Origin of the sequence: Rhodococcus cercidiphylli, from assembly GCF_033042225.1 — a bacterium.
Taxonomy (GTDB): Bacteria; Actinomycetota; Actinomycetes; order Mycobacteriales; family Mycobacteriaceae; genus Rhodococcoides.
Genome location: NZ_JAWLKE010000003.1, coordinates 193,236 through 250,906 on the forward strand (window position 1 = coordinate 193,236; position 57,671 = coordinate 250,906).

Consider the following 57,671-nt stretch of genomic DNA (forward strand, 5'->3'; position numbering starts at 1 on the left):
TTCGTCAGGTGCGCGCGGATTCGCCGGCGATCGGTCGCTATTTCGCGCGCGTTCGGCAAACGCGCGCGCTTTTGCGGACTCGGCCGGGGGCGGCGGCGGTGGCGAACCGGGCGTCGACTGGGCATCTGAGGTCGGGTCGGTCCGCGGGTGTTGAGCCCGGGTCTCTGCTGCGCACGTCCTCGCAAACGCGTGCGCGTTCGTCAGGTGCGCGCGGATTCGCCGGCGATCGGTCGCTATTTCGCGCGCGTTCGGCAAACGCGCGCGCTTTTGCGGCGTCGACCGGGCGACATGCCTCGACCGGGGCGACGGCATCGAACCCCGCGCGCGTGTGCGAGGCATCCCGCGTCGGCCCCTATCCTGGTTCACATGCAGGCGTGGAGTTCGACGGTTGTTCAGTATCATCGCCTTCGGAACGATCTTGCGGTGATCAGACTCGAAGGCGATGCTGTGCCGTTTCAGGCAGGCCAGTCGGTGTCGGTCACGGTTCCCCAGAACGCTGCGCTGACGCGGCGATATTCACCCGCTCTGCCGCCTTCGCGAGACGGGAAGCTGGAATTCCATGTTCGAGCCGTTCCTGCCGGTTGGGTGAGCGGTTCGATCGTCAACGAGACGCGGCCGGGTCATGTGTGGCAGATCAGCGATCCGCAGGGCAGTCTGCATGTCGACGATTCGGGGCGCGACGTCGTGATGATCGCGGGCGGCACCGGCCTCGCTCCGTTGCGCGCGATCCTGCTCGACCTCACTCGCCGCCAACAGCCGCCGAACGTGACGCTGTTCGTCGGCGGCAAGTCGCCACGTGATCTGTATGCCGGCGACATGCTGTGGTTGATGGCGGCGGAGTTGCGGTGGTTGACGGTGGTACCCGTCGTCGACCAACTGCACGAGCCGTGGGCGTCGGATCGGTGGAACGACCGCATCCATGCCGAGATCGGTTCCAGCGCAAAGTTCTTCGAGCCCGAGCATTGCTGGGAGGGCAGTGTGGCCGACGTCGTCGCCACGCAGGGGCCGTTCCCGGATCGCCAGATCCTGGTCTGTGGCTCACCGGGAATGGAAGCGGCGACCGTGCGCGCGCTCGTCGAGATCGGCACACCACTCGACGCCATCCGCCGCTGAAGTGGGAAGTCCAGCAATCAGGGCAGCTGCAGAATCCGTCGCAGATGCGCCAGGTCCTCGGCGGATACCGTCGTGAATTCCGGCGGCGGGGCGTCGGCGATGGCTCGGGCCTTCTCGGCGAGCCGGCGTCCGGCATCGGTGAGTCCGATGATGCGGCGTCGGCGATCTTCGGGATCCTCGGTGCGCACCACCAATTCACGCTTCTCGAGCTCGCGAACGTTGAGCGAGACGTACGGCGCATCGGACGCAAGAATCTCGGCCAACTCGGTCACCGTCCGATCGCCCGTGAGCAACTTGGTGAGCAGCTTGGCTCGCAGGAAGCTCATCCCGGTGGCGTCGGCGACGGCTCGGCGGGTGTCGTGCTTCTCGAGCATCAGCGCGCGCATCTCGCGCCAGACGAGAGCTGCCTCCGAGTCGGTCATACGAGCACCGGTTGGTCGATTCGGTCGGCGGTCGAGCGGGCCCACCTGCCGGTGGTGACCACTGCGAGCACGGTGACGACCACGCCTGCGCCCGCGATGACGAACCATGCCGGAACTGCTGCGGCGGTGAAACCGTCGGAGATCTCGCCGACGATGCTCGCCGTGACGATGGATCCGACGACGGCCACGCCGAGCGATTGACCCACCTGCCTGCTCGTCGACGCGATGGCAGATGCCACTCCGGCCTGACTGCGCGGCATTCCTGACACCGCGGTGTTGGTGATCGGGGCGTTGACCATGCCGAAGGATATTCCGAAAATCACGTACGCCACCGCAAGCCACGCGAACGACGTCGTCGGAGTCAGGCGGGTGAGCATCAGCGCCGAGGTGACGAAGCCGATTCCCGCGACGAGCAGCGGAATGCGCGCGCCCAGGGTGCCGACGATGCGGCCGGAGATCGGCGCGAAGATCAGCGTCATCAACGCCATCGGCAGCGTGTACAGACCGGCGTGCAGTGGGGAGTATCCGCGTACGTCCTGCAGGTAGAGGGTGTTGAGGAACAGGAATCCGCCGAGGGACGCGAACGCGCACACCGCGATCACCGTCGCTCCGCTGAACGGCGCGCTCCGGAAGAACTTCAGTTGGATGAGCGGTTCCTCGATTCGCGACTCGACCACCAGCAGCCCGACGAGAGAGCCGACGGCGACAGCGCCGGTGAACACGATCAGCGGCGATCCCCACCCCTTCGCGGGACCTTCGATGATGGTGAACACCAGGGACACGAGGAACGCGAAGATGAGGAACTGGCCGGCCGGATCGAACTTGCGTGAGTGCTCGGCCTTCGATTCCGGGACGAATTTCAGTGTCATCGCCAAAGCGAAGATCCCGACGGGGACGTTGATCCAGAAGATGGACTGCCAGCCGGCACCGGTGACGAGGATGCCGCCCAGCGCCGGGCCCGCCGACATCGAGATTCCGACGACGGCACCCCACATTCCGATGGCCCCGGCACGTTCTTTCGGATCGGTGAAGGTGTTGGTGATGATCGACATCGCGACAGGATTCATCATCGAGCCGCCGACGGCCTGCAACATGCGGAAGGCGATGAGCCATCCCAGTGACGGTGCGATGCTGCACAGCAGGGAGCCGAGAACGAACGTTCCGGTGCCGATCAGGAAGAAGCGCTTGCGGCCGTACTTGTCGGCCATCGAGCCGCCGAGCATCAGCAGTGATGCCACGACCAGAGTGTATGCGTCGATGATCCACTGCAGACCCGATACCGACGCGTTCAGATCTGCGCGCATCGACGGCAGCGCGACGTTGACGATCGTGTTGTCGGTGCTGACGAGAAACAGACTCAGGCAGCAGATGCCGAGCACGAGATACCGGTGTCGTCGAGTCAACTCGGCCACGTTCACCTCCGCGATAATGCTTGTACTTATACAACTATTACATGAGTACTCCTAAATTGTTCGACGAGCAAGTGAGATGCGGGCGGGGCGCGCCCGATAGGGTGTGTGTCACAGACTTGCTCGGTGAATGGAGAACAACAGTGGCTTCCGAGATCGCACCAGGCGACCTGGTTCAGGCGTCCGGGCATGCAGGCCCGTGGAAGGTGCTCGAGATCCGTCAGGGTCTGGCGTTGCTCGAGCATCACGACGGTCATCGGTTGTCGGTACGTACCACCACGGTCGAGGTGGTGCGGAAGGCGTCGAACAGTGAGGGTTCGGCCCGGCAGGCCGAGGCAGAGGCCGACAGTCCCTCACTGTTCGACGAGAGCTGACCTACCGCTTTCTGCCGTCGACGGCGTACTTGATGCGCAGCGACTTCGAGATCTGCTTGTACTCTCGCAGCTTCTCGCTGCGTGCTCGGGCGTCCTGCCTCGACATGGACCAAGCATTCTCCCGCAACAGTTTTCGGTAGTTGCCCAACCTTCTGTCGGTGAGCTCGCCCGCGTCGACGGCGGCGAGCACCGCACAGCCGGGTTCGTGTTCGTGCGCGCAGTCACCGAATCGACACGACGCGGCCAGTTCTTCGATGTCGGAGAAGGCGCTCGCCACAGCGTCTTCCGACCCCTGCACGCCCACGGAACGCAAACCCGGGGTGTCCAGCAGCACCAGGGCAGAGGACGGGATCGGCACCAATTCCCGACGCACCGTCGTGTGCCTGCCTTTGCCGTCGGCCGCCCGGGTGGCACCGGTTTCCAAAACCGAACCACCCAACAGAGCGTTACCGAGCGTCGACTTTCCGGATCCCGACGGCCCGATCAAGGCGACCGTGCCGTGCAGATGTGCTGTCAGTGAGTCGATTCCGCTGCCGTCGACCGCGCTGGTGGTGCACACCTCCACACCCGGCGCGGCGGCCAGCACCAACTCCTCGGCGACGCTACCGCTGTCGGTCTTGGTGATCGCGACCACGGGCACAGCGCCACTGCCCCAGGCCAGGGTGATGTAGCGCTCGACGCGGCCGAGGTCCAGGGCCGTGTCCGACGCCACCGTGACAACGACGGTGTCGACGTTGGCTCCGAGAACCTGTGTGTCGGAGGTGGATCCGGCGGAGGCACGTTCGATGGCTGTGCGGCGAGGAAGGGTAGCGGCGAGCCTGAACGAGTCCAGTGTCACCCAATCCCCGGTGCAGATACCGGTACCGGTGCAGCGGACGATGCCGCTGTCGGTGACGGCGTCGAATTCACCTCGGTCGACGCGAACGACGCGGGCGAGAGTTGTTTTCTGGGAGAGCTTTTCGAATTCGGTCAGCCAGTGCTGATCGAGGCCGTAGTGGTCGAGTGGAGACATGCGAGGTCCTTGGGGGAGGAGGAACGGGGGTTCGGGTCCGTCGATGTCCGGGTGGCCACGATGCCACCTCCTCACTGTCTCGATGCACGAAAAAACCGTCGACGGCAAACTAGCAGCCGTCGACGGTGTCGGGAAAGCGATTTATCGACTGAGGTTGGTGCCCTCCGCCGGCGCTGCGAGTGCGGTCAGGAAGGAGCGGGCCCAGCGATCGACGTCGTGGGCGAGAACCTGCCTGCGCATGGCACGCATGTGGCGTTTGCCTGCCTCGGGTTCCTGCTCCAGTGCGCCGATGATCGCGTCCTTCACGCTGTCCAGGTCGTGTGGGTTGCACAGGTACGCCTGGCGTAGTTCTGCTGCGGCACCGGTGAATTCGCTGAGCACCAAAGCGCCACCGAGATCGCTGCGGCAGGCGACGTACTCCTTGGCGACGAGGTTCATGCCGTCACGCAGCGGAGTGACCAGCATGACGTCGGCGGCGACGAAATAGGCCAGCAGATCGTCGCGGGGGATCGGCCGGTGCAGGTAGTGCACCACGGGGTGGCCCACCTGGCCGTACTCGCCGTTGATTCGGCCCACTTGCTGCTCGATTTCGCCGCGCATGGCGACGTAGCTCTCGACGCGTTCACGGCTGGGCGTCGCCAACTGCACGATGACGTTCTCGGCGGGATCGACGCGGCCCTCTTCGAGCAGTTCGCGAAACGCGTTGAGCCGAACGTCGATTCCCTTGGTGTAATCGAGTCGATCGACGCCGAGCATGATGCGCTTCGGGTTGCCCAGATCCTTGCGCAGTTGCTTCGCGCGATCACGGACGGCCTTGGATCGAGATTTGGTGTCGAGATCACCGGAATCGATGGAGATCGGGAACGCGCCGACTCGCACGGTTCGGAAGCCGACCTGCACGACGCCCAACTTGGACCGCACTCCCACGGTTCCGCGGGACGTGGTTCCGCCGGCGAGGCGTCGGGCAAGGTAGAGGAAGTTCTGCGCACCGCCGGACAGATGGAAACCGATGAGGTCGGCACCGAGCAGTCCTTCGACGATCTCGGTGCGCCATGGCATCTGCATGAACAGCTCGATCGGCGGGAACGGGATGTGCAGGAAGAACCCGATGGTCAGGTCGGGGCGCAGCATCCGCAGCATCTTCGGGACGAGCTGGAGCTGGTAGTCCTGGATCCAGACCGTCGCGCCCTGTGCTGCGGCCTCGGAGGTCTTCTCGGCGAAGCGGCGGTTGACCTCGACGTAGGCGTTCCACCAGTCGCGGTCGTACTCCGGCTTGACGATCACGTCGTGATAGAGCGGCCACAGCGTCGCGTTGGAGAAGCCCTCGTAGTACTGGGTGTATTCCTTCTCGCTGATCGTGACCGGACGCAGTTGCAGGCCGTCCTCGACGAACGGCTCGACGTCGACGTCCGAGACCCCGACCCACCCCACCCACGCACCCTTGTTGGCGCGCAGGATCGGTTCGAGAGCGGTGACCAACCCGCCTGGGCTTCGCTTCCATCGTGTGCTTCCGTCCGGAAGCTTTTCCAGATCGACCGGCAACCGGTTGGCTACGACGACAAAATCCGAACCCTGCGAGGCGTCAGCCACAACTGTCCAATCCGCTTGTAGATCTCTGGGGGGAGCCAGTCCTGCGAAGGTGCTACTCGCTTTCGCCCTTCACAACAGGATCTATACCCAACATCGACAGCAACATGCGGCATTCGTCTGCATCGGTCGCGTAGGCCGCGACGACGCGCTGAGCCTGGCTGGCCGTCTCGTACTCGAGTGGGACGATGTCTTCGTCGGCGATGTCGTTGTCGGTCGAAGTCTTGGCAGGCATGGTGTTCTCCGTACTCTCTGCTGGGCTTACACGGTGTTCGTTGGTCCCGACTCTATGTAAATGTGGCGTCCCATCGCCACTTCCCGATGCCATAGGCTGCAGCAAATGACCGATTCTGTGCCGCTCCGCCATGCTCGGACAGTGGTGGAGGAGCCTTCTCCGGCCACCGGCTCCGCGATCCTGCGACGCACCGTCCAACGGCATCGCGCCCGCCTGATCGTCTCGTCGCTGCTGTTCGGAGTGCATCAACTGTGCGAAACGATGGTCCCGGTGGCGATCGGACTCATCGTCTCGCGGGCCATCGACACCGGTGATGTGACGGCGATGAGCGTCTCGCTGGTCGGTCTCGCGGCCTTATTCGTCACCCTGTCGTATGCGTGGCGGATCGGTGCCCGCATCATCGTCGTCGCCATCGAGCGGGAGGCGCATCTGGTGCGCGTGGAGGTCGCCGGTCGTGTCCTCGATCCGCGGGGTGTACGTACCGAGCTGTCGGCGGGGGAATTGTTGACGGTCTCGACGTCCGACGCCGAGAAGGAGTCCTGGATCCTCGATCTGATCGCCCGGGTCTTCGCGTCGGCCGTCGCGGTCGTCGCATCGGCTGTGGCGTTGTTGATCATCGACGTTCCCCTGGGCCTTGCCGTCGTCATCGGTACTCCGGTCATCCTCGTTGCGCTGCAGCGCCTCGCTCCACTGCTCACCCGCGCAGCAACCGCCCAGCAGGCCCAGATCGCCGGCGTATCGGGTATGGCCACCGATCTGGTCAGCGGTGTCCGGCCGCTGCGCGGAATCGGTGCCGAGAACGCCGCGACCGAGCGATTCGTGACGTCGAGCAGAACGGCCTTGGCGGCGACTCTGAAGCTGGCTCGCGCGAACAACGTCTATCAGGGCTTGTCGGCAACGGTCAACGCGTTGCTGGCCGTCGGGATCGCCGGTACCGCCGGCTGGTTCGCGCTGCAGGGCCGCATTTCGGTCGGTGAGTTGATCACGGTCATCGGCCTTGCCCAGTTCGTCATCGAACCCCTGACCGGATTGGCGAGGATCCCCGGCGTCGTGGCGATGGTGCGCGGATCGGCCGACCGGCTGGCCCTCGTACTCGGTGCGGAACACGTTCTGCCGCAGTCGGAATCCGCGGTGCCCGCGGGGACCGATCTCGGCATCGACGGCGTTCGGTTCCGATCGCTCGACGGCCTCACCTTCCGGGCAGAACCAGGCGAGATGCTCGGCGTGGTCGCCTACCGGCCGCAGGACGGGGAGGCGCTCGCCGCGCTGCTGTCCGGTCAGATTTCCGACGCCGACTACACCGGATCTGTTCGCGTCGGCGGCATTCCGGCGGGAGAGATCGATCTTCGACGCTCCCGCGAGACCGTTCTCGTCGAGCCGCACCTCACCGACCTGTTCGCCGGAACGGTCCGCAGCAACGTCACCGCCGGGCGGGAGCGGCCCGACGCCGAACTCGACCGAGTGCTCCAGGCATCCGCGGCCACCGACGTCGTCGAATTGCACGAGGCCGGTCTCGATCACGCCGTCACCGACCGCGGAGCCAGCCTGTCCGGCGGCCAACGCCAGCGAGTGGCGTTGGCGCGAGCGCTGTCGGTCGACGCCCCGGTCCTGGTACTGCACGACCCCACTACCGCCGTCGACGCCGTCACCGAGCACGCCATCGCCCGCGGCATCGCCGAGCTCCGGCACACCGAAAGAAGCTCGCAGACAACGATCCTCATCACCACCAGCCCTGCGCTGCTGTCGGTGACCCATCGCGTTCTCGTCGTCGACGACGGCCGCGTCGTCGCCGAGGGAACGCACCACGATCTCGCGTCCTCGGACGCGCAGTACAAGGACGCGGTGCTGCGATGACCACCCCCGAACTTCTTCCGATCGCCACCGGAGCCCGATCCGGTCGGTGGTTGCTGGAACAGCTGAAACTACGACGGGTGCGCACGGCGGTCACGCTGCTCCTCGGCGCCCTTGCGGCGGCGATGTCGCTGGTGCCGGTCTATGTCTTCGGGGTCTTGGTCGACCGCGTCCGCGACGGGGCCGACTCGTCGACGATCGTCGGGGTCGTCGTCGTCATCTCGGTGGCCGCGGTTGTCGGCGGCATCGTCACCGGTTTCAGCGGCTATCTCATCAGCACGTTGGGTGAGGGCATTCTGGCGTCGCTGCGCGAGGCCGTCGTGCGCCGCGCACTGCATCTGCCGGTGGCCACGCTCGAGCGAGTGGGCAAGGGCGACTTGCTCTCCCGGGTGGGCGACGACGTTGCGGTGATGGCGAAGTCGATCGGTGAGGTGATCCCGCAGCTCGTCGGTGCGTTCCTGCTCGTATGCCTGAGCATGATCACGATGCTCGGCATCGACTGGCGGCTGGGCCTGGCTGGGCTCGTCGCGCTGCCGATGTACGTCCTCGCGCTGCGCTGGTATCTGCCGCGCTCGGCACCGAAGTACGCGGCCGAACGCGTGGCGATGGGCGAGCGAGCGCAGTCGTTCGTCAGCAGCATGCAGGGCGCGAAAACCGTTCGTGCGTACGGACTCGAGTCGGCGCATCTGAAAGAGATCGATCGGGCGTCGGCGAAGGCCCGCGACATCGGTGTCGACGTGTTCCGCTTGTTCACCCGATTCGGATCGCGAAGCAATCGCGCCGAATGCGTCGGACTGTCGGTGATCCTGTTGGCCGGATTCCTGCTGGTGCGCGGCGATTACGTCACCGTCGGTGAGACGACCGCTGCGGCGCTGCTGTTCCACCGACTGTTCAATCCGATCGGCACCCTGCTGTTCACGTTCGACGACATCCAGTCCGCCGGAGCGTCTCTGGCCCGGCTGGTCGGTGTCATCGACATTCCCGACGAGCGACCCGTCGGCGACGGGTCCGTGCCGTCCGACGCCACCTTGGACGTCACCGATCTGCGGCACGAGTACGAGTCCGGCCACGAGGTTCTGCACGGAGTGAACCTGCGGGTCGGCGCAGGGGAGACCGTCGCGCTCGTCGGATCCACCGGCGCAGGCAAATCCACGATTGCAGCTATTGCGGCCGGCTCGATGGCGTCGACGTCGGGGACGGTTCGTGTCGGCGGCGCATCACTCGATGCGCTGGGCAGTGAGGGCCTGCGGCGACACGTCGCGATCGTCAGCCAGGAAGTACACGTGTTCGCCGGCCGATTGATCGACGACGTGTTGCTTGCCGCCCCGGATGCCGGTCGTGAAAACGTCGAAGCCGCACTGCGCACCGTCGGAGCGTGGGCGTGGGTCGAGGCGCTCGAGAACGGCCTCGACACCGCCGTCGGCGAGGGTGGGCATCAATTGACCGCGGCACAGTCGCAGCAATTGGCCTTGGCGCGTTTGGTTCTCGCCGACCCGGCCGTCGCCGTGCTGGACGAGGCCACCGCGGAGGCCGGCAGTTCCGGTGCGCGAGATCTCGAAGCTGCGGCCGAGGCAGCGACCAGGGGGCGCAGCACGTTGATCGTCGCGCATCGGCTGACGCAGGCCGCTGCCGCCGACCGCGTGGTGGTCCTCGAACACGGGAAGATTCTGGAACAGGGCCCGCACGAGGAGCTGGTCGCGGCCGGTGGACGATACGCACAGCTGTGGGAGGCGTGGCAGGGTCGCTGATTGCTTTAGCAATTTGCCTATAGCTATTAGGTTTGGATACGGTGTCCTCGAAAGAACGAGGAGGCCGGTATGGCACGCGCAGGATTGACCGCGCAGCGCATCGTGGCAGCAGGAGCGGATCTGGCCGATGAGGTCGGCTTCGACCGCGTTACCGCCAGTGAGCTGGCCAGACGCTTCGACGTCAAGGTGGCGAGCCTGTATTCGCACCTGAAGAACGCGCACGAGTTGAACGTCGGGATAGCGCTGCTGGCGTTGGAGGAACTGGCCGATCGGGTGTCCGAGGCGCTGGCAGGCCGAGCGGGCAAGGACGCGTTGGTCGCCGTCGCCAATGCGTATCTCGGTTATTCGCGGGAGCACCCCGGTCGCTATGCGGCGACGCAGTTTCCACTCGATCACGAGACTGCTCTTGCAAGTGCGGGAGTGCGTCACTCGGCAATGATGAAAGCAATCCTCCGGGGGTACGACCTCGGCGAAGATGATCAGGTACACGCAGTTCGATTGCTCGGCAGTGTGTTTCACGGCTATGCCAGCCTCGATGCGTCGGGCTCGTTCGGTCACAGTGCGCCCGACTCGCAGCAGTCCTGGGCTCGCATCCTCGACGGAATCGACACACTCTTACAGCACTGGAGGCAGTGACATGGAACCGATCTCCGAACGCGACATCAGGTCGTCGTTCGTCAACTCGTCCAAAGGCGACGCCGGAAGGCTCTCCCTTCCCGAGATGTTCGACGCTGTGCCGTGGAGCGATCTCGACTTCTTCGGTTGGGTCGATCCCAAGCTTGCCGGCAGGAGTTACATCGTCGTTCCCTCCGGGGATCGCTTGCGTGGAATCTCGTTGCGCTACAAAGTCGGTGGTCCACGCACAGCGCAGATGTGCAGCATCTGCCTCACCACACACGCGAACGGTGGCGTCTCGCTGATGGCTGCCGCGAAGGCAGGCGAATCCGGCAGGCGCGGCAACACGGTGGGAACCTACATCTGCTCGGACCTCGCGTGCTCGCTGTACGCGCGAAAGAAGAAGACCCCGGCATTGGGACGGCAGTTCAAGGAAGACTTCGATGTCGAGACCCGCACCGCAGCAGTCGAAGACAACATTGCTGCGTTCCTCGCTCGCGTTCTCGATTGATCAAGTGGTAGGCGGGGAGCGCGCGCCCCAATTGACGACTGCGCGCCCATGCTCTGATGCGAGTAGGGGCGCGCAGTCGGCAAAAAGGGTGTGAGGTCCTGCCGGAGATTGGTAATTCGCCGACAGTACCGAAGTCAGTCCTTGTTCTTCTCGGCGATGAACAGCTTCTCGATGCGCTCTGCCTCGTCCTTCTTGGCGGCGGCCTCGTCGGAACGCTCCGCGGCCTCGGCCAGTTCGGCCTCGGACGGCGCGGCGGCCAGCTTCTCCTGCTTGTCGACCTGAGCCTGCTGCGCCTTCTTGCGATCCTCGGCGGCTTTCGCGGTGGCAGCGGCCTGCTCGTCGGCCTTCTTCTTCTTGGCGGCGGCTTCACGCTCGGCATCCTGAGCGGCCTCGCGCTTGCGTTGCTCGGCCTCCTGGCGGGCGTCACGTGCGGCTTCCTGGGCGGCGGCGTCGGCTGCGCGGCGATCCTTTTCGGCGGTCTCGCGAGCCACCTTCAGTTCGTCGTTGGCTGCGGCCTTCTTGGCCCGAGCTTCGGCGTCGAGGCGCGCTGTTTCGGCACGGTTCTCGGTGCTGTCGACCAAGGTCTCGCCGCGATCGGCGAGTCCCTTGTCTCCCAACAGGTTTCCAACGGCACGGTCCAGTGAACCGAGCGTGTGCTCGTACACCAGGCGCGCAGGTGACTCCGCGTTCATCTTCTCGACCACGTTGGTCTCGATGAGCTGCAACGGAATTCGAGCGATCTTGTACTGAATGCGAAGAATGGTCATCGGTATGGCTAGGACACTCATGTAATGAAACTCCTGTTTTGCAGTAGTGGTTCAGGCCTGGTTGCGGAGCTCTTCGGCCTTCTTGCGATCGGCCTCGGCCTGACGAAGCGCCTCCTGGTGCTTCTGCGCGGCCACCATTTCGTCGGAGTCCGCGGCAGCCTGCTCGATGCGCCGGTCCTCTTCGGCCTCGATCTGCTCGGCGGTCGCGTCGACCTCAGCGGCAGCGCGCTCCTGCGCTATCGTTTCGCGCTTGTTCTGCTCGGCCGCGACCACCTGCGTCTCACGCACCCGATCTGCCTGCGCCTCGGTGACCGCGGCGTTCTCCTCTGCGGCCTCCCGACGGCTTTCGGCTGACGTGCGAACGTCGGCCAGTTCCTCGGCGGCTTCGGTGGCCTGCGCTTCGGCGACCCGCTCCGTGGCCTGGGCCTCCTTGTGTTCACGAGCCTGAGCAGCCTGTAATTGGCCCTCGGCCGTCAACGAGTCGTTGCCGGTCACCGCGCCCACGACCTCTTTGGCCTTGCCCTTGATTCCGTCGAGCAATCCCTTGCGTGCTTCGCCCGCTACGTTCTCGTCAGTCATGTAACACCAGGTACCCACTGGCTGTTCGAGTAACCCCGTGTCGGTGTCGGACGATACGATCCCCGACGGACGAATCAGCAGTAAGGAGACGTATGCCTATCGCCAAGATCAACGGTATCGACCTGAACTACCAGGTCAAGGGCAGTGGAGACCTGGTAGTTCTGATCATGGGCACCGGTAGCCCCGGCCGTGTGTGGGAGCTGCATCAGGTGCCGGCTCTCACAGCAGCGGGTTACCGGGTGTGCACTTTCGACAATCGCGGCATCGCTCCGTCGTCGGAGAGCACGCACGGCATCACCATGGAGGACATGGTCGCCGATACCGCCGGCCTGATCGAGCTCGTTCGCAACGGCGACGAGAAGGCCTACGTCGTCGGAACGTCGATGGGCTCACGCGTCGCGCAGGAGCTTGCTCTGAGTAGGCCCGACCTGGTTCGTAAAGCGGTCTTCCTCGCCGGCCACGCGCGGGTCGACGAATTTCAGAAGACTCTCGCCAACGGCGAACGAGCGCTCTACGACAAGCGCGTCGAGCTCCCGGGAACCTATTCGGCTGCGGTGACAGCGGTGATGAACCTGTCGCCTGCGACGTTGCGTGATTCTCGCGGGGCACGCGACTGGCTCGACCTGTTCGAGTTCTCGGCCTCCTCGCCGTCCGCGGGCGTGCGCGCCCAGCTGGGCATGGAGGACGATTTCGATCGAACTGCGGCCTACCGTGGCGTGTCGGTGCCGTGCCTGTCGGTCGGATTCGCCGACGATCGGATGATCCCGCCGTACTTGGGCAAGGAACTGGCCGACGCCATCCCCGGTGCTCGGTACGTCGAGATAGCGGACGCCGGGCACTACGGATATCTCGAGCGTCCCGAGGCCGTCAATGCGGAACTGCTCGGCTTCTTGAAGGCCTGACGGCACCACGGCCCGACCTGCGTTGCTAGGGTCGTGTGGCACCTCACGGTGCAGACTTACCAACCAAACGTTCGCGACGAGTGAGGCGAGATGAGTACCAACCCGTTCGATGACGAAGACGGACGCTTCTTCGTGCTGGTCAACGACGAAGACCAGCATTCGCTGTGGCCGACGTTCTCCGAGGTCCCTCAGGGATGGCGTGTCGTCTTCGGTGAAGACACCCGCGCCGCGTGCTTGGAGTACGTCGAGAAGAACTGGACCGACATGCGTCCGCGCAGCCTGCGTGAGGCCATGGAGGCCGACGCTGCTGCACGCGCATCCGCTGAGGGAACCCCCAGCACAGAGGCCTGAGTTCCGCCTTCTACGAAGGGCTCGTACCGCGCCGCCGACGAACAGTCGGTCGGCGCGGTTCTTCTGTGCGGCGAAGCGTCGGGCGTAGGAGTTCTTCCGTGCGCGCGATGATGCGTGGTCGACGCAGGGTGCGGGCACCCCACTCACCCAATGTCACACCCGCGGCCAGGCCGCAGCCGACGCCGAACGCCGCGAACAACGAGCTGATACCGAGCAGTAGCTGGTCGTTGAGGATCGCGTACAGACCGCGGTACAGCGCCAGGCCGGGGAGCAGGGGAGTGATGCCCGCGACGGCGACGATCAACGGCGGAATCAGCGCACGACGAGCCAACAGACCACCCGCGAATCCGACGACGGTGGCAGCGATGGCCGAGGCGATGATCGGTCCCACATTGAGCGTCTGCGAGAGCAGATACACCAGCGATCCCGCGAAGCCGCCCATGAAGGCAGCCGTCAACGCACGACGCTCGGCGTAGCAAGCCAGCGCATAGAACAGTGACGCTGCTGCGCCGGCGATCACCTTGGTGGGGACCTGCAGGATGTCCGGTGGGGCCAGGTTGCTGATCTGCGGCAGATCGCTGCCGATCAGCGCGGCCAACCGCAGAGATGTCGCGACGCCGGCGATGATGCCGCCCGTCATCATCAACACTTCGAAGAATCTCGACACCGCCGTGATCGGGGCACCGGTGATCGCGTCCTGCACCGAGCCGACGAGCGAGAGCCCCGAGAGCAGCACGATCACCCCGGCCGCGATGATCTGCGACGGCGAAATGCTGATGTTCAGCTGGTCCTGGAAGTTGTAGAGCGTGATCGCCGGTGTCGCCGCCACGAAGCCGCCGACAACCTGCTGGAAGAAGAACGGCAGGCCCGCACGGTTGAGGACGCGTCCGATGCGGTCGATCACCATCGTCGTCAGGAAGCTGACCACAGCCACCAACGCGCCACCGCCGAGCAACACACTGATGGCCGCGGCCATGCCCGACCACGCCAGGGTCGCAATCCACCGGTTGTACGGGTGCGGAGCCTTGGTGATCTCGTCGAGCCGCTCGAGCGCCGCGCTCGGCGGCACCATCTTCACGCGCACCGCGCGAATGAGACGGTCGACCTCGGCCAGGCGCGTGAAATCCATCGAGCGGTAATGCACGATGCGCATCGTCGACGCCGGAGGACGCGTCGGGCCCCGGTGAGCACTGAGGGTGATCGAGTTGTACGTGACATCGACATCGCATCGCGCGAGGCCGTACGTCGCGGCGATGTACTGCACCTGAGTCGCCGTATCCATCGCTGCCGTGCCCGAGGCCAACAGCACTTCGCCGACGCGAACCGCGAGGTCCAGCACCTCCGCAACCGACGCATCGTCGGTCAGATCGATCGGACGAAGGGGCGACGGTGCTGCGGTCGGCGTATCGATGGTGGCCCGACGCTCACCGGTGAGACGGCTCAGCGAAGCCGTCAGGTCTTGCAGGAAAGTCATGACCGTCTTTACACGTTGCTGGGGTGATCCACGGACAAGGTACCTGTTGTTACTGAGCGTCCGATGAACGGATATGCTGGCTTCGCTTCACTGCCTCCTTAGCTCAGCGGTAGAGCACTCGCCTTGTAAGCGAGCGGTCAACGGTTCAATCCCGTTAGGAGGCTCCACTGAAAAAGGGTTCTGAACTGGCATTTTGAGCTACTAGTAATGAAATTCATTGCCGATTAGGCGAGCTCAGTGTCACAGAATGTCACAAGTGCCGCAGAACTCGCCGGAACAGCGCCTGGTGAGACTGCCTACTCCTATGTGGACGGTTGCGGACAAACGCCGGTCAACGCGCATCGTCGGATGGCTCGTCGCGACGCCGGACGAGTGACTGCAAAGTGTCGGCTGCGCCCAGTAGCGCATGGTTCTGGGAATGGACGTAGGTGCGCATTGTGAATGCGTTGTCCGAGTGCCCGAGCCATGCCGAGATGACGGCAATCGGCACACCCTGAAGGTGCAGCAGAGTCCCACACGTGTGGCGGGCGTCGTGGAGGCGGATGTCGGACACCTTGCTGTTGGTGCAGAGCCTGCGCCAATAGTCGCTGACCGTATCGGGATGAAAAGGTCGCCCAACAGCGTCGGACACGACGTAGGTGCCGGGGCCGACGTAGGTCGAGCTCTTTCGTTCCACACCCTGCAAGCGGTGTGCAGTTTCGAGTGCGGATTTTAGGGCTGGTGTGAGGGGAAGCGTGCGCTTGGACTTTTCTGTCTTTGGAGGGCCCTCTACGACACGTCCGTTGACCGAGACTCGCGTGTTGTTGATTGTCAGGCTGCCGGCGTGAAGATCGACATCGTTCCATTGAAGCCCGCACAGCTCACCGCGTCGGAGGCCGCTCAGAGCAAGCAGCCAAGCGTGGCCGTTCCGATCGCACGCCGATGCTTCCAGGAGGCGTTGCACTTCGTCCTCCGTGAATGTCTGCATCTCGACGTGCACACGGGGCGCGCGGTCGACGAGCGCGGCAACGTCTCGTACCAATCGCCCTTCTCGCATCAGCCCGGTGAGGACTGCGCTTACAAGGTTGAGCATCGGATTGATCGAAGTGGCCTTCCACGGACGTCGCAGTTGGCCATCGGGCTTGACCGAGCTGCCGGCCAACAGATCGTTCACCAGAGCGTCCAAGTGACCTTTGGTCAACTTCTGCACCGCTAGCGCGCCGTAAGTATCGCGCAGCGGTTGAAGGGCATGGGTGTACGCGGCTTTAGTGGACTCTCGTACGCGTCGTCCGGCAAGCCACTCAGCGCAAGCCTCCTCGACCGTGGTGGTCGAGGAGGGAACGAATGTCCCCTTCGAGACTTCCTCGAGCACCTTGGATAGGGCTGCGCGAGCGTCCTTCTCCGTAAGAAATCGACGACGCAACTGCGTTCGCTTCGACGCCCGGGTGCCGGTGGCGTCGGCACCACCAGCGTCGACGGTCATTTGATACCGCAACTCGGTACTGCCGGTAGACCGATTGGTGACGTAGATCTTCTTGATCTGTGGCGGCAGTTGCTGCCTAGCCATCCTCTTCGTCCTGCGTGTTCATGCCAAGTTCGGTCATCCGTCTAAAGAGCTCTTCCGAACGCCGTCGAGCATCCTCGTACAGATATTGCATCGACTCGATGTGCTCAGCTGATTCATTCTTGGAAAGGCCGTTTCGGAGCTGCACCCGAGCACGCCGCATCGCCTTCAACGCATCAAGCCATTCACGAGTGATCCCAACGCGATCGTTCTTCGGGTCGAAGGTGTCACGTACCCACATTTCGACAGGAGCGTCGGATTCCTCCTCGGTCCACTCGGAGCTCGGCCGCATCAGCCCAGCCTCCCCGCTGAACCAGCGAAGGGCATCGTGAGACTCCTGCTGGAGCCCTGGGAGTACTTCGACTCTTCCCTTGGGGAGGTCCGGATAGACCAGTTGTGCTGGTGAGACTCCCAGTGCCGCAGCCAAAATCAGGAGTTCCGAGACGTCCAAGCTCTTCTTGCGTCCGGTCTCCAAGTCCGCGACTACAGATCGCGAGATCCCCCACCCGAAGTCAACCGTCCTGTCGGCAAGCTTTGCTGCGGACAGAGCGGAGTGGTCTTTACCTCGAAGTCGGCGCACTTCCGAGGCGACCCGGGCAACGATCGATTCCGCCCACGACTGCGTCATGGTTACGCAGTCTAGCGGAGAACGTCTTCCCGTTGTGGGACGGCTACGTACTTGTTACTCTGTGGTGGAACCACGTGGACTGACCAGAAATGTCCTGCAGAATGTGGCTCTACTACACAATTCAGTGGAGGTGCTGAAGATGCCCAGACGGTTGTTGTCTGTCCCGGAGGCTATGGCTTGCACGGGACTTGGACGTTCCAACTTCTTCAACAAGATCGCGTCCGGAGAAATCCGGAGCGTGAAGGTCGGCAAGCGCCGGCTGATCCCGGATACGGCCATCGATGAGTACATCGAAGGTCTCGAGGCACAATCCGACGCTAGCTCAGGCGTCGCGTGAGGCCGAGAGCCAATTGTCCCTCAGGAAACTGAAACGCCCCCGGAGAATCTCAGTGTTACCAGCACCGAGGCCGAGGGCGTCGAAACCACAACCCGTGAGGAAGGAGTTCCGCCACCGATCATAGAGCGTCTTGAGAAGTCGTTCAAGACATTTCGCCGAGTCACCGTTCTCCGCCCTCGATTTACGTCAGGGGCCGAGCGGGCGGTGACGCATGTTTCGATCCGCGACAGCGCGGTCGAGTTCTTCTGCTCGCGCCGCACAGGCCTTGGCTACGGAACTTCCTAGCAAGGCCTGATGTGCTTCAGCAGCGTCGTTTTCTGGCAGAGCCCGACGTAACACCAGCCTGCAGCCGGCCTGTGCACCCTTTGTAAATCCTCGGAGACCGGCCCCGAGGCACCACCAGCTCGACTGATCATCGAACCGGTGGCGATACCGATTAGCCGCGCGCCCACCGAGGCGCGGGGCTATCGGGCGTGGAGCGGACAACGTGGGTGCGGAAATTGGCTCAGGGGCCATGGGGGGTCCGGAGGGAACGAACGAAGTCCCTTGTCTTTCATACGTCACCACCATGGAGGTACCAGTTGAGCTCTCGACCCATCTGCAATGCTGACATGACCAAGTTGTCCGGCATGACGAACCGTCATTCAGGCCTCGATCTTTCAGCCCACGCGGCTCGCTTACTCATATACGTTGTGTACGTCGATTCCGTGAAGATCCAAACAGAGCAACATATTTGGCTACTTCAGCTCGGGCGCGGCAGTTCGCCGGTGCAGGCCGCTCCCGCTAGCGGTGCGGCGGCGTTCCGCAAAACTGACGTACCTGAATTACCCGCAAAGAGTGCCTCAGATGACTCGCTGGCGACGGGCGTCATACGTCCTGCGGTGGTTACACCTCCATTGCCCACAAAGGATGCGAGTCGCGCTTGGGATGTGTTGGTAATAAACGCTTCTCATACTCCTGTGGCATGCATTTCGCCTATGGCACGCGACTCGCGCTTCGTGCCCCTTACCTGCAATACATCCAACACTTCTACAGGGTGCGACTCATCCGTCGGTTCCAAGGCGTGCATTACATCCCATACCCGCAATACCGCCAGTTCGTCCCATTCATCCATGGAAAGTGAGACCCACCATGCCCGCTGACATCTTTGCGTTCTGCAACCAGAAGGGCGGAGTGGGCAAGACCACCACCGTCTTTCACCTCGCCTACGCCGTTGCCCAAGCAGGGAAGCGAGCACTCGTTATCGACGTGGATCCGCAAGGCAACGCCAGCACAGTCCTGACCAGGACCGAGCTAGAGAGCGACGATGTCGGTGTTGCCGACGTACTCGCCGAGTCGTCGAACGCGACCATCGCCGATGCTGTCGTCCCCACCATCTGGCCCGGCGTATACCTGGTACCCACGGTGCCGGGAAACGAGTCCCTGGCCTATGTCCGCGATCAATTGGTCGTCGCCGGTGCCGGCCGAGAACGGCGGCTTCGCGACGCAATCGACGTCGTACGAGGCGTGTACGACGTGATCCTCATCGATTGCCCACCCAGCCTCGATCTGCTGACTATCAACGCCCTTGTTGCAGCGCGCGCCGCCGTCGTCGTGACTCAGTCCGCGCTGTTCTCAGCCAATGGACTCGCGCGATTGCTGCGCACCATCGATGCAGTCAAGCGCAGCTACAACACGGACCTCGTCATGCTCGGTGCGATCGTCAACCTCCACGAGATCGCGACGATCAGCGGCCGAGAACAATTGATCGAGATCGCCGCAAGCATCAACATCCTCGGTGACGCCGTTCCCAAGCGGGTTGTCATCAAAGATTCGATGGAGGCCCAAACCAGCCTGGTCGACTGGGGGACAACACAATCCCGCAGCCTGTCGACGATCTATCGCGACACCCTTGCGCTGCTCACGAAGGGACACCTGTGATGGCCCGGCCCGAACGTATGAAGAGCGCACTCGCCGGATCGAGCCCGGTCGATCCGCCGGAAAACTCGCGGCAGCCCCACGGCACTGTTTCGTCGGCCGAGACCGTTGCGCAACCGTCACCGGACAACGCAAAACAGAAGCGTTCGTACTACCTGTACCAGTCCACCGTCGACGATCTTCTCAACGCAGCCGAAGCGCTGTCCGCAACGCCCGGCGCGCCGCGAGGCCCGTCAGATCTCGTCAATGCGGCAATCGAAGACTACTTGGAGTTGTTGCGCAACAGATTCAACGACGGTGCGCCGTTCCCGCAACGAACGGGCCCCCTCGCACGAGGACCGAGAATCCGATGAGCCGATCACACTCCGCGGCAACCCCGTTGACAACGAAGCCGTCAGACGTCGTTGCGCTCCATCCAGCGATCTTGCAGTGGGCCCTCGCAACGGCCATTGCGCTGACAGTAGGCATTGCCGGGGCGTCCTTCTGGCTCAGTTTCGCTGTGTTGCGTGATCTCGCGGTGATGGCTGGGATCGGTCCCGGCGAGGCGTGGGTGATTCCAGTGGTGTTGGACGGCGCAATTGTCTCGACAACAGTGACAGCCATTGCGCTGTCGAATCACACGGACAACCGCACGATCAAGGGCCGTCGCTTCGTCGTCACGATCTTGCGTGTTGCCGCGTCAGCGTCGATTGCGGGTAACTCGTACCACGCAGTCTTGAGTGCGACCTTGCTTCCGGCCGTAGTCTCGGCGGGCATTGCCACCATTGCACCTATTGCGCTCCTTGCGATGACCGAAGTGCTGGCCGTCATACTTCGTGCGCCCCGCGGGGCCGTCAGAGTGGAGTTCGCTCCAAGTGCTGCCACAGCGAAGCCGGACAGGACAGAGACTGAGTTCAGTCAAGAAGGCCCCAGTCCGAGCCGGGATGATTCAGAGGGCGAAGACGGCACGCGGGGAGAACACGCCGACACGGCGGACTCGCTTCGACTGCAAGTAGACGACCTCACACCGGAAGTTGCGGAGACAGCGCGGCTTCGGCACGCGCACCGCGAATGGTCGTGGGCACGAATCGGTAGAGAAACGGACGGCTCCGTTGCATCGACCGCGATGCGCCGATATCGGAAGTGGGAGGAAGTCACCGCGGGGATCGTCGATGGCCACCAGGACGGGCAATCCAAGTTTGATGACAAGCCAGCCAGCGAGCGTGACCGCATGTCCGCAGGATAGAAGTGCTGCCGCGACATAGAGCCATGTTGCTCTTCGTCGCTCCCGCACAATCGCCCCAGGCTGTCGATGGCGGTGAGGTGGTCGCCCCGGACGGTTCAGCGCGTCGAAACGCGCGCTGCCCTGGGACCACCTCCGGCGGTCTCCGGATTGAGCTCCGCTGCGCTCCGCACAGCACAAAGAACAGTTTCCTTCGCACATCTGGCTCCGATCGAGCATGCAACACCCTGACCCGTCTTACCCAGCCCTGACTCCGCGTTGCTCCGGCCCGGTGGGCTCCGAAAACTTTTCAAAGCGCCTGCGGCTGAAAACTTTCCGGATCAGGGCCAGGACGCCGGTCCAGTGCGCCGCCTTCTCTCCTTCGAGCCAGATGACGGCGAAAGAAATTGGCAGAGCGAAAGAGCCGGGGGAGCCGGTTCCGCAACAGAAAGAGAGCCCGACATGCCGCAAAATACTTCCAGCACAGGACGACGGACCACCGCCGCACACAACGCGCGGACTACCGGAATCGTCACCCACACAACCGTCCTGGTCTCCGGACCCCAACAGGCCACTATCACCGCTACCTCCGCAGCCACCGACGAAGCGCAGATGATCGTCGCACTAGGTCACGTCATGATGACCTTCCGCAGCGCCGAAACAGTATCCGCAGTCATCACCGGATTTGCCACCGTCCGGGCCGCGCTCGCCGGAGCCGATGGACAAGCCCCTCACTCCGCGCAACCAGGCGCAGAATTCGGGGCCGCCGCGATCTCTGTCCTGTGGCTCGATAGCCCCGAACACACCGCAGTGCCGCACCACCGCTACAGCTCCGAACAACGTCGCACCATCCACTGGGTAGACCTGCACATGGGACCTGTCACCTGGCGCATCACCGACCGCATCGGGTACGACACCCTGATGGCCGAACTCCGACGCGTTCACCGTGCTGCCGTCGGAGTATTTCTCGACGGCAGCCGCTACCGCCGCGACCCCGCCAAACTCCTCGATGTCTTCGACGACGTCTAGTACCACACGTTCGGCCCCAACCCCGGGGCCGAACGTCGTTTATCCACAGGCTGACTCGACACCACAGTTATCCACACCCTCGCCTGATCTGCCGCCGCAGCGAACGCTTTGTTACGGACCTCGTGTGACGCTCGATTAGAAGCAGCTGGCCGGCACGAGCGACAAGGAACCAAACGATGATCACCTGGACCGTCACCACACACCCCGAGGACAACCCCGAATTGCTGACCGCAACCGGAGCAGAACCCAATCTCGAATGCGCGAAACTGGCCGCCGCCGATGCCGTCCGTATTGCCCTCCTCGACGCACGCGAGCACGCATCGTCCGACAACGGAACGCCGCCGTCCTACCTCGTCACACTCGACGGAACCTGTGCCCTCATCATCGGACTCGGAAGCTGCAGGCCCGAGAACTACAACGCCGTCCTCGACAGCCTTGAGCAGTTCGACGGCACCGCACCACCGAACCTTCTCTACATCTGACCCACACCTCCGCAATGACGACCAACGCGGCATAACCAAGCACAGCGCCACCGGAGTACCGAAGCCAGTTCTCCCGCAACAGACCCGCAAATAGAAACGAGGCGAACAGATGACCCCGTTGAGAGCAGTCGAACCCACCGACGACGACGATCACGCTGATCTGACGGACCATCCGGAGACAGCACCGGAAGCACTGGTCATCTGCGCACTGATGTGGTTGCAGGACACCAACGAGGCCGCCCGCATTGCAGCGTCATTGCAGGCCAACGATTTCTACGATCCAGTTTATCGCGAGCTGTATGGCATCGTGCAGGGGCTGATCATCGACAACCTCCCACACGACCCCGCGAGTGTTCTGGGCGTTCTTGTCCGGTCAGGTGCTAGTGGACACCGCGGTGCACGGCTGCGTCGAACACTGACCGACGTCACCGCAGCGAACGCATGCGGAGCATCAGCAACCGACTACGCCGGCATGGTCCTGTCGGAAAGTTACCGACGCAGCTTCTTCGAGGCAGGGATCAGAATTCAGCAGATCGCCGAGGAAGCGCCGGAAGAATTCCTCTTCGACCAGCTCGTCGAAATCGGAAGGGCGCAACGTGAAGCGACAAACCGCCTTAACGTCTTCCGCAGCGGTAGCACACTGTGACGGCGCGGGAAGAGACAGAGCCGGGCCGTGAGCGGCGTCGAGCTGCCCTTGCCTCTGCACGGTTGGCCGCCGCAGACGCCGCGCATCTCGATACAGACGAAGTCGAGGACCTCGCTGCCGGGCGTGAGATAGATGAAGCCCTAGCCGCCGGCAACACACTGAACGAAGTTGCGCGGTCCATCGGTTACACCGAGGCAGTCGCCACAAACCTTCTGTGCACGTTCCGGGAATTCCGCGAGAGTCTCGCGGCCCGCAATCAGATTCCGCTGTTCTGAGCAACATTCAACGCACACATCGCATTGCCGCCATGACTCGAGAAGCCGACACCATGAACTTCATCCGCATCGACACCGACCGAGGCACCCTTTACGGGCCATCCTTCGCCGAGACGTTGACGCACTTTTTCGGACAGAACCAGCACGTCGAATGGGAATGCCACCAGCTGACCGCCGGATACTCTGATGGGCGGTGCACCGTGTCGACCGCGATCCGAGTGCATCACCGCGGACAATGGATCGTCGCAGCCAGGTGCTTCGGCTCCCGTACCGTCGATGCGATCCCCGAGTGCGCATTGCGCTTCGGATCGAGTTTCGCTAACGCACCGTTCGATGCACCCAAGTTGCCACGCTGGGTTTACGAGTGGGCGCATGACGTAGTGATCTGACCTGCACGGTATCGATCGACCGTTGCAGACCGGATACAATCCTGCGTCAACGCCACGACGCTGAGGCGGTGCGCACCCGTGCACCAAGCAACGTCCTGCCCACGCCACAAGCCCGCCACGTGACGAAACTTCGACGAGATGCCAGAAGGTGCTGCGCAGCGCGCCGCACTCCGAACCCACCATATGAAAGGAACCCGGCCCGTGCCAGCACAAGCCTGGATCACCCTCGTAGTTGGCGTCTTCGCCGTCGTCGGCGTCGCCGGAACCGTCAACCAACGCACCCGAGCGGACAACCGCTCCCAATCCTGGCAACGAATCACCTGGTGCCTCGAACGCACCGTCAGCGACAACCCAGACGAAGTTGCGCTCGGCTGGACAGTGTTCGGCACTGTCGCCGCAACGCCCTTCATCGCCAAGACCGACCGTCGGACACTTCGAGCAATTGCCGACCGCGATATTGCGCCCAGCAGCGACGACCTGGCGGAAACCGACGACAACAGCGACAATGGACCTACAACCCACCGCGAGGAGCGCCCATGACCACCACCGAACCGCGCCGGGCGTGGACTCCCGAGCAACGCCGGAAGGTCCGCGCCGCGGCCGCAGGAGCCTCGATCAAGCTCCGCGAGTACGACAACGATCCAGTCCCGCAGTGGCTACGCGACGTCGCCGCAGGCAAAGACATTAAGCCGCCGACTGATTGAACACCCCATCAATCCGACAAGGCCCGCCCCCAACCAAGGGACGGGCCTTCGTCATTTCGCGAACGTCGGGAATCGATGCCGTCGACTACGCAGAACGAGTGGCCGCCATGCGGGCGGCAGGCGAATCGAACTCCATTGCGCTACGTCCTGCCACAGCCCGGGCCGCAGAGAGAACATGAAGCCGCCCGCTCACGTAGACGCGGGAAGCTCACCGCCCGTCAGTGGGCGGCGTTGTACGCTTCTTCAATGTCGGCCGGGATGCGGCCGCGTTCGCTGATCTCGTAGCCCTGATCGAATGCCCACTGCCGAATCGCACGCGTCTGCTCTGGATCACGCTTGGCTGATCCGTCGGCCGCTGTAGCGGCCGACGCGGCAGCGGGTGAGGGCCTGCGCTTGCGGCCACCGACTCGCGTCGCATGCTCGACGTAGTAGTCGAGCTTCTTATGAAACTCGTTCGCGTTCTTCGCCTTCAGGTCGATCGAGTACTCGACGCCGTTGATCGCGAATTCGATAGTCTCGCCGGATTCGTCGTCAATGACTGACCCGTCGATATCGTCCACCAATTGGGTTGTCACTCGTTTGGCCACAGCCGGAGAACCTTTCTTCGATGCATTCGCAATGCGCAACCGCATTTGTGTTCGTTAGCGTAACCAGCTCCGATATCCGCATTCTTCATCGACACGCAAACTCCGGCCAATATAGCTTGCTAAACAATCTTCACCTCGTGATGGTCGCTGGCAACTACCATGCCGTTCCGGACGACGTACGCCTCGACGTAGTGCGTGCCCCGGTACTCGGTGTACTCCTGGTGCAGGTTGCGGCTCTCGTTGCCGCCGTACCGGATCTCGCCTCGCAGCTTACCGAGCCGCTCGGCTTCGACGCCTCGGTTGCGTACCTTCCACAAGACGTCGTACGGCTCCGGGGCGTCGGTCTTGAGGTGGAACTTGATAGAGCGTCTACGACCGACCACCCTGCTGCGTCGCAGCAGCTCACTGCGACGCGATCCCGGGATTCTGGCGTCGATCTGAGCGGTGTAACGCAGCTCAACGTGGCCATACTTGCTGGTGATGAACTCCTCGTGCGGGGCGATGTCGTCAATTGTCGACGTGAGCGACTTGCCGGACATGCTGGCGGCCAGAGCGGTTCGTGCCTCGGTGACCTCGCTGGCGGCGAACTCGGGGCCGAACATTTTCTGCCATGTTTTCAGCGCTGCAGCATCGTCGTCGCCCTGCAAGTCGTAGGCCTCGCGCGAGATCGCAGCGTAGTCGCTGACTTTTTGCTTGAAGTTCGCGTACTTGTCCTCGTCCCATCGGTGGTTGAAGCTCAGGCCTGGGCAACTAGGGTCGTCCAGGAGCGGCATCGTCAGGTGCCCGTCCAACCACAGCTTGAGGGCCTCGAGGAGGTTGACCAGGGCGGTCGGGATGTCCTGGTACTCCTCGTTTGCGTTCCACCACTGAACCCGATTGCCGAGCATCACGGTCAGGATCACCGACGGGCATGAGAACGTGTTCTTGAAGTCGCGGAGCCACTTGAAGAGTCGGATGACGCGACGCAGCTGGCCGTCGGTGATGTCGTCTCGTTCTTTCATCCAGTCCGCGAAGCCGACCGGGTTCGTCTCCTCGAACTCGTTGTCGCGGTAGTAGATGATTGCCTCTCTGCCGTCGTCGAGAGTGATTGAAGGGACGACATCGACGTGGCATTCGTTGGCGTACTGGATGCGGACGCAGCGGTTCTTCCGCTGGATTTTGTCCTTATATGTGGTGTTGCGCTTGAACGCTGCCCGCACCTGCTGGAGGTACGCCTTGGGGTTGTCGTTCCAGTCGGGGTTTTGTTCGAGGTGGAGCAGGATATCTGCGTCAAACTCGTCGAAGGCACCGACGGGATTGATGATCGTCTCATGGGCCCACGAGCCCTGAGGGGTGTGCTCCTTATACATGTGGCCGACTGTGCCGTCGTTCTGGAACGCGTTGGTAATGGCGGCGACACGCTCTTCGAGCTGAATGAGCTTGTGCGGCTTCAGGTTGACGCTGTTGGTCAGGAACGCGTGGAAGTGCGTGTCGAAGTCGATCGTCATTTGCTCATACTTCCAGGGCGTAGCGGTAGCCGGTGGGGGTGCGGTCGTATAGGGCGACGACCGGCCGCAGGCTGTCGGACTTCAGGCAGATGCCGAACGCGATCGCCGACGAGATTGGCATGGCGCCGAACAAGTGAAGGCGCTTGATGCCTTTGTGGGTGCTCTCTAGTCCTGTGAAGAACGCGCGGATCGTCTCCACGAACGCGGCCAGGTCGGCAGGGCTGCGGAAGACGTCCTCGGCCGTGTCGCCGTCAATGTCGATTGCCCAGTTGGGCAACCCGTCAAGGTCGGGCGGGAGGTCAGTGAGTGGGGTGGTGCCGGACAGGTTGGTGATAAGGACACCCTCCGCCGCGTCCTGGTTTCCATCGACGGAGGGGGTGACGGTGAAGCCTGCAGTGAGGACGTCGGTGGGCCAGCTCCAGGAACCGCTTGAGCGGTGCCGCTGGTACACGTCGAGGGGAAAGCTGTCGTCGAGCTTCGCGCCTAGGTAGACCAGTAGCGGAAGGCGGGCGAACGCGAAGACGCTCAGGTGGGTTATCGATCCCTCTTGTATGGCCGGACGGATCTGGTATTCGACGGCGCGGTCGATCTTGGCCCGGGAGGTCTCGTAGTAGTTGTCGGTTAGAGGTTCTTCGCCGGGCAGATCCCGCAGGTCGATCTCGACTCCTTGGCGGTCGTAGGACTCGGCGAAGTGCGGGAAGCGTCCGGAGGACTGGATGACGGCTTCAGCCGCGGCGTCTCGTGGCATCTCCATGACCCGGCGGCCGCGGATCTCACCGGCCATCCGCACGATGGCGGTGCGGCGATCCTTGGCCAGCCCGGTGCGCTGTTTGATGTCCGCTTCGTGCTCGCGCTTCTTCGCAAGCAGAAAGTCCACATCCAGAAGGCCAGCAACCAGTTGCTTGTCGATTTCGTTGTGACACGACGGGCACGCCAGCATGAGGTTGTCGGCGGTGTCGCGCTCGTTCACAGGCAGCTCGTGCAGGCCACGAGCCGACTTCTTGGACTTCTCCCGTCCCACAATGTGCGCGCCTTCACCTAGGGGTACCTCTTTGGCGCTGAGATTGCCCTCAAGGAGGTAGGTCTTGCACAGGGTGCATCGCCCTCCCGCGCGCACCCACAGAAGGCGGCGGTCCACGTCCCCCAGGCTCATTTGGCTCCACCTCGCGTGCAGCGTGGATCGGTGACTGAAGGGCCGTCCACAAGAACTCCTTAGGTTGAGAGAACGCGACCAGCTGGCCAGGCGATAAGAGGCAAGTGGACTGCCCGGATGGGCCGCTCTCGTCCCGCTACCTTATGCGGCAACCACGCGTCCGCGTCAGCGCTTTCGCGGCAGCCGACCTCGCGGCCCTTTCTGGACGCGTTTCTCGCACTGCTTCCAAATCTCGCCGGATTGCGAAGTAGTCCACCGGTAAAGTGCATGGTGGCGAATCTGCGTTGCGGGTGCTCAGCAACTGCTTGCAGCGTGGCATTCGTGAGCAAACCGTCTACACCGCCATCCGTTAAGAGACCGGGTGGCGGTGTAGACGGTTTGCGCGACGGTAGGGCAGTGTCTGCACCACCGCCAACTCCCTGACGGCGTTGATCGCATCCGGCAGCCCCTTCAGTCCGTCACGCATACGAACCATGCTGCAAGCTCGCTACGTGACGAAGCTTCGACGGCCTATTGGAAGGTGCTGCGCAACGCGCCGACGGCAACAGCAACGACTACGGAAAACATGATCGACGCAATAGTCACGCCGATGCGAAACACGCCGCCGGCGATGACTCCCGTTGCCCGCAGGGGAGCGAACCGCCAACCTGTCTCGGACTTCCCATCGCGCCACAGCGCTCCTACGGCGATCAAGCCGATGGCAACAAGTGCGATCACGATCGTTCACCTCCTACCTGGAGCCGGATTCAACACCACGCCAACGACATAAGTATTTTGCCGTAACCATGTGCAGTGGGCGTGCGTTCTCATTGCGTTCTCAAATTGCCGTTGTGCTGCAATGAGGTGGGACCTTCGATGTGGCGGCGTAAGGCCTGCGGCGCTAGCTCAACTCGTTTGTCAGGCGATGCTGCGCGCGCCCTCTTCATCCGCCCCCGCGTCCCCATCTATCCAAGGCTCTGCAGACGCAGTTGATGCGGAATCCCCAGGGCCCTCGAAACTTTCCTCTGTGCTACTCGTGCCACCCGCGTCATTCTCTGCAGCCGGACCGATATCCGACCTGAGGGTCGCACGTGCCGTCATCGTCGATTTGACCAACCGCGTCGCTTCGGGCACTGACAGATCCACCAAGGCAGCGATGCTGGCGTATGTTTCACCGCGTTTCTTGAGCTCGGCCAGTGCTCTTGCGCGTCTCTCATACGCCGCGTCAAGTTTGGTCTCTGCGTCCCGCCGCAACCGCTCGATCCTCGTGGTCACATCGTCGTTGATTTTTTGTTCGTCGCGGGTCGCATCGAAATACGAGATCAAATCCTGCTCCTGATTCTTCAAACGCAACTGTGCGTCCGACAATCGCTGCGCATTCGCCCGCCGAGCCCGTTCCCGAGCGCTGATCGGTCCACCGTTTGAGGGAGTCATACGCGACAGGCTACCGCCGACATGCCGGCCGGCGGAAGAGTGCTACGTACCCATACGCGCCCTGATTCATCTGTCTAGCTACAACTTTCGTCCCTCACCGTCCATGCACGTTCTAATTCGTCCGAAATCTAGATACTATCGACTTCAGATTTCCTGTATCTCTTCGCAAAATGAAAAACCAAACGTCACACACCTCTTGCACTATTAGTGTCCATGGGCGGAATCTGCGTACTATCGCGACTGTGCCGCGCGATTCAGAAGCAGAATTCGAGCGAGATCGGCCCGTGAGATCTCGTCGCACACCGGCTCGTCGGCGGCGGTGGCCGCGATGATGACCGTCCACGCGCTGCACGCGGGCGACGGCTACACCTACCTCACCCGCGAGGTCGCCAGCGCCGACATTCGCCTCGAACGCGGCCAAGACCTCACCGACTACTACGCCGCCGAAGGCACCGAACCGGGCATCTGGGGAGGGCGGGCCTCGGCCGAGCTCGGCGTGGCCGGGTACGTCCGCGAGGACCAGATGAAAGCCCTGTTCGGCGAAGGACTGCACCCCGAAGCCGAAGCGTTGATTGAGGCCGCGGTCCTCGACGGTGCGAAGGCGGATGCGGCGATCGAGAGAGTGCGGCTGGGCCGCAAGTTCGCGAGCTTCCGCAACGAGGTGCCGCTGATGAAACGCATCCGCGCCGAGATCGACAACGACCGCGCCGCCGGCGGAAAGTCGCTCACCGCCGAGCAGTGCCAGCAGATCCGCTATCGCGTCGGAGCAGACGAGTTCCACCGCGAAGTTGGCCGATCACCGGCCAGCGAAGCCGAACTCGTTCGCTACATCGCCTCGCAGCAACGGCGCGAACGTCAACCCGTCGCCGGCTATGACTGCGTTTTTACGCCACAGAAGTCGGTGTCGGTTCTTTGGGGCCTGGGCGACGACGACACCCGCGTTGCGATCGAGCGCGCACACAGCGCCGCGGTGACCGATGCCATCGGCTGGGTCGAGGACAACGCCTCCTACACCCGCGTCGGGAAAGCCGGTGTCGGACAGATCGAATCGACCGGCCTGATGTACACCCGGTTCGATCACCGAGACAACCGCAACGGTGACCCGAACCTGCACACCCACGTCGCGATCTCCACCAAAGTGCAAGGCGTCGACGGCAAATGGCGCAGCCTGGATGGCCGCGTGCTGCACAAGCTCGCCGTCGCCGCATCCGAGCGCTACAACACCCTCATCGAGGAGTACGTCACCCGCGAGCTCGGCACTGTGTTCGCCGACCGACCGGGCACCGGAATCAACAAGCGCGCCGTCCGAGAAATCGAGGGCATCCCCACCGCATTGCTCAGCGAGTTCTCCCGCCGCGACGCCATCGAGTCACGACTGGAAAAGCTCGTCTCGGAATACCGCAGGACCCACGGCAAAGACCCCTCGACCGCGATGCAGATGCGCCTCGCCGACCAAGCGACCCTGGAGACCCGCAACGAGAAAGCACCACCGAAATCGCTCGGTGCCCAACGCGTGGAATGGCGTGAACGAGCGCTCGACGTCGTCGGCCGCCGCGCCCTGAACTCAGCCTTGAAGAAGAGCATCGGGAACACGATCACCGTTACCGATGCCGCTGCGATCGACCACCGCGAGATCGCGCGCACCGCAGTCGCACGCATCGCACAGCAGCGCTCGAGCTGGAACCGCTGGCACATCCAAGCCGAAGTCCAACGACAACTACGGCCACTCGTGTTTGCCACCGCGGCCGAGCGTGACGCGGTCGCCGAGAAGGTCACCGAAGCCGCGCTCGGCGCAGAGTCCATCCGGTTGACCCGGCAGGTCGACGCGACACCCAAGGCCCTGCAGCGCAGTGACGGGGCGTCGATTCTGACCGTGCACGGCAACGAGACCTACACCAGCGCAGCGATCCTCGCCGCTGAACACCGCCTCGTCGGTGCCGCCCACACCCCGACCGCGGTCATGGCACCTGCGCACGCCTACACCGCGGCCCTTGCCGCGCACACCCAACGCAAAGGCTGGGATCTCGGCGCGGACAAGAAGGCACTTGTCGAGCACTTCCTGTTCTCGGGTGCGCTGCTGGCTGCCGGTGTCGGTCCGGCCGGCACCGGCAAGACCACCGCCATGCGCGTCGTCGTCGATGCGTGGCGCAGTACCGGATACGACGTGATCGCCCTCGGACCGTCCGCGAAAGCTGCCGACGTCCTGGGCACCGAGCTGGGTGTCACCGGCCGCACCATCGACGACGTGCTCACCCGATACGAGAACGAACTCGATACCGGCATCACCCCGGGGGCGATGATTCTCGTCGACGAAGCAGGCATGGCGTCGACACAAAATTTGGACCGGCTGACTCACATCGCCGCCGAGCACGGCGCAGTGGTCCGGCTACTCGGTGACCCGCAGCAGCTCGCGGCCGTCGATACGGGCGGCGCACTGCGACTGGTCGCCCGATCGAGCGCTGCACCGGAGCTGGTCGACGTCCACCGTTTCCGCGACAAGGAAGAGGCCGAGATCTCCTTGCGACTGCGCGACGGCGACACCTCCGTCGCCGCCTGGTACGCCGCGAAAGACCGCGTGCAGCACGGCATGGCCGACGACCTCGCCGAGAAAGTCTTCACCGCCTGGGCGGAGACCTCGAAGACCGAGACGACGTCGCTGATGATCGCCAACAGCAACCACGCCGTCCGCGACCTCAACGACCGTGCCCGCACCGATCGACTCGCCAAGGGACTGGTCAAGAATGGCGGCAACGACCTGTCCGACGGACTGCGCGCCAGCGCAGGAGATCTGATCGTCACCCGCCACAACGACACGAGCCTGCGCGTCACCGGTACCAGGGGCGAACGAGTCTGCAACGGCGACTTGTGGACGGTCAAGACTGCGCACCGCGACGGATCGTTGACCGTGCGCCACCTCGAACACGGCGGGCGGATCCGGCTGCCGGCCGACTACGTCAAGGAGTATTGCGAACTCGGTTATGCCGCCACCATCCACCGGTCGCAAGGCATGACCGTCGACCAGGTTCATGTCCTCGTCGACGACACCATGAAACGCCAAGCACTCTACGTCGCTCTCACGCGCGGCCGCGAGAGAAGCCAGCTGTACGTGCCTATCGACCGGATCGTCGACCCGCACCTGATTCACGTGCATCCGGACAAGAAGATCGCTGACGAAGTCGTGCGGACCATCATCGGCCGCGACGGCTCGGACGTCTCGGCGACCGAACAGCAACGCGACGCCGCCGTCGCGCACCTCAAGCTCGACTACAACGTCGGCGGATACGAGTACGCGGGAGAGCTCATCGACGCGCACCGCATCGAGGCCATCGTGCGCGAGAACATGGGTCCGGAGTTGGCGAACACGATGATCGGCGAAGCCGAATGGGACACCTTCGTCCACCAGTACCGCCGCGCCGAGCAGCTCGGCCTCGACGCAGCCCCCACCCTCGTCGCCGCGCGCTCGGAGCGCGAACTCGCCAGCGCCGACTCCGTCTCCGCAGTGATGCACTGGCGACTCGAGAAGCACATCGAGAACGGTGCGGACGAGATGCACGCGTGGGCGCAGAGCATCGAACCGACGCTGCGCACCCAGTTCGGTGAGCACGCCGAGACGATCCTCGGCGACGACGGGGCGTGGCCCGACCTCGCCGCCCATTTGCGCAGTGCCGAACGCGCCGGCAAAGACCCCCACGCCGCGATCGTGGAACTGCGGCGCGGTGTCACCGACCCCGACCCGAGTGCAGCGGATCTCCTCGACGACGCCGAACGGCGCTGGCCCCTCGGCCGAGAAGCACGCGACCACAGTGCCCCGAGCTGGGTGCTGCCGCCGATGCAGGATCGCGAGGGAATCGACCCCGAACTCGTCGCCTGGAGCCGCCGCCGATACACCGAGATCGCCGAACGCACCCGCGAGCTCGCACAGCACGCCGTCGACGAACAACCTGCCTGGACCCGCCACCTCGGCGAGGTTCCCGACTCCGGCGGTGCCCGACTGCGCTGGCAGATCACCGCCGGTCAAGTCGGTGCTTACCGCGAACAATTCGGCATCGACACCGACCGCACGCTCATCGGAGACCGACCTGACCACGGCGAAGCGGCCCGCGCGTGGGATCAGGTCAACGCCCGCATAGAAACACTCGCCGCCCCCGGGGCAAAATCTGCGACAGCCGATTCGGTTGTGGCCACCGACCACGCAAGACGAGAGGCTAGCCAGCAGCGCGCAGCCGAACAGCGCAACATCGCTGCAGAGCGCAGCGCCGAACGTCGCGAGCAGCTACGCCGACATCAAACTGGACAGCCGGGACCAAGTAATCGTCGCAGACGTCTTTAGAAGAATTTGTGCTTAAACGTCACGCCTACGGGCATCTCCGAGAGGTCTGATGCGACTCTGCCGAGAATGCTCGTATTCTGATAAGCGTTGCTGAACTTCAACGCACGCTGAGTGTCGGTACCTCGCGACGACTTAGGTCCAGTAAGGTCCGACTGTGTCCATGACCCAGCTGCCGATACCTGACAAGATCGACGGAACCGAATGGCAGCGACTCTGTTTCCGGATGCTCCGCCAACACCACGGGGTCAAGCTTGTCGAGGTTCCCGACCGGGTAGGTGGCGATGCTGGACTTGATGCGTTCACGACCGATGGCATCGTCTACCAAAGTTACGCTCCGGAAGAGCCTTTGACTCAGAAGCAGCGGTACGAGAAGCAACGGGCGAAAATGACCACAGATGTCGGAAAGTTTATAACGAACCGTGCAAAAATAGAGAAACTTTTTGCCGAAAATGTAAACGTAAAACATTGGGTTCTCCTGGTTCCGAGGATTGATGATCGAAAGATCATTGAACACGCAATTGCATCGCAAACCTCACGGCTGCGCGCGGAAGCGTTGCCGTACGCTTCAGCGGACATCGTGGTCACCGCAGAAACTGCCGACTCATATGCTGACTCCTATTTAGCGGTGGTGAGTAACCGCCTCGCAGAGCTAAAGCTCCCGCCGCCGCGAAACGCAGATTTCTCGAAGATTGCGTCGGCCGATTTCGAAAAGATGACCAAAAAACTCGACAAAGTTCCCGAAGTTTCCCAGAACAAGGCCTACCGCGATCGCTTGCTGAACAAATTGATGACATCGTATCTCGCTTCGCGAGATCAACGGTCTTGGATGGCCGACCATCTAAGCGAGCTCGATAGCGATCTAGAGGACCAACTGAGTGAGTTGGAATTGATAATGGAGAGTGAATATCCACTTCAAGGTGACGCTCCGGGTGCGTTGTTGAGTAGGGTCATGGCAGAGGCAAGAGAGCGTGTTACCGCCGTGGCACCCTCCATGAAGCCGCTTGATCGAGCGAACATTGCTCAAGGGCAGGTAGCGGATTGGCTGATGCGGTGCCCCCTCGATTTCTTCGATTCGGACGTCGTGTGATGGCTCTGAGCGAAGAGCGTGGACAACTCGACGCGATAGAAGACACACGGGTGTCCTTTGTTCGCCAGCCGAAGGCGTTGCCGGCCACCCGACGAATGTCATTCAGGCTGGCTGTATTAGTGCTGGTTCTTTCTCGATTTCGTAACAACTCAGCGTCGCTCTCCAGCGCTCATCTATTTCTCTGGTCTCTTCGATCAAGCCGAACTAGGCAGATGCTATTGTCCTGGTGGTCTGGTGCGCGCTCAGCTGGCTCGGCTACATCTCGATTGGACTCTCAACTACCGATCACTCTCAACGTTGCCGTTGCGAACGGCCTGGTGGCAGTAAAATCAAGCACCGGCAGAATTTCTCTTACCAACGCTGGGCTTGAACTTGCTTCGGCGATCAATGAGCAGCCTGAATTAATGCTTGCGGAGAAGCAGTACCTATCTCAGTTCCTCCGACTGAGTGATGCCGAGATAACCCGAAGGCTGGGCGTTTTTGTATGAGAATCTACATTAAAGCCGTGCGTGTCAATGTTCGGACTGAAACGCAAACTCTTGCCAGGACCTTGCTGTTCGATGTAGGCCTGAATGTGGTTAGGGGAAATAATTCGGCTGGCAAGTCCCAGGTGCTCCAAGCTATTGTGTGGGCGCTTGGAGTCGAAGCGATATTCGGACCGCCACGACTGAAGGCCTCTCAATTGGGCAGCGCATTTTCCGATGAAGTGATACTCAGGGATGACACGGTTGCACCAGTAGTCGAGTCGTATTGTGCCGTCGAAATTGAAAATTCAGATGGTCGGGTACTAACTGTTCAACGTTTCGTTAAACATGATTCTATAGGCCGTGATCTCATACGGGTTTGGGACGTTGCTGGTTTGTCCTCGGCAAGTAGCGTGTTAGGCGCGCCTACTGATTATTTTGTGAACCGAAAAGGTTCTGCCAAAGGCGAATTCGGCTTTGCTAGGCTTTTGGCGGAGTTCTTGGGATGGAATTTGCCCAATGTTCCCAGGTACACAGGCGGCGAACCAGTTCTTTTGTACGTTGAACTGCTATTTCCATTCTTCTATGCGGATCAACGAGATTGGTCAGAACCTGGGCCTCGTCGCGTCAGTCACTTGATGATCAGAGAACCATCTCGCCGAGCAGCAGAGTTCCTGCTTGGCTTGGCTGGACCGCGGGCGCAAGCGGAGAAGGATCGGTTGACGAGCCGCATGTCCCGGCTGAAGGGCTTATGGACAGAGAATGTTACTGCCGTATTGGTCGAGGCCGGTGCAATTGGTGCTCGGATTGTTGGAGTGCCACAACTGCCTGCTGGAATGCGCGATTCCTCCGTTGTGCCGAGCGATTTATCCGGTGTCGGACTGCGCATCTATCAAGGTGGTGAATGGAAGAAGTACTCGGAGGTTGTCTCAGATATTAGGAACGAACTTAGTGCTTTGCAGGATGATGAGCAGCCATCAGCGGAGTCCCCGGTCGCTCTAAAAGACGAGCCCCAGGTCGCTCTACAAGACGAGCTGCACGAGGAGGAAGACCGACTTGCCTCAACACTTGCAGCAGCTTCTGTGATTGACGCGAATCTTTCGCTCGAAGAGGCTCAGCTTGCGGCCTTGGATAGGCGTATCGCAGCGTTTGAGGAGGAAAGTGCACGCCACGACGACCTTAGGACCTTGCAGCGTCTCGGTAGCGCAAACGCGTCGAGCCATCTAGCTGACCACGATTGTCCCACCTGCCGGCAGTCACTGGCGTCAGTTGAGGCGGCTGAATTGGGTCCAATCTTGGATATTGATGCGTCCGCTAAAATTGTGAAAGCGCAACTCTCAACGCTGAAATCTATGAGAACCCAATCGATCGAGGCGGTTCAACAAGCTGGAAACGTCTTCCGGGCGCTGCAGAGCGAGGCGGATACGCTACGTTCAGGGATACGTGCACTCCGTTCTGATCTTGAATCGCCCGCTGGCTATCCAAGTGAATCCAATATTACCGCTCGAATTACTGGCGAGTTACGATTACAGCAATTAGGCAGAATTCAAACGGATGTTGATACGAGAATTGAAACGCTAAGAGAGATCGCAACTGAGGCTGCGCAAGTTCGTGCAGACCTACAAGCGCTTCCGGACAACTTGAAAGACGATGACGCAGAAATAGTTGACAGGGTGGTGTCCAGCATGCAGGAGCAGCTGGAAGCCTTTGGATTTCGCAGTTACTCGGCTCAAAAGGTGGGCATAGACGAGGAAACTCTAAGGCCAGTTCGGCATGGGTTCGACCTTGAGTCAGATGTGAGCGCGAGCGACGTCGTTAGAGTTAAAATTGCGTACCTGAATGCTGTTCGAGAGGTTGGAACTTCTATCAACTCGCCCCATCCTGGTTTGTTACTGCTGGATGAACCCCGGCAGCACGAGCTAGACGAGGAAAACTTTCGTTCCACTCTGAAGCGCTTGTCAACTAGCACGGTCGAACACGGCCAGGTAATTGTTACCAGCGCTGCAAGCGCCGATTCACTTAGCAGTCAATTGGGTACGGCCACAGCCAGGGTTGTGGATCTTGGCGAAGAACGTCTGCTAGTCCCAGACACGGCCTTGAGCCCGATCGACTTGTAAGTAAATGACTGCGGTCATGCCTGAACGTCTTAAGTGGTTGGACCTGAAACCCATGCGTTGAGTGTTCCATCAAAGTTCCAGACAGCATTCTCAAAGGCCAACGAGCCAGTCGGTTCGGCAGGGTCCAGAGGCTCGGCGAGACCGGAATCGATGGCCATGTCCATGTCGTCGGCGGGGATGGTGCGCACCTCTTCGGCCGCGGTGACGTCGACGACCGGTGCCTGCGGGGCCGGCGTGGCCGGTGCCGGTTCGGGGCGGGCGTCGACGTCGGCGTCGACGAACTCCTCGATGCCGGCGAGCGTGGCCGACGGCAACGGCCGGTGTGCGCACCGATCGTGGGTGCAACTGTCGAAGTCCGAGATGTCACGGATACGCGCTATGAGCGGCCGGAACCACTGCGTGTGCCAGGCGGTGAGGTCGTCCCGGTACTCGTCACCGCGATAGTAGGCATCGGTCCACGCCGCCATCAGAGCGCTGAGTTCCTCGACGACGGGATCGTGGCGGTACCAGCACGGCGGGATCTTGGTGCCGAGCTCGTAGCGCTCGCGCAGCCACGTGGTCCAGTCGATCAGCTCCGACCACAGGGCCCGCGCCTGCTCGGCATCGAGATAGCGCCAGGTGAACCGCGACGGCACCAACTCTTCCTGCTCGGCCCCCGGTGCGGTCACGACAGTGTCGTCCCGTCACTGACCTTGTCGAGCACCACCGCGCCGGACTGCACCTCGGTACGAGGCGCGGTGCCCGACGCCACGATCTCGTCGAACACCTGCTGCGATTGCAGCACCGCGGCGCGTGATTCCTTCTCGTCCCACACTGTCGGCAGGTGCACGAGGATCGGCGGCGCTGTCCGGTAGATGAGCAGGCCTTGGTCGGGGTCCATCTGGCGGATCTGCGCCGGCGACATCACCGGTACCTCTCGTAGCGTCGGACCGGACTGGGCGTTGCCGGAGGGCTGCCACTCGTATCGGTCGCCGAGCATCTTCGAGATCGCTTGCAGCTCGTCGCCTTTGAGGCCGGGCAGGATCAGGCGGGCGGGGGAGTTGTCGGCGAACATCTTGCCGGCGACCGCGCCCCAGCGGAGCTTGTTCTGCTCTTCGTTGTGGGCGTAGGCGTGGATGGTGATGCCTCGGCCGCCCGAGTCCGACATCAGATCCGGCAGGCCCGGGATCGGGGCGACGTTGTTGACTTCGTCGAGCTCGAATCGGATCGGGGGATCGAATCGGCCACCGGGCAGGGTCTGCGAATACCGGTCGGCGAGGTAGTGCACTTCGCTGGCCAGGGCCGCGATGAACGGTGCCGCAGAATTGTCCTTGCCCTTCGACACCAGATACAGCGTGTCCGCGCCGGATCGAATGAACTCGTCGATGTCGAACGACTCGCGCGTTGGGACATCGACAGCCTTGAGCAATGCGGGGGAGGCGAGCGGGGCGAGGAGTCTGCTGGCCGCGCCGATCATGTCGTCGGAGGAGTCCGATCCGGAGTCGAGGATCTGGCCGAGTTCGGCTTCCCAGCCGGGCATCGTCCGCATCAGGATCTCGCGTGGTTCGCGGCCTTTGCGCGAGTTCACCCATACGCGCAGCGTGGCCAGGTCCGCGCCGCTGATCGCGGCCGCGTGCAGGTAGCAGCGCAGCAGCACGACTGCTTTGTCTTCCCAGTAGCCGCCGTTCTTGGTGTCTCCCATCGGCATTGCCGACACCAGGCTCTGCGCGCGGCGGATCGCCACGTCCGGATCCTGGCATCCGGAGAGGATCGACCAGCGGATCGGGTCGGGCCATCCGGTGATGTTGTCCGGATCGAAGATCGACACCTGCCCGAGCGCGGCGCGGTGCTCGTACGTTGCCGACATCAGATCCACTTTCGTCGACGTCACGAGCAGGGTGCCAGGTGCGTCCATGCAGCGCCGATACGCCACGCGCCAAGTCTTACCCGAGCCGGTGACGCCCTCGACGAGCATGCAGTCGTTCTGCTTGATGTAGACGATCCGGTCGGGGTCGACCATGTTGCGGCCCAACGCGATTGCGACCTCGCTCGCGTCCAGCTTCGAGGCCCGCGTGCCCTTCAACGACGAACGGGTGGCGACGGCAGCGGTGCGAACACTCTTCTCGTCGATACCTGCCCGGGCGAGCTCACGTCGGCCGGCGAAACCACGTTGCGCCTGACCGCGGTGGTGCTGCCAGTCGTCGATCTCGGAGCTGATCCACAGGGCCACCGCGGTATACAGCGCACCGAGCACCAGAATGCACACCCAGGTCACCCACGCCGGACCCGGCTGCGCGGTCGCCGGCCACGCAGCCGCCGGGTCCGACGGGTTCGTGACCAACCCACGGAAGATCGAGAACAACTCACCGAGGCTGGTGGGCATCGCGATCACCGTGCCCGACACCAGCGAGGAGACCATGCCACCGCCGGCGACAGCGAACACCAGCCCCACGATCAGAGCGGCACCGACCCAGACCTCGGACGGAACGAACGGCTCGCTGGGCCTGCGGGGAGGGGATTGCATCGCACTCATCGAACTGTCCTGTCGTCGGTGGAAGGGACACGGCGGGAATAGCTTTCGAGCACATGCAGCTCGGCGGCGAGACCGACAGCGCAGTCCGCGTCGGCCACCGGGTCGAGGGCGCCGAGGTTGGCTCGTAGCTGCGTGATCCGGATGTACCGGGCCACCGCGTCGGCGTCGGTATCGGAAATTGGGTCGGGATGGGTGATCTCGTACCGCCCCTGTTCGGGGAGGTATGTCACGGTGGCCGGGCTTCGTCGACCACTGCGCTCGGTGATCGAGCGCGCGAGGTCGTGCGCGAGGCGGTGCGCTAGGTCCGGTGCCCATTGTCCGAGCAGCAGCGTCGAGTACGGCAGCGGGTCGGGCCGGGTCGAGAGCACGCGCACATCGACGCCGGCCTCCACTCCGACGCTGCCCTGCCACTGGATCGGCAGGGTGACCTCATCGACGGCGGCACGGAGGTAGCCCGGTGCCGGTATCCGCGCTGTGCGGACGCCGGCGCTGTAGATCGGGATGGCGGCGAGGGCGCAGGCGATCTCACCGGGGGTACCGGACACACAGACGTCGTCGTGTCCCTCGACAGCGATGGTGACGGTGATCCCGGGGACACCGGCGTCGAGGGCGGCGGCATGGCTGACGGCGAATCGTGCTGCGGCCGAGGGGGATAGGAACCGCCTCTCCCCGCTCGCGCAGGTGTCGTCGTACCCGATCGGGGCCGGCGAGCTCACGTACACGTCGATGGTGCGGGAACGCCGGGCCGCTGACGGTGAGGGCGATGAGGTGCTCACGCTGGCTTGACTCCTTTGACGGCGGCGTCGGTGTCGGTGAGGGCGATCTCCTGCGGGGAGCGGACGTGTTCCATCAGGATCGGATCGGACGAGCCGATCTTGACCAGGCATTCGCCCTGTCCCAGGCCCATGATGATGTCGATGGACCCGGGCGGCAGGTGATACATCTCCGCGGTCTCGCGGGCATCGTCGAAGCGTTCCTGCGCGAACAGGAACACAATTCCCGCTTCCTGCATGAGCGCCCGGGCGGGGGAATCGTGGGACATGTCCGAGGGGTGATGGAAGGCCGAGACGGTCGACAGACCCAGTCCGCGAGAGAGCTTCATGTTCGACCGGAACACCGCGCCGGTCGATCCTTCGGCGACGTGCCAGCCTTCCTCGACGATGAGGATGGTCTGCTTGGACACCGACGAGCGAGCAGCGAGCAGGTTCGCCAGCCAGGTGTTGATCACGGTCATCACCACCCGCAGCGCAGGCCCTTCGGTCGGCAGCGCGGAGACGTCGAAGTGAGCGAACGGATGCTCGAGCGCGGCCCGGACCTCCGGGGAGGTCTCTGCGTCGACGAGACCTTTGAGGTCCCGGTCGACCAGACGCAGCAGGGCCAAGCCCGGTTCGTAGCCCCATTCGAGGGAACGCTCGGACCAGCGGTCACCGAAGTACGTGCCGTCGGCGGTGGACGGCTCGACGAGGCGGCGGGCGAGATCCTTGAGCACCGGTGCGCGACCGGTCGCGGCGGCGTCGGCGTTGACCAGCTCCAACGCTCGGCCGACGGCGCTTTTCTCCGGGGTGGTCAGCGGGCGTTCCATCGTGTCGGCGAGGACGGCGAGCACGAGGGCTTCCTGACCGGCTGGGGTGACACCGTCGAGACCGCCGGCATGTTCACCGCCCGTCGTGATCGCCGGGTCGAGCAGGTTCAGTCTGGCGCCGCCGCCACCGGTTTTGAACCGGACCGATTCCACCTCGAGGGTGCGGGCGAAGATGGAGTACTCGCCCTCGCTGCCCTGGCGTTTCTTGTCGATGACCACCACCTGTCGGCCGAAGATGATCTGCCGCCACAGAAATGCGGTCTTGATCATCGAGGACTTGCCCTTGCCGATGTCCCCGACGACGCAGACGTTGATGTTGGAGATGTCGGTGCCGTAGAGCTCGAACGGATCGGTGATCACCAGATCCTGGGAGATCCGGTTCAGACCGGTCACCGCTCCCTGGTAGCGGGCACTGCGCCGGCTGATGGCCAGGTTCAGCGCTTCGGACTGCCTGGTCGTACTCCACGCGCCTTCGGAGCGGGGTTCGTACCAGCCGTAGCGGTCGAGAATCGCGAACCGCCGAGGTGGCTTACGTCGGGCGACCTTGGCGGGGATCGCCTCCGCGGCCTCGAGGACGGCGGTGTCGCCGCCGTGTCGTTCGCGATCGCGGCCGAGCAACCGCGGGCGTGCCGATCGAGCCGGCTGCTCGGTCGCGGCGGGTCGGGTGGAGGGGCCATGGGTGGTGTGTTGCGGCATCGAAATCTCCTGGGCTACGTGGTGTAGCGCGTCACGGCGAGACCGCGAGCGAAGGGAAGGGTGGTGAACAGGGCAACGTCGTGCGTGTCGTCCTGCCAGGTGATGGTTTTGATCGCTGATTCGTCGGCGGCTTCCTCCACGCGCATGCAGGCCCGCTCGAGGTCGTCTTCGTCGCGGCCGGTGACTGCCACCGCGAGCGAGTAGATGGTGCCGTGATGGCCCGAGCCCGGCATCAGATCGGTGCGTCGACGCCCGGACGCGGTGGCCATCACTTCGGCCGAGCCGTCGCCGATGATGCCTTTGCGTGCGGCACTTTCCTGCGATGCCCGGTCCTGGGTGAAGTCCTGACTGGCCGCTTCCCGGGCGACGGCGTCGGGCACGAAATCGACGCGGACACTGACGGTTCGGATCGTCGGGGACGGCGGGTTCTCGTCGTCGCCGATGTCGGGCGCGACCCCGGTCAGCAGCGGTGCGAGCCACAGCGGGCCCAGCGGAATGGGTTCGATGCTCGCCGGCGGGAGGAACCCGACACGGGTGTGCCAGCGCCGCGACACCACCACCGAGTCCTGGCCACCGACGTAGGAGGGCCAGCAGTTCGACCACCGCGCCCCTTGGTGGCGATCGAGTGGGTTCGACGGGTCGACGAACGCGCGGATCAGCGCGCAGGTGCGCTGCTCACCGAGGACCTGGACGCGGCCCATGCCGGCGGCGACGAGTTTGCTCACCGCGCGCATCGTCTCGTCGCGGATCACTTGGGCGACACCGCCTTCGAATCGGGCACCTTTCCCGCCTGCAGCCCGCGCGGCTTCGGCCTCGAAGTGGTCGGTCTGGGGGAATTTGAGCACCACGTACGCCCGGTGCTCTTCCGAGTGCGGCCGGATGGTGTCGATGAGGTCGCCGTAGGACTCCACCGGTGCCCGCAGACGCATGTCGCCGAGCTTTTCGACCTCCCGCTCGACCCAGTCCTCGTGCATGGTCAGATCCGCGGGAATGGAGCGGTGGATCAGCTGCACTCCGCGGATGAGCGAGGTCTTGCGGGCCATCGAGGAGCTGAACAGACCGAACTTCTCCGATGTCGTCGCCCAGGCCGCGTCGGTGCGCAGCCCCCCTGCCAGGCCCTGCACGGACAGTACGACCGTGTAATAGGCCCGCTCGCCGGGGTTCGCGGTGCGGACGATGAACATCTCGTCCAGGCCGGTGCCGGCGACGTCGAGCGGGGTGGTCCGCCCGAGCGGCACCGGATACTCCCAGCCGGGGTCGAGATCGGCTACCCCGTAGGCAGGGTCGTCGGCGTTGCGATAGACGTGCTCCCCGCGCCGCATCCGCGACCAGTTCCGCAACCGGTGCATCTGCCGCGCCGCCAGGGAAACGTCTCCGAATTCGTATGTCGAGGCGAACACCCCGAGGTAGAACACGGCCACGAGCCCGACGGTCATCGCGCCGCCACCGGCCGCGAAGTAGTACACGACGCCGATGATCAGAGCCGCGGTCCAGGTGATGAGCACCGGTGCCGAGATCCCGGTCATGCCGCGGCGCGCGATCTCACCGCCCAGGATGGAGGTTCTCTGCTCGCTGTCGTGCTCGACGGTCTCGGTCGACATCGCTTACCTGCCTTCGGCTTCGGACGGAGCGGACTCGGCACTGGATTTGGCTTTGTTCATCGCCGCCGCTGCGGACTGCGCGGCGATCGGCACCGCCGCTGCCCCGGCCGAGGCGACCGTCGCGGCCGATCCCGTCGCGAGCTTTCCGCCGAGTCGGCCGGCCATTCCCATGGTCGAGCGCTTCGGTGTCGACGTCCCGCCCTTGTCGGTGCCGCCGCTGTGGGCGGTCCCGGTGGTGTGGCCGGGGGTGGAGTTGGTCGACGGAGCCGAATGCGCGGATCGGGTGGCCTTGTCGACGCCCTCCCCGGACCGGGTCGAGCGCGGTGTCACGGTCGACCCGCCGCCGCCGCCGCCGCCTCCGCCTCCGCCTCCGCCGCTGCGGCTGCGGAACAGGGCCGAGCTGCCCACGCCGCCGATGACACCACCGGCGACGGAGCCACCACCGCCGCCGAATCCTTCGGAGTCGGCTTTGGTCGGCAGGATCGGTGCCCACTTGAGCATCGCCCACGGTGCCAGGCCGACGACGACCATCGAGGCCCCGACGAGCACCAGAGCCCCGAGCGAGGTCAGATCTCCCGAGCCGCCGCCGCCCGAGAGCAGAGCGTTGTTGGCCCCGGCGAGCACGATCGCGATGAGCAGGAACAGCATCGGCTTGCTGAGCACGATGCCAACGAACGTGAACAGTGGCCGCAGCGCTTTGGTCCGCCACGTCGGGTGCACCCACATGCCGTAGCCGATTCCGGCGACGCACGCGGTCAGCGGAAGCCCGATCTGGTGCATGAGCAGACCCAGGTAGACCGACATCGCGCCGAGCAGCAGGATGCCGAAGAAGACCAGGCCGACGATCGAGCCGCCGACGACGGTGTCCTTGTTCAGCGTGCCCATCGTGGCGTAGATGTTTTCCACCATCTCGGTGATCGTGGAGCCGCTGAAACTGGCGATGCCCTCGGTGAGCACTGTCGCGAACTCGATCAACAGTTGAGCCAGGGCCAAGGAGAACAGCATCATCACCACCCCGGCGGGCATGTAGCCGAAGACGTTGGCCACCAGCTCCGACGGCGAGCCCTTGTGCCGTGATCGCATGATCGCCAGCAGTACCGCCAGCGACATGACCATGATTCCCAGACCCGTCGATGCGGCGTAATAGGTCACGAACCACTGCTGGGTGGGATCGAAGTCGCCGGTCGAGGTCAACCCACGCAGCACGGCATCGGTGAGCGAGAGTGCCCCGCTCTTGGTGGCGTTGACCCAGTCGTCGATGACGGTGGTCGGATCGGTGACGAAGTCGACGACGTCGCTCGCTGCCCCCGAGATCCACGAGAACGCCTGCAGGTAGGCCTTGCCGAGCTTGTACTGCGGGGTGGCGGCGATGACCTTGCCGAGGGTGTCGTCCAGGCGTTCGGTGAACGAGGTGTTCTTGTCGATCCAGTTCGCGGTGCCGGCGAACAATCGCCCGATCGAGAGGTTCCAGTCCTGGCAGCGGCTGGCATCTGCCCGTTCGGCTTTCGAGCAGTCGACGAAGAACGCGTGCATGCAGTACTGGTCGCCCGAACCCTGCGAGCACGGGTCCGACCAGGCGGCGTCGGGCACCTTGTCGGCACCGGGCAGCGCCTTGATCGCGGTGAGCGAGTCCGCGTCCGGGCTCTGCGCCCAGGCGAAGCCCCACGTTCCCCATTCCTTGGTGCCCCACCGGACGAGGTCGGCGGCGCAGGTTCCCGTCGGTGGGTGAAAGCTGGTGTCTCCGGCCGGAAACACCGTCGGCAGAGCGTCGGCCGGTGGTTCGGTCCCGTCGGCGACGGCCTTGCGGGTGATCTCGGCCGTGGCCGTGGCCTGGGCCTGAGGGTCGGAGCCGACCGCGCCCGCACCGCCGAGCATGACGGCTTTGTTCTCGTCCGATGCCGTCCAGTACAGGAGCCGGTTTTCGTTCGTGAGTGCTTGGGAGATATAGGTTCCCAGGTCGCCGCCGTGGTCTGCGCAGTTCCCCGTGAACCAGGGCCCGCTCCGAAATTCCTCGGTGCCGCCGATGAATTTCTTGAGATCGTCCGGGAAGTGCGCGGGCAGCCTCGAGGCCGGTTGCTGGGCGGTGACCGCCCCCGGTACGGGAGCGGGAACGGCGGAAGGCTGGGCGAGCGCAACAGCGGATGATCCGAACAGAGCCACCAGTGCGGCGGTGACCGCGATGAGAACGAGACGGCGAATCATGTTCTCTCCTAGTCGATGTAGAAGGTGTAGTACCCGGCGGTCAGTTGACCGCCGAGCGCGGAATCAGCGGCCGGGTAGGACGCGTCTTCCGGGCGCGGGCCCTGGCGGTAGGACCAGTCCTTGGCCTTCCAGTCCCCGTCCTGCCAGACCAACGAGATGTCGGTGGTCGCCCACAGAGTGCTCACAGCGACGGTGCCGGTGTTGTTGATGTCGGACTGTGTGGTGGTCATCGACCACACCGAGATCTGCGCGGCGTCGGCGCTGAACGAGGACACGTGCACCGCGGCCGGCAGGGTGTTCATCACGTCGCTGCTCTCGTCGCGGTTGCTGCCGAGTTCGATCTCGCGGGCCAGTTCGGCACCGGGGTCGGCGGCGATCATCGTCGGGCGGACATCGTTCATGTCGATGCGGCCCTGGCTGGCCTGATCGAACGCTTGGAGCACGTTCACCGCGGCCGTCGATGCGCCTTGGGTGTCGCGGGTGTAGCCGCTGGGGACGCCGTTGTTGACGGTTGTGGGCCCGTGTACTGCGCGGATGGCATCGGAGCCACCGCCGCCGGAGTTGTCGGTGCTGCCCGACAGACCGACCACGATCACCGAGACGACGGCAAGGATCGCCAAGGCGACGGCCCCGAGAATGATCCAGCGTTTGGATCCGGACTTGCTGTCGGTCTGTCGATCACCGCCGACGTTCTCGGTGTTTGGGGAGCTGGGGGGTTCGGAGCCGACGTTGCGGTAGTCGATGGCCATGATGGGGTAACTCGTTTCTGCGGACGGTGCCCGCGTCGGGGAGGAGGAAGAGTGGTGGTCAGAGCCGGGATCGGCTATGCGCCGGGCTGGACGAGGAGCAAGACTGCGCCGACGATCGGCGAGACAGCGGCCACACCGCCCAGGACGAAGAGCGAGAGCTTGAGATCCTCGCCCGACTCGCTCAGATCGCTGGACATGCCGCGCTTGCGGGCTTTCTTGGAGGCAAGGAACGAGGTGAGCACCCACAGGCCCGCGATGGCGATGCAGGCACCCCAGATCGCCGCGAGAATGCGCTTCCATGTCTGGTTCAGGGCGGGGCCGAACAAGCTGATGTCCGGGTTGACCCCGTCGTACGGGTTGACGGTCTGTGCGGCGGCGACTCCGCCGGCCAGGACGGTCAGCGCGGCGGTGAGGGCGAGGACGCCCAGCACGCGGCGTGTCCGGTGCGAGGTGTGGGTGGTGGGGGTGGTGACGGATTCTGTGTCCATCGGGGGTTCCTTTCCGAAACATGGTGTTCTGCAGTGCCAATGGATGTATGAGGCGGGGCTATTTGTCTTGAATGCGGCTCACCTCCCAGCCGTCGGAGCCGCGCCGCAGGATCATCGCGACGACCCTCTCGCTCACCGGTGCACCGTCGATGCGTTGGGTGACGTGGTAGGACCGGTATGCCGTCGAATCGGTCTGCGGGGGAACGGGTTCGTCGTCGGCGACGAGGTCGGGGGTCAGGACCGCGCCGCACGCGGCCCAGTCCAGCCATTGCGCGCCGGGGCTCGATTGCGCTGTGGTGGAGGTGATCTCGCGCGCGTAGTCGGAGGTGAGCAGCGGTGCGGTGCGGGCGGCGGCATCGTTGGGTCCGGCGTCGACGGCGGTGTTCCAGGTGAACCAGACCGTCAGCGCCGCGGTGGCCACCGAGTCCGGGTCCTGCCGGTCCACCCCGGCCGCGATGTCGGGCAGCGCGGTCGCGGCCGGCGCCGGGGTGCGGGTGGGATCGCTGCCGCTCGGCGGGGGCGTACCCGGTGTCCACTGCTGCGCCGGGATCGACGGGGCATCGCTGCCGTTGTCGGTGCTTTCATCACCGCAGGCAGTGAGAATTGTTGCAGCGGTCAGGATTACGGCCACGGCGGTACGTCTGTTGATTTTCATCCGAATCTCCGTGCTGTCAGTCCGCTCGCGGGCGGGGTCCAGTCCGATACCTTCACGACGTCGCCGGACTGCGGTGCCTCGACGACCTTGTTTCCGCCGAGCCAGATGAAGATGTGGCCCGAGTGGGGTTGGATGATGTCGCCGGGAGCGAGCTCGCCGGGGGTGGCTATCACGCGGCCGCGGCTGTCGGCGATCTGCGCCGAGTCCTGGTGGGGGAGCAGGATCGCGCCGCCGGAGGCTTGTGCGACGGCGTAGAGGACCAGTCCGGAGCAGTCGAAGCCGACCTTGTCGAAGTCGCCGATCATGTCCGCGCGGCCGCCGCCGTCGCTGACCCCGCGGGTGGGTCCGTTCCGGTCGCCTCCGCCCCAGGCGTAGGTGGTGCCGAGCCAACGCATCGCCGCCGCGACGACGTTCTGACCGAACGGGCCACCGGGGACGATGCCCGGTGTGGCCTGGGGCACGGCGACGGAGAACGCTTCTGCTGCGCGGCGGGGAATCTTCGCGACGTAGTCGAGGGTTTCGGCGTTCTGGCACACCCGGCCCTGCGACAGGGTCGCACCGGGCCCGCAGTTGTACATCGACAAGTACAGCTCGGTCAGGTCGCCGCTGACCTTGCCGGCGGCGAGCGAGTCCTTGGCGATGCCCGCCAGCTCGCAGTCGTAAGCGGCTTGGCTCATCACCGCGTCGGCGATGCTGCGGGTGTCCTTGCGTCCGTCTCCATCACCGTCGACGCCTTTCGCCGCCCACGTGGCAGGCATGAACTGCGCCGGGCCGTCCGCGCCGGAACCGTTGTTGTGGGCGTCGACGTGGAAGCCGCCCTCTTGTTCGAGCTGCGCGGCGACGACCGGAGCGGTGACCTCGGGGCACACGGTGCCGGCCTTGACGATCCACGGCTCGAAGTCCGCCGGCACCGATCCCGGTCGCAGTCCGGTCGACCCGGCCGGGACACCGCAGCCGGGTTTGATCGCGGCGGCGAGTTTGACCGATCGACTCGATACACCCTGCGCCGCGGCACCGGTGGTCGGGGTCGCGGCGGAGGTGGCGGCCGGGGCTGCTGCGAGGACGTCCGCGGTGGCGGCCGGTGCGGTGGCACCGGCGGCGGCGAGCCAGGCCACGGGATCGACCGGGCTCGATCCGGATGCGAGGCGCGTACCGGGCCAGACCTCGAAGTGCAGGTGCGGCCCGGTGGACTGTCCGGCGTTACCGACGGCGCCGATCGGGTCACCGGCCTTGACGGTCTGGCCCGCGGTCACCCCGACACCGTCGTCGTTCATGTGGCCGTAAACCGTCGAGAGCGACTGGCCGTCGACGGTGGTGTCGATGATGATCCAGTTGCCGAACCCGCTGGCATGTTCGGCCTTGACGACCGTGCCGTCGGTGGCCGCGTAGATCGGGGTCCCGATCGGGGCGGAGTAGTCCTGGCCCTGGTGTCCTTCGGCTTCGCCGGTGACCGGGTTCGTGCGGGCACCGAAACCGCTCGTGGCCTGATAGGTGCCTTCACGGAGCGGCATCACCACTGTTCCCGAGTGCGGAGCCACCGCCGCCGCGCCGGCCGGCAGGCACGTGCCGTCGTCGACCGGCGGTGTGCGATCGCCCGAGAGGACACCGAACATGCCGATCGCAGCGACGGCGGCGATCAGCAGCAGGCTCAGTGCGCCGGCACTGCCCTTGCTGCCCTGCTGTGACGCTGCCATCGGTGCGTGTCCTCACGAATCGAAAGAATGATCAGTGCCCGCCCGGACACCTGTGGTGGTACGCGTTGTTCGTTTGTGGTGCTGCGGTTTTCGGTTGCTCTGCGTCATGCCCGCCCGGCTGCAGAGCCTGCTCGGTGGCCGGGCGGTCAGCCCCCGATCTTCTGGGTGAAGAAGTCGATGAGCCATTGCAGTGCGCTGCGGCCGGTGGAGTCGACCGTGAAATCGCCGTAGGACTGGTGCGCGCCGGAGGCGAAGAACGTCGCGGCGTCGATACCGGCACCGACCAGCTCGGCGGCATCGCCTGCACCCGGTGACGAGGCCAGTGAGACGAGACTGCCTGCCAGACCGGCGAAATCGCCGGTGGAGGCTTGCTGGCCGATCGCTGCGGACTGTCCGGTGACCTGGGTCTGCGCGCCGAGCTGGTCGGCGCTGGTCTTGGAGGATCCGGTGAGCACTCCGACCGCGACCGAGGCGAGGTCGAGCCCGATGGGTAGCAGTTCGGCGGCGGCCGCGAGGTTGCCGGTTTCGAGGATCTTCCACGCGACTTCCTGGATCGCGCCGACATCGTTGGCCAGGCGGATCACGTCGACGTTGCCGAGCAAGCTCAGCACCAGGGAGGCGATCTGCGCCGATCCGCTGGGGTCGGGGATCATCGCCACCAATGCTGCGAGGGTGCGAAGGTCCACTCCCGCAGCCATTTTCACGATCGGTGCGAACTGGTTGTTCAGGTCTCCGGCGATCTTGTGCGATCCCGCGACGTCGAGTGCGGCGACCTTCTGCGGCAGCGCGATCAGGTTGTCGACGATGCCTTGGTAGTCCAGGCTCGTGAAGCCGGTCGCGACGTTGACGACCTGGTTGACCACTGTCTTCGGCTTGAGCAGCGAGAGCACCTGCGTTGCCGAGGTCAGCGCATCCGGGGACACGGACTGCAACGGTGCGACCTGCCCGCTCAGGGTCGATGCGGTGCCGGCGAGGCCGGCGGTGGTGCCGGTGCCGCCCAGCACCGACGAGGCGGTGTCGGCGATCGAGGTCGCTGTGCTCAGGACTGCGGGAATGTCGATCTGGTCGAGTGCGTCGAGCACCGTGGAGGTCTTCGCTTCCGGTGATCCTTCCGGTGCGGTGTCGAGAGTCGAGCGGATGCCGGGGTTCGCGGCGATCACCGATTGCACATCGGCGACCGGTTCGAGGCTGTTGAGCAGCGATGTCGCCGAGGCCCCGACGCTGGCGACCTGCGACTGAGTGCGGTTGGTTGCCACAGAGTCGGGCAGGGTGGCCACCCGCTCCCCGAGAGTCGATGCGGTGTTCGCGGCACCGGCCAGATCGACGCGGGAGAAGTCCGAGACCAGCGATGACGAGAAATCGCTGACCCCTCCCGACTGTGTCGGTGTCGTGCCCGGTTGCGTTCCGGCACCGGTGACGCCGCCCTGCGCGGTCGTCGACGGAGCGACGGTCGATCCGGATCCGGTCTGCCCGCCGGTGGTGGCCGGGTCGACAGGCTTGTTCGCCAGGACCTTGCCCAGGCCCGCGAGCAGACCGTCCTTGCCGGCGTTCGTCGAGCAGTACAGGTCCGTGGGATTGCAGAGCTGTTTGACCACCGGGGCCAGGGAACCGAAGCCTTCGGGCCGGACCCCGCCGATGCCCTGGCCGTCGACCTTCGGCCCGACGACGGTGCCGCCGGCGGTGCCCTGGTGCGGATCGGCGACCAGACCGACGCCGAGAATCCGCGCCGCGGGAACGACGCCGCGTCCGTTGCCGATCTCGGCGGCGACGTCGCCGGCGGCGTCCGCGCCTTGGGAGTAGCCCGAGAGCACGAACTTCGATGTCGCGCACGCGGAGGTGAGGATGTTGTTGATGGCGCTCTTGCCGGTTTCCTTGCTGTCGGCGTAGGTGCGGCCCTTGTCGAACGCCGACGCCGCGTACGCCGGGTAGTAGACCTCGATGTCGTTGCCATACTTCTGTTCCAGGGCGTTGCCGACGGTGGCGAGCATCCCGACCGGGGCACTCGGATTCGCGGCGGGATTGGTCTCCCATGTTCCCGGGGTCATGATCGCGACGTACTTCGCGCACGAGGTCGCCGTCGTCGCTGCCGGGGCGGCGTGTGCGGGGACGGTGCCCGCGGCCAGGACCGCGGAGACGAGGACGGTCAGCGCCGACAGTGTCCGGCGTTGTCGTCGCCGCGGGGTGGTGTGCGTTCTCTGGCCGGTCATGGTGTTCTCCTCGTGTGCGTCGAGCGGGGTGGGGACGGGTTCAGGCTCCGCGACGGTCGCGGCTGCGCCGCTCCCACTGGGAGAGCTGTGGGGGTGGTGCGCTGTCGGGCTGGCGGTTCACTGGCTGCGGGGAGTACGGATCGGTGAACTGATAGGCCGCGCCGGCTCGTGCCGCGGCGACGTTGTCGGCGACCAGGGCGGTGACATTGGTGTACGCCTCGATCGTGGCGGGCGGGAGGTCCTTGTAGACGATCCGATCGCCGCGGGCGAGCGCTGATTCGTACGGGGCCTGAATGAAATTGCTTTCCTGGACACCGAGATTGCGCAGGTCCTCGAAGACCGCCGACGCCAAGTTCGGGTTGGAGTCGGGGGTTGCGCAGGTCACGACGATCGTCGACGCCAACAGGTGTCCGTAGCCGCGGGCGATGATGCCCTCGAGCATTTGGTAGACCTGCCGGGCGATGTCGAGCCGTAGCGGGAGCGGAACGACCAGGGCATCGGAATGCTGCACTGCCCACTGCCAGCTCTCGGCCAAGGGATTGGCGGCGGTGTCGATGACGATCAGGTCGCGGTGTCGGCGCAGCACTGCCATCACCGCAGCGCATTCGTCCCACCCCAGGTTGCGCTCACGGTCGGCCGAATTGTCCGCCGCAAGAATGTCTTCCATCGTCGGTTGACGCCGCAGGAACGCAGTGAGCGATCCCGATACCGCCGACGAGGACGCCAGCTCGTGTGCATGGTCGAGCAGGTCCCACACCGTGAGCTCCGGATCGGTGGTGCGGGCGGCGCGATCGCCGAGACTGCCGAGTGATTCGCTGGCGTCGAAGACCGTCACCCCGTGTCCACGGTGCTTGCCGAACGTCGAACCGAGCATGACCGATGTCGGAGTTTTGCCTGCTCCGCCCTTGGGGTTGATGACCGAGACCACCGAGCATCCGGGAAGGGGTTGTTGCACAACGCGAATCGACTGACGCAGTCTGACTTCGGCAGAAGTGGGCTTGGGCTTGAGGTGAGTTCCCAGGGCGGCGTTGAGTCGGCCCCGCAGGCCTGCTTCGGCCGGCTCGGCGCTCGGGTCTTCCTCCTGGCGGTCGAACAGTCGTGCGCGGTAGAACGCAGTGGGGTCGATGTCGGGTGTCTCGACTGCGGCGAGTGCGTCCTGCCCGACTCCGTACGGGTCCGGTGCCGTGTCGTCGGCCGACTCTTCTGCAGGCTGTTCGTCCGGTTCGGATTCGGGTCGGCGCAGGCGCTGAGCGCGGAGGTTGACGGTGTCCTCGGCTTCGTAGCCTGCGACGGGGTTGTCGTCGTCCGGGCGCGGGTGCTGTTCGGCCATCAGCCGACCTCCGCTTGATCGTCGACGAGAAGATCGGAGAGCCGAATGGCCTGCCACGGCCGGTGCCCGGGAACCTCGCACCACACGGTGGCTGGGTTCTCGTCGTCGATCTCGAGGCGTTCGAGGTGCACTCCGTATCGCGCGGCGAGGGCTGCGAGCCGCGTGCCGTCGAGGTGCGGGTTGGAGATGTGCAGAATCAGCCGGATCGCGGGGGCGTCGAGCTCTTCGCGTAGCTTGCCGGCGAGAAAGGCTGCCTTGCCGGCCGCCGAGTCGTCGGCCGAGGTCTGATCGCCCTGCCGAAAGACCGCGTCCTTGGCGTGAAATGTTCCGTACCAGGCTGTTTCGTCATCGTCTCCGACCACTGCGAAGCTGCCGCGCTCATCGCCTGCGGCGTAGAGCTCGACCAGCGGCGCTGCGGCGGCCGCGGAGGCGACCGCGTCGGTGACTTGCTCGGCTTCGTTTGCGCGCAATCCGTCGTAGTCCAGGTCGAGCTGCTTGTAGAGCTCTCGTTTGATCTTCTGCCACATCGACCAGTCGGCCAGGCCGGACTTTTCGGCCCATGCGCGGATCTCGCTCGCGGTCGACGCCTCGAGGGTCTCGCGTGCCTGTCGTACTGCGGTGGCGGCCTCGGCCCATTCGCTCGCTGCATCGCTCATATCCCGGCGTTCCTCTCGTCGTGGCTGTTCGCCGCGGTGCTGCGGCGATCTCGCGCTGTGGCGGCGGTGGGTGATCACGCTTGCTCGATGGCGGCGATGACGTAGCGACCGTCGACCTGGTCGGTGGTGATCCGTTGGCGGTACTGCGTCCCAGGCCCGTTCAGGCCGCTCTCGGTGAGAGTCAGGGTGTAGGAGCCGGTGCGCAGCGGGTCGATGTCGATGCAGTAGGTGGTGCCGACCGGGACGGTGGCGATACCTGCGTCGAGGTTGGCTTCGACGGTGAACGGGGCACTCGCCGGGGCGTTCGGTGACACCAGAGCGTGCGCGGCCGCGCCCGACCGCTGGACGTAATAGGCGTGCTCGAACGCGGCAATGATCCCGGGGCCGCTGTTCTGATCACCCGCCGGCATCGAGCAATCCGGTCCGGCGGCAACAGTTGTCGGCACGACGGAGGAAGAGATAACCGTATCGGTGGCTGTCGTGTCCGGCTCGGAGTCGCCACCGCTGAACAACACAGCGGCGGCGACGGCCACGAACACCACAGCAGCCCCGGCCGCCGCGACCGCGCGTCGGCGCGATCGCGGCACACGGGGCGAGCTCGACGGCACCCCTGATCGGGCTGGGCCGGTGGCACTGGCAATCGGAGATGTCGTCGAACGGCGGATCATCTGGATGTGTCCTTCCTGGCTTGTTCAACTAGCTGGCTGTAGGGCGAATCAGGCGGGTGCGAACGCTGCCTGTAAGCCGCCGAGAGCGGCAGTGGCCTGATCGACCAGAGGAGCGGCAGCCGACTGCACCGTCTCGACGGTCTGAGCCACCTGCGGCTGTTCGAGGGCCTTCGAGGTGAACCCCTGGGCTGCTTCGACGGCCGGTGCGGTCCACACCGACGCATCGCTGACGGCTTTGTCGACGATCGGGGCCGCGTTCTGAACGGCTGTGTCGGCCGCCGCGAGCGCCTGGCGGCCGTTCGGGTCGGCAGCGAGGGTGTCGCGAACCTGCCCGACAGGGCCGGGGAGATCTACTGTCGCGGCCGGCGGGATCGTCGGGACGCTGTCGGCAGCCGGGGGAACCACTGCCGGTGCGGGGGCCGGTTCTTCGATGATCTGCTGTTGGCCGCCGAGAACGGTGGCACCGAGGATGCCGCCGATGACAGAGCCTGCGCCGGTCAGGCCCAGCACGATCGGTGCCGACAGTGCTGCACCGACGCCCGCTCCGGCAAGTGCGGCTGCGCCGGGGATGAAGACCCAACCCACCGGTCCTCCCCAGACGATCGCACCGGTGCCGGTGGTAGCGGCGACTCCGAGTCCGCCGCCGATAGCAGCAGCGGTGCCAGTGATCACCGCTGCCGGGACCACCGATGCAGCGAGGCCGACAGCGCCACCGGTGATGACACCGGTCGCGGTACCTGCGGCGATCCGGTCGGCGCGGGGCGCGTCGGCGAATCCGTTGTCCACGAGCCAGTTTCCGCCATCGGCTTGTATCGCCTGCAACGTGTTGTTGGTACGTGTGAGCAGGTTCTGGTCGACGATGTTGGTATCGACCGGCAGCAACGTGCCGCCGGCGATGAAGGTTCCGGGCGGGGCCTCGATCGGGGCGATGACCTTGCGCTGCACCGTCGGGACCGGCGGCGGTGGTGGCGGAGTCGCCTGCAACGCCGGGGGTGCTTCGCTCGGGGCAGACTGCGGAGCGGGGGCTTCGTAGTAGGTGTTCTGGTAGTTCGAGGACTGCTGGTTACCGGCCAGGTAGTCGCCGTAGCTACGTGACGGGGTTTGCTGCACCTGTGGTGAGGGCTGGTAGCCGTCCAAGTACTCACGCGGTTCCGGAGAGGGCGGCGGCGGGGTGGCCGGTGCCGTCTGCGGTGTGCTCGTGACCCCCGGTTGTGATCCTTGAGGACTGGTCACTCCCGGCTGCGATGGTGCAGCCTGCGCGGGAGCGGCTTGCATGGTCAGGCCGGCGATCGTCACCGCGGCCACGGCGGGCAGCGATTTGATCACCCGCCCTCGCTTCTTGAATGAGCGGTGGTGTCCGGTGCCCTGTGATGCTGGCATTGGTGTCGATCCCTTCCTGGTGCGACCCGGCGATCGGGTCGTGCTGGTGAATGCGATTGCGGAGCAACCGTTCTGGCGACGAATTGGTTTTAGGTAAGTCGGTGGAGAGAAGTGGATGGGTGCGTGCGATCCATAGGTTGTGGGCCAGTCGCACGCACCCATCACGTGCTAGAGGCTCAGAGTCAGCCGAAGACCACCGACCAGAACCACGGCTGCTGGAAAATCCACATCGGGTATCGGAATCCTTTCTGTGAGAACGGGTATCAGAATTAGAGGTGATGTCCCGGCGGGGCCACGCAGCGCTGAACATGATGAAATGCGCTCACTGCGCGACCCTCGCGCCGGTCCACCGGTCGAGCTACAGGGCGTCGGGGAGCTCCTGTAGCTCACGAGTGGGACTATCAGCGCAAGCCCACTCGAGTCTGGTTGAAGTCCGGACTGCCAGGTCTAGGGCTTATGGGTAGGAATAGACCGCTCATTGCACGAGGTGGATGGACCCCACTCCGCTAGCAGGGCTCCGTCGTCACCGATGTATTGGTGGCGACCGGAATGGTCGTGGTCGAGCGAGCAGGCAATCAAGTCGCCATGTGTCCGATTTACGACGATTGACACGCAGAGCTGTCTCTGTGGAAGAAAATCTGGCACCATCGCATCCCGTGCGGCACTCACTTTGATTCGCCCCCGTCACCCCGGCGAAAGCGGCGATGCTGGGCGAATGCACCTGCCGTCGCACCTCGTCCGTAACGGCCAATTGCTGAACTTCGACGACGGCAATTGCTGATCTCAGCCGTCGACGGCAATTGCGATGCGGCTAGGGCGAAAGACGCGAACATGTGGAACTCCCGACAGGAATGATCGGACGGGACCTGTGAACAGACCGACCTGATGTCCCGCGCTACAAGCAGTGCCGAGATCGACAAGCACCGAGGAATCCCTTTTGGGCGCGCATCAGGACTGTAGAACAGGTTAGGTGCACCGCGCAATCCGTTCTGCTTCGTGGAACTCGAATCGATTGAGTGCATAATCGCAACAATAACGCGCAACTATAAAACGCACAAGAGTTCGAGGCCGCGGTAGATCGAGCAAGATGGGACTGTCTTGAAGGTTCGACAGGGAGTTGGGGACAGTGCCGCGAAGCGGAGTTCGTGGGTTTCGCGCCGACCGGTTGCGTGAGCTGCGGGTACGTGCGGGGTTCAGTGCTGACGACCTTGCGGCCAAGGTGGGCGCGACCAGGCAAGCAGTGTCGACCTGGGAAACGGGGCGCTCGACGCCACCGCCCGCGACGCTTGGCCGAATTGCGAACGCCCTGCACACGTCTGTCGCGGCGCTGGTCCCGATCCCGGAGTCTCAGCTGAAATTGTCCGACCTCAGGGTGCACGCGGCGCTGTCCCAAGGCGACGCTGCGCAGCTGCTCGGGATGTCGACCACCGTTCTCGCCGACATCGAGCGTGGGCGCAAGTCCGAGACCGAGGAGCGCCTCGAGTCGTTTGCCCAAACATATGGGGTGTCGACTCGAACAGTGGCAGCTGCGTGGAGTCGAACTCGCGATGCCCGCACGACACGCGCACAGTCCTTGTAAAGGACGCAACTAAAAAACGCGCTCTTTGCGTAAGCGCTTCGGTCGCATGCAGTCCGCAACAGTCTTTGTGAGTCCGTGGGGATCCGCGAGATTATTTATTCCTCGCACAATTCGGTCAGAGTTACGAGTGCGGCCGTGGTGTGCTGATCGAGTGAAACTAGAACCGCGTCGATCTTCATTGGCTTCCAAGTTCCGTCAAGACTTCTGAAGCGAAGCACGCCATTGGTGCGTTCGCGTGCGAGTGCGTTCGACATTTGCTTCGCAATTGGTACATCGTCCGGGTGGATCGCTGGTATCGGTTCGCCAGGAAGGTTTTCCCAGCAGATATTCGGTGCAGGTTCAGAGTTGTACCAGCGCAACAGGTTGAGAGTTCTGAGGTTGACCAGTGCGCGGTACTCGCCCTCCTTGCTGGAAGCCTCAAGAACGCGATGCTCGAGAATCGTGGGTGGGGGAGCGATATTGATTTCACCTGCGGGTCCGATGTCGTGGGTGATGCCCCTCAGCATTATTTCGGTGCCCGCAGCCTGATCCTCGGCGATCATCCGGCACGAGAAGTGCGCGGCGCGAAGTTCACCGTCGTCCCGCCTCACTGTCCAGACCGCTTGATGAGTGGTGCCCGGCGCTGATTGAACGATCTTGGCCATTGCTTCGCTCTCGTCACGGTTGGTGACAAGTCGGGTGAACGCTCCCGCAAGTGCACGTTGGGTCTCACGCTCGTCTTCCGGAACGCGATAGAGGTCGAGCAAGTCGTCGCTGCCGCTAGCGGTGCTTTTGGTGAGGTTGAAGTGCCATGCACCAGCGGCGTCTCGTTTTGGTGGAGTCTCGTCGCGCTGGCCGAGCCACACCCACGCACCATGTGTACGGCCCGCAAACGTTCGCAGTGGTTCGGCCACCACTCGCCTGAATCGGTCTCTGGATAGACGATCCACCACG

Annotated in this window: 53 protein-coding genes and 1 tRNA gene (1 of these 54 only partly in view); 23 read left to right on the forward strand and 31 right to left on the reverse strand. The window is 64.1% G+C overall.

All coding sequences use genetic code 11. The features are described 5' to 3' along the window. Positions 1-366 precede the first annotated feature (366 nt). Positions 367-1,113, forward strand: coding sequence for an FAD-binding oxidoreductase (locus R3P95_RS08010; protein WP_094686892.1), 747 nt, complete (start codon positions 367-369; stop codon positions 1,111-1,113). A 17-nt stretch (positions 1,114-1,130) separates the two neighbouring features. On the opposite strand, the gene R3P95_RS08015 is transcribed toward R3P95_RS08010, so the two are convergent. Then, positions 1,131-1,535: a MarR family winged helix-turn-helix transcriptional regulator gene (locus R3P95_RS08015; RefSeq protein WP_317547930.1), complete on the reverse strand. Its 405-nt coding sequence runs from the start codon at positions 1,533-1,535 to the stop codon at positions 1,131-1,133. Continuing rightward, on the reverse strand, positions 1,532-2,947 hold the full coding sequence (locus tag R3P95_RS08020) for an MFS transporter (RefSeq protein ID WP_317547931.1): 1,416 nt from the start codon (positions 2,945-2,947) through the stop codon (positions 1,532-1,534). The genes R3P95_RS08015 and R3P95_RS08020 overlap by 4 nt, the downstream gene beginning before the upstream one ends. Before the next feature lie 140 nt (positions 2,948-3,087). Between R3P95_RS08020 and R3P95_RS08025 the strand changes: the two genes are divergently transcribed. Continuing rightward, positions 3,088-3,318 (forward strand): hypothetical protein, encoded by a 231-nt coding sequence (locus tag R3P95_RS08025; RefSeq protein WP_317547932.1) that lies wholly within the window; start codon positions 3,088-3,090, stop codon positions 3,316-3,318. A 1-nt stretch (position 3,319) separates the two neighbouring features. On the opposite strand, the gene rsgA is transcribed toward R3P95_RS08025, so the two are convergent. From rsgA to R3P95_RS08040, 3 genes are all read right to left on the reverse strand, one after another. Next, on the reverse strand, positions 3,320-4,330 hold the full coding sequence (rsgA, locus tag R3P95_RS08030) for a ribosome small subunit-dependent GTPase A (RefSeq protein WP_317547933.1): 1,011 nt from the start codon (positions 4,328-4,330) through the stop codon (positions 3,320-3,322). Positions 4,331-4,471: 141 nt separating this feature from the next. Beyond that, positions 4,472-5,920, reverse strand: a complete 1,449-nt coding sequence (locus R3P95_RS08035; protein WP_094686889.1) for an alpha,alpha-trehalose-phosphate synthase (UDP-forming) — start codon at positions 5,918-5,920, stop codon at positions 4,472-4,474. A gap of 52 nt (positions 5,921-5,972) precedes the next feature. Next, on the reverse strand, positions 5,973-6,152 hold the full coding sequence (locus R3P95_RS08040; protein ID WP_068055931.1) for a hypothetical protein: 180 nt from the start codon (positions 6,150-6,152) through the stop codon (positions 5,973-5,975). A 105-nt stretch (positions 6,153-6,257) separates the two neighbouring features. Between R3P95_RS08040 and R3P95_RS08045 the strand changes: the two genes are divergently transcribed. From R3P95_RS08045 to R3P95_RS08060, 4 genes are all read left to right on the forward strand, one after another. Beyond that, complete coding sequence (locus R3P95_RS08045) at positions 6,258-8,006, forward strand: ABC transporter ATP-binding protein (RefSeq protein WP_317547934.1); 1,749 nt, start codon at positions 6,258-6,260, stop codon at positions 8,004-8,006. Next, positions 8,003-9,751 carry an ABC transporter ATP-binding protein gene (locus R3P95_RS08050; protein WP_317547935.1) on the forward strand — a complete coding sequence of 583 codons (1,749 nt, stop codon included), beginning with the start codon at positions 8,003-8,005 and terminating at the stop codon, positions 9,749-9,751. The genes R3P95_RS08045 and R3P95_RS08050 overlap by 4 nt, the downstream gene beginning before the upstream one ends. A 69-nt stretch (positions 9,752-9,820) precedes the next feature. Further along, complete coding sequence (locus tag R3P95_RS08055; RefSeq protein WP_317547936.1) at positions 9,821-10,387, forward strand: TetR/AcrR family transcriptional regulator; 567 nt, start codon at positions 9,821-9,823, stop codon at positions 10,385-10,387. A gap of 1 nt (position 10,388) precedes the next feature. Continuing rightward, positions 10,389-10,877 carry an FBP domain-containing protein gene (locus R3P95_RS08060; protein WP_317547937.1) on the forward strand — a complete coding sequence of 163 codons (489 nt, stop codon included), beginning with the start codon at positions 10,389-10,391 and terminating at the stop codon, positions 10,875-10,877. A gap of 134 nt (positions 10,878-11,011) precedes the next feature. Here the strand turns inward: R3P95_RS08060 and R3P95_RS08065 are convergent, their stop codons facing one another. Together R3P95_RS08065 and R3P95_RS08070 are read right to left on the reverse strand one after the other, a co-directional pair. Beyond that, positions 11,012-11,665: a hypothetical protein gene (locus R3P95_RS08065; RefSeq protein ID WP_317547938.1), complete on the reverse strand. Its 654-nt coding sequence runs from the start codon at positions 11,663-11,665 to the stop codon at positions 11,012-11,014. A 30-nt stretch (positions 11,666-11,695) separates the two neighbouring features. Continuing rightward, complete coding sequence (locus tag R3P95_RS08070; protein ID WP_068055948.1) at positions 11,696-12,223, reverse strand: general stress protein CsbD; 528 nt, start codon at positions 12,221-12,223, stop codon at positions 11,696-11,698. 92 nt (positions 12,224-12,315) lie between these two features. Here R3P95_RS08070 and R3P95_RS08075 point away from each other — a divergent pair, with 92 nt between their 5' ends. Together R3P95_RS08075 and R3P95_RS08080 are read left to right on the forward strand one after the other, a co-directional pair. After that, the gene (locus tag R3P95_RS08075) at positions 12,316-13,125 is read left to right on the forward strand and encodes an alpha/beta fold hydrolase (protein ID WP_068055951.1); all 810 of its coding nucleotides are present in this window, start codon (positions 12,316-12,318) and stop codon (positions 13,123-13,125) included. Between the two features lie 90 nt (positions 13,126-13,215). Beyond that, complete coding sequence (locus R3P95_RS08080) at positions 13,216-13,476, forward strand: MbtH family protein (protein WP_008710007.1); 261 nt, start codon at positions 13,216-13,218, stop codon at positions 13,474-13,476. 10 nt (positions 13,477-13,486) lie between these two features. Here R3P95_RS08080 and R3P95_RS08085 read toward each other — a convergent pair whose 3' ends face one another. After that, entirely contained in the window at positions 13,487-14,950 is a 1,464-nt protein-coding gene (locus R3P95_RS08085; RefSeq protein ID WP_094640838.1) for a threonine/serine exporter family protein, read from the reverse strand. 92 nt (positions 14,951-15,042) lie between these two features. Between R3P95_RS08085 and R3P95_RS08090 the strand changes: the two genes are divergently transcribed. Next, a tRNA-Thr gene (locus R3P95_RS08090) sits at positions 15,043-15,117 on the forward strand. Between the two features lie 164 nt (positions 15,118-15,281). On the opposite strand, the gene R3P95_RS08095 is transcribed toward R3P95_RS08090, so the two are convergent. Together R3P95_RS08095 and R3P95_RS08100 are read right to left on the reverse strand one after the other, a co-directional pair. Then, positions 15,282-16,496, reverse strand: coding sequence for a tyrosine-type recombinase/integrase (locus R3P95_RS08095; RefSeq protein ID WP_317547939.1), 1,215 nt, complete (start codon positions 16,494-16,496; stop codon positions 15,282-15,284). Then, positions 16,489-17,121: a helix-turn-helix domain-containing protein gene (locus R3P95_RS08100; protein ID WP_317547940.1), complete on the reverse strand. Its 633-nt coding sequence runs from the start codon at positions 17,119-17,121 to the stop codon at positions 16,489-16,491. Before R3P95_RS08100 ends, R3P95_RS08095 begins: the two co-directional genes overlap by 8 nt. A gap of 124 nt (positions 17,122-17,245) precedes the next feature. Between R3P95_RS08100 and R3P95_RS08105 the strand changes: the two genes are divergently transcribed. From R3P95_RS08105 to R3P95_RS08150, 10 genes are all read left to right on the forward strand, one after another. Continuing rightward, on the forward strand, positions 17,246-17,458 hold the full coding sequence (locus R3P95_RS08105) for a helix-turn-helix transcriptional regulator (protein ID WP_230074464.1): 213 nt from the start codon (positions 17,246-17,248) through the stop codon (positions 17,456-17,458). Between the two features lie 1,131 nt (positions 17,459-18,589). Further along, positions 18,590-19,378: a ParA family protein gene (locus tag R3P95_RS08110; protein ID WP_317547941.1), complete on the forward strand. Its 789-nt coding sequence runs from the start codon at positions 18,590-18,592 to the stop codon at positions 19,376-19,378. Then, a complete protein-coding gene (locus R3P95_RS08115; RefSeq protein ID WP_317547942.1) occupies positions 19,378-19,728 on the forward strand; it encodes a hypothetical protein in 351 nt (116 codons plus the stop codon). Before R3P95_RS08110 ends, R3P95_RS08115 begins: the two co-directional genes overlap by 1 nt. Beyond that, positions 19,725-20,600: a DUF2637 domain-containing protein gene (locus tag R3P95_RS08120; RefSeq protein ID WP_317547943.1), complete on the forward strand. Its 876-nt coding sequence runs from the start codon at positions 19,725-19,727 to the stop codon at positions 20,598-20,600. The genes R3P95_RS08115 and R3P95_RS08120 overlap by 4 nt, the downstream gene beginning before the upstream one ends. A gap of 438 nt (positions 20,601-21,038) precedes the next feature. After that, positions 21,039-21,605 (forward strand): hypothetical protein, encoded by a 567-nt coding sequence (locus R3P95_RS08125; RefSeq protein WP_317547945.1) that lies wholly within the window; start codon positions 21,039-21,041, stop codon positions 21,603-21,605. Positions 21,606-21,781: 176 nt separating this feature from the next. Beyond that, positions 21,782-22,087, forward strand: coding sequence for a hypothetical protein (locus R3P95_RS08130; protein ID WP_317547946.1), 306 nt, complete (start codon positions 21,782-21,784; stop codon positions 22,085-22,087). 109 nt (positions 22,088-22,196) lie between these two features. Beyond that, a complete protein-coding gene (locus R3P95_RS08135; RefSeq protein ID WP_317547947.1) occupies positions 22,197-22,733 on the forward strand; it encodes a DnaB-like helicase N-terminal domain-containing protein in 537 nt (178 codons plus the stop codon). Then, complete coding sequence (locus R3P95_RS08140; RefSeq protein ID WP_317547948.1) at positions 22,730-23,008, forward strand: urea amidohydrolase; 279 nt, start codon at positions 22,730-22,732, stop codon at positions 23,006-23,008. The genes R3P95_RS08135 and R3P95_RS08140 overlap by 4 nt, the downstream gene beginning before the upstream one ends. A gap of 590 nt (positions 23,009-23,598) precedes the next feature. Next, positions 23,599-23,937 (forward strand): hypothetical protein, encoded by a 339-nt coding sequence (locus R3P95_RS08145; RefSeq protein WP_317547950.1) that lies wholly within the window; start codon positions 23,599-23,601, stop codon positions 23,935-23,937. Then, positions 23,934-24,101, forward strand: a complete 168-nt coding sequence (locus tag R3P95_RS08150; RefSeq protein WP_155290904.1) for a hypothetical protein — start codon at positions 23,934-23,936, stop codon at positions 24,099-24,101. Before R3P95_RS08145 ends, R3P95_RS08150 begins: the two co-directional genes overlap by 4 nt. Before the next feature lie 218 nt (positions 24,102-24,319). On the opposite strand, the gene R3P95_RS08155 is transcribed toward R3P95_RS08150, so the two are convergent. The 5 genes from R3P95_RS08155 to R3P95_RS08175 all read right to left on the reverse strand — a co-directional run bounded on the left by R3P95_RS08155 (position 24,320) and on the right by R3P95_RS08175 (position 28,741). Next, the gene (locus tag R3P95_RS08155; protein WP_317547951.1) at positions 24,320-24,688 is read right to left on the reverse strand and encodes a histone-like nucleoid-structuring protein Lsr2; all 369 of its coding nucleotides are present in this window, start codon (positions 24,686-24,688) and stop codon (positions 24,320-24,322) included. A gap of 119 nt (positions 24,689-24,807) precedes the next feature. Continuing rightward, complete coding sequence (locus R3P95_RS08160; protein ID WP_317547952.1) at positions 24,808-26,175, reverse strand: nucleotide-binding domain-containing protein; 1,368 nt, start codon at positions 26,173-26,175, stop codon at positions 24,808-24,810. A 4-nt stretch (positions 26,176-26,179) separates the two neighbouring features. Then, entirely contained in the window at positions 26,180-27,328 is a 1,149-nt protein-coding gene (locus tag R3P95_RS08165) for an SAVED domain-containing protein (protein ID WP_317547953.1), read from the reverse strand. A 510-nt stretch (positions 27,329-27,838) separates the two neighbouring features. Continuing rightward, positions 27,839-28,045 (reverse strand): hypothetical protein, encoded by a 207-nt coding sequence (locus tag R3P95_RS08170; protein ID WP_317547954.1) that lies wholly within the window; start codon positions 28,043-28,045, stop codon positions 27,839-27,841. A gap of 180 nt (positions 28,046-28,225) precedes the next feature. After that, positions 28,226-28,741, reverse strand: a complete 516-nt coding sequence (locus R3P95_RS08175) for a hypothetical protein (RefSeq protein ID WP_317547956.1) — start codon at positions 28,739-28,741, stop codon at positions 28,226-28,228. A 328-nt stretch (positions 28,742-29,069) separates the two neighbouring features. Here R3P95_RS08175 and mobF point away from each other — a divergent pair, with 328 nt between their 5' ends. The 3 genes from mobF (at position 29,070) to R3P95_RS08190 (ending at position 36,739) form a co-directional block, all read left to right on the forward strand. Further along, a complete protein-coding gene (gene mobF / locus R3P95_RS08180) occupies positions 29,070-33,071 on the forward strand; it encodes a MobF family relaxase (RefSeq protein ID WP_317547957.1) in 4,002 nt (1,333 codons plus the stop codon). Positions 33,072-33,231: 160 nt separating this feature from the next. Beyond that, positions 33,232-34,158, forward strand: a complete 927-nt coding sequence (locus R3P95_RS08185; RefSeq protein ID WP_317547958.1) for a hypothetical protein — start codon at positions 33,232-33,234, stop codon at positions 34,156-34,158. A gap of 505 nt (positions 34,159-34,663) precedes the next feature. Beyond that, complete coding sequence (locus tag R3P95_RS08190) at positions 34,664-36,739, forward strand: ATP-binding protein (RefSeq protein ID WP_317547959.1); 2,076 nt, start codon at positions 34,664-34,666, stop codon at positions 36,737-36,739. 29 nt (positions 36,740-36,768) lie between these two features. On the opposite strand, the gene R3P95_RS08195 is transcribed toward R3P95_RS08190, so the two are convergent. The 15 genes from R3P95_RS08195 to R3P95_RS08265 form a co-directional block, all read right to left on the reverse strand. Beyond that, positions 36,769-37,407, reverse strand: coding sequence for a hypothetical protein (locus tag R3P95_RS08195; protein ID WP_317547961.1), 639 nt, complete (start codon positions 37,405-37,407; stop codon positions 36,769-36,771). Next, positions 37,404-39,251 (reverse strand): type IV secretory system conjugative DNA transfer family protein, encoded by a 1,848-nt coding sequence (locus R3P95_RS08200; RefSeq protein ID WP_317547962.1) that lies wholly within the window; start codon positions 39,249-39,251, stop codon positions 37,404-37,406. Before R3P95_RS08200 ends, R3P95_RS08195 begins: the two co-directional genes overlap by 4 nt. Continuing rightward, positions 39,248-40,027: a methyltransferase gene (locus R3P95_RS08205; RefSeq protein ID WP_317547963.1), complete on the reverse strand. Its 780-nt coding sequence runs from the start codon at positions 40,025-40,027 to the stop codon at positions 39,248-39,250. The genes R3P95_RS08200 and R3P95_RS08205 overlap by 4 nt, the downstream gene beginning before the upstream one ends. Next, complete coding sequence (locus R3P95_RS08210; RefSeq protein WP_317547964.1) at positions 40,024-41,529, reverse strand: ATP-binding protein; 1,506 nt, start codon at positions 41,527-41,529, stop codon at positions 40,024-40,026. Before R3P95_RS08210 ends, R3P95_RS08205 begins: the two co-directional genes overlap by 4 nt. Positions 41,530-41,543: 14 nt before the next feature. Continuing rightward, positions 41,544-43,130 (reverse strand): SCO6880 family protein, encoded by a 1,587-nt coding sequence (locus R3P95_RS08215; RefSeq protein ID WP_317547965.1) that lies wholly within the window; start codon positions 43,128-43,130, stop codon positions 41,544-41,546. Positions 43,131-43,133: 3 nt separating this feature from the next. Then, positions 43,134-45,332, reverse strand: coding sequence for a hypothetical protein (locus R3P95_RS08220; protein ID WP_317547966.1), 2,199 nt, complete (start codon positions 45,330-45,332; stop codon positions 43,134-43,136). Between the two features lie 8 nt (positions 45,333-45,340). Then, entirely contained in the window at positions 45,341-46,081 is a 741-nt protein-coding gene (locus R3P95_RS08225) for a hypothetical protein (protein WP_317547967.1), read from the reverse strand. Between the two features lie 74 nt (positions 46,082-46,155). After that, positions 46,156-46,569: a hypothetical protein gene (locus R3P95_RS08230; RefSeq protein ID WP_317547968.1), complete on the reverse strand. Its 414-nt coding sequence runs from the start codon at positions 46,567-46,569 to the stop codon at positions 46,156-46,158. Between the two features lie 58 nt (positions 46,570-46,627). Beyond that, on the reverse strand, positions 46,628-47,224 hold the full coding sequence (locus R3P95_RS08235) for a hypothetical protein (protein WP_317547969.1): 597 nt from the start codon (positions 47,222-47,224) through the stop codon (positions 46,628-46,630). Next, positions 47,221-48,918, reverse strand: a complete 1,698-nt coding sequence (locus R3P95_RS08240; protein ID WP_317547971.1) for a peptidoglycan DD-metalloendopeptidase family protein — start codon at positions 48,916-48,918, stop codon at positions 47,221-47,223. The genes R3P95_RS08235 and R3P95_RS08240 overlap by 4 nt, the downstream gene beginning before the upstream one ends. Positions 48,919-49,064: 146 nt before the next feature. After that, complete coding sequence (locus R3P95_RS08245; protein WP_317547972.1) at positions 49,065-51,125, reverse strand: cutinase family protein; 2,061 nt, start codon at positions 51,123-51,125, stop codon at positions 49,065-49,067. Positions 51,126-51,165: 40 nt separating this feature from the next. Next, positions 51,166-52,455 carry a MinD/ParA family ATP-binding protein gene (locus R3P95_RS08250; protein ID WP_317547973.1) on the reverse strand — a complete coding sequence of 430 codons (1,290 nt, stop codon included), beginning with the start codon at positions 52,453-52,455 and terminating at the stop codon, positions 51,166-51,168. Beyond that, on the reverse strand, positions 52,455-53,111 hold the full coding sequence (locus R3P95_RS08255; RefSeq protein ID WP_317547974.1) for a hypothetical protein: 657 nt from the start codon (positions 53,109-53,111) through the stop codon (positions 52,455-52,457). The genes R3P95_RS08250 and R3P95_RS08255 overlap by 1 nt, the downstream gene beginning before the upstream one ends. A gap of 74 nt (positions 53,112-53,185) precedes the next feature. Continuing rightward, positions 53,186-53,779, reverse strand: a complete 594-nt coding sequence (locus R3P95_RS08260; RefSeq protein WP_317547976.1) for a hypothetical protein — start codon at positions 53,777-53,779, stop codon at positions 53,186-53,188. Between the two features lie 48 nt (positions 53,780-53,827). Beyond that, a complete protein-coding gene (locus R3P95_RS08265; protein ID WP_317547977.1) occupies positions 53,828-55,159 on the reverse strand; it encodes a hypothetical protein in 1,332 nt (443 codons plus the stop codon). Positions 55,160-56,285: 1,126 nt separating this feature from the next. Here R3P95_RS08265 and R3P95_RS08270 point away from each other — a divergent pair. Further along, on the forward strand, positions 56,286-56,738 hold the full coding sequence (locus R3P95_RS08270) for a helix-turn-helix transcriptional regulator (RefSeq protein WP_317547978.1): 453 nt from the start codon (positions 56,286-56,288) through the stop codon (positions 56,736-56,738). 95 nt (positions 56,739-56,833) lie between these two features. On the opposite strand, the gene R3P95_RS08275 is transcribed toward R3P95_RS08270, so the two are convergent. Beyond that, positions 56,834-57,671 carry the 3' portion of a GAF domain-containing protein gene (locus R3P95_RS08275; protein ID WP_317547979.1) on the reverse strand. Its footprint extends 167 nt past the window's final position, so only the last 838 of its 1,005 coding nucleotides appear in the window; the start codon falls outside the window, past its right edge; the stop codon is at positions 56,834-56,836.

Coding starts and splice junctions, on each gene's coding strand:
- R3P95_RS08210 (WP_317547964.1), bottom strand. CDS start 41,529: ATGCCGCAACACACCACCCATGGCCCCTCCACCCGACCCGCCGCGACC.
- R3P95_RS08230 (WP_317547968.1), bottom strand. CDS start 46,569: ATGGACACAGAATCCGTCACCACCCCCACCACCCACACCTCGCACCGG.
- R3P95_RS08085 (WP_094640838.1), bottom strand. CDS start 14,950: ATGACTTTCCTGCAAGACCTGACGGCTTCGCTGAGCCGTCTCACCGGT.
- R3P95_RS08235 (WP_317547969.1), bottom strand. CDS start 47,224: ATGAAAATCAACAGACGTACCGCCGTGGCCGTAATCCTGACCGCTGCA.
- R3P95_RS08265 (WP_317547977.1), bottom strand. CDS start 55,159: ATGCCAGCATCACAGGGCACCGGACACCACCGCTCATTCAAGAAGCGA.
- R3P95_RS08255 (WP_317547974.1), bottom strand. CDS start 53,111: ATGAGCGATGCAGCGAGCGAATGGGCCGAGGCCGCCACCGCAGTACGA.
- R3P95_RS08120 (WP_317547943.1), top strand. CDS start 19,725: ATGAGCCGATCACACTCCGCGGCAACCCCGTTGACAACGAAGCCGTCA.
- R3P95_RS08060 (WP_317547937.1), top strand. CDS start 10,389: ATGGAACCGATCTCCGAACGCGACATCAGGTCGTCGTTCGTCAACTCG.
- R3P95_RS08250 (WP_317547973.1), bottom strand. CDS start 52,455: ATGGCCGAACAGCACCCGCGCCCGGACGACGACAACCCCGTCGCAGGC.
- R3P95_RS08100 (WP_317547940.1), bottom strand. CDS start 17,121: ATGACGCAGTCGTGGGCGGAATCGATCGTTGCCCGGGTCGCCTCGGAA.
- R3P95_RS08110 (WP_317547941.1), top strand. CDS start 18,590: ATGCCCGCTGACATCTTTGCGTTCTGCAACCAGAAGGGCGGAGTGGGC.
- R3P95_RS08130 (WP_317547946.1), top strand. CDS start 21,782: ATGATCACCTGGACCGTCACCACACACCCCGAGGACAACCCCGAATTG.
- R3P95_RS08200 (WP_317547962.1), bottom strand. CDS start 39,251: ATGAGTGCGATGCAATCCCCTCCCCGCAGGCCCAGCGAGCCGTTCGTT.
- R3P95_RS08160 (WP_317547952.1), bottom strand. CDS start 26,175: ATGACGATCGACTTCGACACGCACTTCCACGCGTTCCTGACCAACAGC.
- R3P95_RS08040 (WP_068055931.1), bottom strand. CDS start 6,152: ATGCCTGCCAAGACTTCGACCGACAACGACATCGCCGACGAAGACATC.
- R3P95_RS08065 (WP_317547938.1), bottom strand. CDS start 11,665: ATGAGTGTCCTAGCCATACCGATGACCATTCTTCGCATTCAGTACAAG.
- R3P95_RS08165 (WP_317547953.1), bottom strand. CDS start 27,328: ATGAGCCTGGGGGACGTGGACCGCCGCCTTCTGTGGGTGCGCGCGGGA.
- mobF (WP_317547957.1), top strand. CDS start 29,070: ATGATGACCGTCCACGCGCTGCACGCGGGCGACGGCTACACCTACCTC.
- R3P95_RS08220 (WP_317547966.1), bottom strand. CDS start 45,332: ATGATTCGCCGTCTCGTTCTCATCGCGGTCACCGCCGCACTGGTGGCT.
- R3P95_RS08150 (WP_155290904.1), top strand. CDS start 23,934: ATGACCACCACCGAACCGCGCCGGGCGTGGACTCCCGAGCAACGCCGG.
- R3P95_RS08240 (WP_317547971.1), bottom strand. CDS start 48,918: ATGGCAGCGTCACAGCAGGGCAGCAAGGGCAGTGCCGGCGCACTGAGC.
- R3P95_RS08010 (WP_094686892.1), top strand. CDS start 367: ATGCAGGCGTGGAGTTCGACGGTTGTTCAGTATCATCGCCTTCGGAAC.
- R3P95_RS08185 (WP_317547958.1), top strand. CDS start 33,232: ATGACCCAGCTGCCGATACCTGACAAGATCGACGGAACCGAATGGCAG.
- R3P95_RS08075 (WP_068055951.1), top strand. CDS start 12,316: ATGCCTATCGCCAAGATCAACGGTATCGACCTGAACTACCAGGTCAAG.
- R3P95_RS08015 (WP_317547930.1), bottom strand. CDS start 1,535: ATGACCGACTCGGAGGCAGCTCTCGTCTGGCGCGAGATGCGCGCGCTG.
- R3P95_RS08070 (WP_068055948.1), bottom strand. CDS start 12,223: ATGACTGACGAGAACGTAGCGGGCGAAGCACGCAAGGGATTGCTCGAC.
- rsgA (WP_317547933.1), bottom strand. CDS start 4,330: ATGTCTCCACTCGACCACTACGGCCTCGATCAGCACTGGCTGACCGAA.
- R3P95_RS08080 (WP_008710007.1), top strand. CDS start 13,216: ATGAGTACCAACCCGTTCGATGACGAAGACGGACGCTTCTTCGTGCTG.
- R3P95_RS08260 (WP_317547976.1), bottom strand. CDS start 53,779: ATGATCCGCCGTTCGACGACATCTCCGATTGCCAGTGCCACCGGCCCA.
- R3P95_RS08055 (WP_317547936.1), top strand. CDS start 9,821: ATGGCACGCGCAGGATTGACCGCGCAGCGCATCGTGGCAGCAGGAGCG.
- R3P95_RS08095 (WP_317547939.1), bottom strand. CDS start 16,496: ATGGCTAGGCAGCAACTGCCGCCACAGATCAAGAAGATCTACGTCACC.
- R3P95_RS08225 (WP_317547967.1), bottom strand. CDS start 46,081: ATGGCCATCGACTACCGCAACGTCGGCTCCGAACCCCCCAGCTCCCCA.
- R3P95_RS08045 (WP_317547934.1), top strand. CDS start 6,258: ATGACCGATTCTGTGCCGCTCCGCCATGCTCGGACAGTGGTGGAGGAG.
- R3P95_RS08215 (WP_317547965.1), bottom strand. CDS start 43,130: ATGTCGACCGAGACCGTCGAGCACGACAGCGAGCAGAGAACCTCCATC.
- R3P95_RS08135 (WP_317547947.1), top strand. CDS start 22,197: ATGACCCCGTTGAGAGCAGTCGAACCCACCGACGACGACGATCACGCT.
- R3P95_RS08125 (WP_317547945.1), top strand. CDS start 21,039: ATGCCGCAAAATACTTCCAGCACAGGACGACGGACCACCGCCGCACAC.
- R3P95_RS08050 (WP_317547935.1), top strand. CDS start 8,003: ATGACCACCCCCGAACTTCTTCCGATCGCCACCGGAGCCCGATCCGGT.
- R3P95_RS08175 (WP_317547956.1), bottom strand. CDS start 28,741: ATGACTCCCTCAAACGGTGGACCGATCAGCGCTCGGGAACGGGCTCGG.
- R3P95_RS08115 (WP_317547942.1), top strand. CDS start 19,378: ATGGCCCGGCCCGAACGTATGAAGAGCGCACTCGCCGGATCGAGCCCG.
- R3P95_RS08245 (WP_317547972.1), bottom strand. CDS start 51,125: ATGACCGGCCAGAGAACGCACACCACCCCGCGGCGACGACAACGCCGG.